The sequence below is a fragment of the Microcystis viridis FACHB-1342 genome, from assembly GCF_014698335.1.
GTDB classification, from domain to species: domain Bacteria; phylum Cyanobacteriota; class Cyanobacteriia; order Cyanobacteriales; family Microcystaceae; genus Microcystis; species Microcystis ichthyoblabe_A.
The window spans coordinates 1-48,873 of record NZ_JACJSV010000035.1; the positions used below are offsets into that span (position 1 = coordinate 1).

Sequence of the window (48,873 nt, forward strand, 5' to 3'; positions counted from 1 at the left end):
CTTTTGGCTTGGGCGGCAATTATATCTGAGGGGTGAAAATAGGGGGAATTCCAAAAGTCGTAGGTGGCACTCGCTGCGGCTAGATTTCCCGAAGCTTGTGGCACACTTGTACTAGGTTGGCTGGCCAAGTTTTCTACGATACTGATTAACCTTTTCTTTCTTCTGGTGTCCCCTAGGTCTGCATACTGTAATTCTTGGGCTGCCCATTTCTCCATTTTTTTGCTTACCTCCACCTTAATTCCTTCTTTCAAAACTATACCTATCAATCGTTTCCCCTTTTTTTAAGTTTCTTCTCTTTTTGTTAAGAAAGATCTGACTAATGGATAGGGGGGATCCCCCTTAATAAGCTATCCCTTATAGGGATCTTTCTTAACAATTTTTTCAGTAAGCACTCCAACTCTTGTCCTGACTTGATTTCAGTTTTTTCTTTGTCAGTAAGGGTGTCAACAAGGAATATTACAAATTGTTAACCGAGTCTTGAAAGCCTTGTGCTACAAAGGTTTAAAATGTTAAGAAAGATGTGACTAAAGGACAGAGGGGGGCATCTGATAATTTTTAACGCCTACCTACTTAGCGCAAGCTTTAGAATTAGAGATCGAACAGGTTAGACAAGCAACTCAAAGGGAATAGGAAAAGTTCAAAGCGATCGCATTTTAATAATGGTTTCCCAATCTCGATCGCTATCAATCAACAGTAAATTATTCTCGGAACTTTGATAAATTAATATAATTTCTGGGGCCTATCTATTTAGCCATCGAGGTGGCTACATTAGGACTATTGGGGTTAATATCAATAGTCCGGGTTGCGGGAATAACGATTAAGTCTAAATCTTCCATTGGGATAGCACCAAGCAATACTTGATCCCCCATCACCAAAGCACCGACGAAACCGACGCGGTTTTTGAAACGAGTTTCGATCGGCCCAACGTAGGGAACCAGTTGACGGGAACCATCGGCTAAAATTACCTCTTTGCGATCGATTTCAGTTAATTTTAACTGAATTTGAATATGTGCAGGAATGCAGAGATGCAAGGCTCCCGTATCAGCCAAAGCTGCGGTTTCTAGAGGCGATAGGGAACGATCAACGGGGTTACTAAGTTGAATATTCATGATGACTTTTGTAAGGTTAAGGGTTAAGTCCAGTGTCCTGTTTCTTTTTACTACAAGGATTAGCTAAAATAGGTTAGTTGAGGTGCGTTACATTAACATTAACGCATCTTACGAGATCGGCGATCGCGCTTAGATTAGGATTGATTTCGATACATGACCTGGATACTTAAACTAGAGTTTGCTAAGGCTTGGGGAGTTACTAAGATTTCTATCTTCTGACCTAATGCTACTAGAAAGTCAAACATCTGCTCAAGAGAAAATTTTTGCAATCTGCCATTTTTTAAGTTAGAAATTTTAGCCTCGTCAATCCCCAAAATTTGACTGACCTCCTGCTCGCTTAATTCTTGTTCAGTAATCAGATCGTAAATCACTGAAGCCAGCTTGACTTTAGCGAGTTTTTCTTCTGCATTAGCAAAGCCTAAGTCTTCAAAAATGTTTCCCGAACTAATAGTATATTCTGTCATAATCATTTATCTCCTTTTTGGTATTTATTGTTGCTCTTTTGCGATCTCCTGTGCTTTTTTCAGGCGTTCTTTGATTAGATTAACATTTTGTTTTGGTGTTTTAATCCCCGATTTTGATTTTTTCTGAAAGGCATGGAGAATAAAAATAGCATTGCTTAGTTTGATGGCATAAACTGTTCTATAGGTATCGGTTTGATAATCGCTGACTATTTCAAAAACACCATTAAAGCCCTTTAAGGCTTTGATGTTAGGATGATTCTGATTGTTCTGAACACGATAAAGAATATAGCCAACTTCATCAATAACCTCTTCAGGAAATTCTAATAGCTCCTTTTTTGATGCTCCAATCCAGATAACAGTTTTCAGTTGTTTATCTACCATTTTTTTGAAAAAATGTGAAAAATACAAATAAGGAAATGAGCTTTGGGAGCATTCTTGTTAAAGATTAGGTCAGAGTAAGACAAGCAATTTTCTCCTTTTTTCCAGCCGATGTGATCGCCGAAATTTTTCCACACTTCACTATTATATTCTCTCGTGTCACGGAGACTCTCATAGATTTCTTTCTGGACGCTGAAGCCAAATTTGCCGTTACTGTAGTGCGGACAACATGAAGCGCTAAAGCGCAACTACGAACCTTAACTCAACCTACAAATTATCCTAAATCCCTTGAGTAACCCACAGAAAACCGGTTTCTCCGAGAAACCCGTTTTCTACTCATGCTACCTCAATTTTCTCAAAAAAAAATCGACCCGCCGCTAGGCGGGAAAAAGGGAAAAAGAGAAAAAGGGTAAAAAGGGTAAAAAGGGAAACAGAGTCCTCCCAGCACCGCACACCACCCGAAAACCGAAGCAGTTGCTGAGGTCGTCGCGGCGGTAGTCGTACTTGCGGTAAGCGGAACGGCAGTAATCTGGATTGAGGAACCAAGAACCGCCCCGCAGTATTTGAGAATAATTATCCTTTATTAGCCAAGCACTACCATCCTTTGGCGCATTCTTAGAGTTATCGTGCCAATTGTCTTCGCACCACTCCCAAACATTGCCACTCATGTCATACAGTCCCCAAGCATTGGGCTTTTTCTGGCCCACAGGATGAGTTTTATCCTGAGAATTTCCGTCATACCAAGCGTAATCTCCTAACTGATTGGCATCATCACCGAAATAATAGCGAGTAGTGGTCCCCGCACGACAGGCATATTCCCATTCCGCTTCTGTGGGGAGGCGATAGGTTTTGCCAGTTATTTGACTCAATTTCTGACAAAAGGCTTGAGCGTCCTCCCAACTAACCTGTTCTACCGGATTTTGGGGATTGTTTTTAAAATAAGAGGGATTTTTTCCCATTACTGCTTGATATTGTGCCTGAGTCACCGGATATTTCCCAATCGCAAAACTGTTGACTTTAACTTGGTGTGGAGGCTTTTCAGAATCCGAAGCATCAGAATCACTGTCAGGAGATCCCATGAGAAATTGACCTGCTGGTAAGCTCACCATCTCCAGTGTGACTCGATTGGGTAGGTTTTCGGTAAATGGAGTTTTATTGCTTGGGGGTGTCTTTTGTTGAGGAGGGGGAGGAATAGGAGAGTCACCGACGACGGAGGTGCTAAAATTCCCAACTCTCTCGATTACATGGTTGTTGATGCGTTGAATGGCGGTTTCCAGTTCGATTTCCTCGTCGGGGATTTCCACGTCTGTCCATTGCCATCCTTCCTGCTCGGCTCGCTCTAATGCGATCGCTAAACGGCCGCGCTTTTCTTCGCTGGTGACGAGGAAATTGAGCAAACTAGCCGATAGATTCTCGTTTTTGCGGAAAGATCCCGCCGATTCGGAACTGAGAATGTTTTGGACGAGGGATTCCACTTCGCTGACACTGCGGGAAAGTTCCCCGTCAATGGTCACTACTCGATCGATTAAGCCTTGAAACTGTCCGATAATTGGTTTTAGGTATTGTTCTAGATTAATGGCTACTTTGGCCATTTCGATCGCTTCTTTTTCCAGACTATCTAACTCTAGCTGCAACTGATACACTTGTTTGTACCCGTTCAACTCGCCGATCATTTTCGAGAAAACCTGTTTTTGTGTATCCTGATCTTCAGCTAATTTCTGGATACTTTCGCTGATTAGGTCGATTTTCTTGAGCATGAGCAAGCTGGCGCGACCAACAAGAATCACAGTGCGGAAAATCTGCTGTTTCTGTAGTCTCAGAGTATCTCGCAGTTCAGCCGAGCCGATGCTATTCTCCAAAGATTGGCGTTTTCGCTCTGTTTCTGCCAATTTCTGGCATTTAACCCCCACTGCCTCCTTGATTTCCTCGGTCAGTGACAGGAAAAACCGCCGGTATTCATCCTTATGGTCGGTGAGAAATCTGATTAACTGGTTATAATCCCCGACTAATCTTTCTAATTCTTGAAAAGTTTCCTCGAAATTGAGGGGTTCTTCTTTTTTCCTCAATCCTAGCCATGTATTGCGGACCCGTTTTCCAGTTTTAATCAGTTGCTGTCTTTCTTGAATCTGATCCTGCAAAACCAATAAATCGGGGCGATTTAGTTGGGGAAGTTGATAGGTTTTCCGATAAAGCTTGATTTTCGCCGTTTCGTCTGCCATCGCCTTGGTCACTGAGGGGGAGTTTTTTCTATTTTAGCCCGATTTTTGATCAGCTAGAAATCTCGGCCAGAGGCGAAAAAATCAGCGACAATGATATAAATGGAGTTATCAACACAAGTAAAGCGATTATGACTGTAGCCACGACGAACGCCCGAGATATTTTCCGCTCCGCCTACGAAAACCGTTACACTTGGGATGAAGGATTTCCCGGTTACACTGCCGATATTATCCTCACCCAAGGGGAGGAAGTCCATACGGGCAAAATTCAAGTTAATGCCGATTATAGTGTGGAAGTAACGGGCATTGATGACGAGAAAGTGCAAGAAAGTATTTATAATCAAATGCGCGACATCGTTACTCACCGTAAAAGAGGCAATTTTGATGCCTCCCACGGCAAAAACCAGTTTAATTTCGGGCAAGATGATCCCACCGGTGCGGTAGAAATTCTGGTCACCGGCGATGCGATGGGGTCTAATTATAAGGTCCGCGGTCAGGAAATCTGTCAAGTCAGTCGAGTCATGGGACCGATGGCTTTTACTATTAATACCGAGGAAAGTCTCGATACGGGAGAAGGTTATATTTCTATTCGCTATAATGCCATTTTCCGCAATGCTAAAACCGATGAATTAAAGGGAAAACGTGACTTTAAGGAAACCTACGAAAAAATCGGTAATTATTATTTACCCTCCTGTCAAGTGATTAACGCAATCGATGTCGGTGGCGAAAAATCCACCACAGAATTTACTTTTATCAATCTACAGCTTTTAGAAGCTTAAGGGTTATTCCCGCCCAAAAAGCGTTAGGATTGAAGTAACTAAGTAGGTGGGTATTAAAAATTGTCGGATCCCCCCGCCTATCGGCACCCCCCTTATCAAGGGGGGCAGGGGGGATCAAAGACAAAATCTATCTTCAATTTAATTGAAACCACTTACTTACACTGTAATAAATCTCTGACCAGAAGCTGATTATGTCTTTAACACTGACTCCCAATAACGTCGAACAAGTTTTAGATGAAATGCGCCCCTACCTGATGGCGGATGGTGGTAACGTGGAATTAGTCGAAATCGACGGGCCAGTCGTCAAACTGCGTCTTCAAGGCGCTTGCGGTTCCTGTCCCAGTTCCACCATGACCCTAAAAATGGGCATCGAACGTCGTCTCCGGGAAGTGATTCCCGAAATTGCCGAAGTTGAACAAGCTTTCTAAATCTTGGGTTAATTAATTCTCACCACCGCCCGATTGCTAATTAAATTAGCGATCGGGCATAATATTAATTATATATTTTCTTCTAAGTGGCTAGGTGTCAAAAACTTTCAGATACCCCCCTTATTAAGGGTAGATCCCCCCGCCTATCGGCACCCCCCTTATCAAGGGGGGCAGGGGGGATCAAACCCCCCTTATCAAGGGGGGCAAAAGGCAAAAGGGAGAATAAATAATCAGTTTTTAATAACCAGATTTGCTGTTATATATCTTTTTCTGCAAGATTGATAAAATTACAGAATTAATTAAGGTAAAAAGTATCTTTTTTAGCCGATTAACCAGCCAATTCAGCATTAACATATACTTGAAAATTTTTATTAAAACTCAAAAACTATGACAGAAAATATCCCCACCATTGTGGTCATGCACGGCGACCAAACTGGAGAAGAACTATTACTAGAAGCCCTGAGAGTATTGCAACCCTCGATAATTCGTCAACCGCTTAACTTTGCCGATTTTGATCTTAGTTTAGCCCAGCGTCGCCAGAGTAACAATCAAGTGGTTCATGAGGCCGCCGAAGCGACTCTAAAAACCGGATTAGCTCTCAAAGCTGCCACCATTACCCCAGAAATTAAAGGAGATGTGGGCAGTCCCAACGCTATTTTAAGAGAAGCAATGAATTCTCAGGTAATTCTCCGCATCGGTCGCCGTATCCCCGGCATTCGTCCGATTGGGGGCGTTTATTCTCCCATTGCCATTGTCCGCATGGCCGTTGATGATGCCTACGGGGCCAAAGAATGGCGAGAAACCACTGCCACCGGCGATGAAATTGCCTATCGCACCTCGCGCATTTCTAGGGCTACCAGTCGCGCTGTGGCCGAGTTTACCTTTCAACAGGCCAAAAAAACCGGGGCGCGGGTATTTGGCGGCCCAAAATTCACCGTTAGTGCCACCTACGAAGGGATGTTTAAAGAGGAATTAGACGCGGCGGCCCAAAGACATCCGGAAGTGCGTTATCAACCCCTGTTAATTGATGCAACTTTTGCCCTACTTTTACAAACCGACGGCGAAGCTTTGGTGATTCCGGCACTTAATCGCGATGGCGATTTATTATCCGATTTTGTCTTGCAACTCTATGGCAGTATTGCCGGGGCCGAAAGTTTGGTTTTGGGATTTGATGAGGAGACCCTAGCGGTTAAAACTATTATGGCAGAAGCTCCCCACGGCACGGCCCCCGCTTTAGAGGGCAAAAATATCGCTAATCCCATGGCGATGATTTTAGCCTCGGCAGCTTTGTTAGGTTATATCGAAACTAGCGAGGCGCGTAAAGCTTCTCGGGCAATTTATGAAAGTGTCTTTGAAACTATTCACGAGGGCAAAAAAACCCCCGATTTAGGGGGCCAAATGACCATGATTGAGTTTACCGATGAGGTGATTCGTCGCGTGGTCAGTAAGTTAGAAGTTTGGTCTGCTTTGGGGTAAACGAACTCATCTGATTGCTCTCTTAAAGGAGTTTGAAGAAAGGGTAATCCCAAAAAATAAGAATTGTTGCAAAAGCCTTGCTTTTGTTGGTTTTGCGGAGAGATAATAGCTACCTTTGAAGTGTATAGTAGAGTCCCTTTGCAGGATTAGAATAAGGACAATGAAATTACAAACTTTGACAAAAACTCTGACTATTGCTCTGATTGGTGTAGGACCTGCCTTGACCTTACAATCACCGAGCCAAGCTCAAACCAGATTCGAGTGTCTTTTACCAGTGACAGGCCCCCATGTGGGAGTTCCCACAACCTATGTCAAAGTCGGCTCTAATGAACGCAAACCTGTGATTCGTTGGGTTTCTCGTTATTCTAGCGGTTCCGGTTACACTCCCCAGCAACGGTGTCTAGAAGTAACTAAACGATTCAATACCCTTGACGCTCGACCTAGAGGAATTGATATTATTACCACTGGCTATCTCAATGGTCTGCCGGTCATCTATTCCCCTAGTCATGGACGAGAACGGGCAAATAGCAGTAACCTATTATTTACCCTCAAGAGAGGGGAAGACGCAACCCAGAAAATCCAACAGCTATTCGACCTCCGGGAGGGTTCCGGAACCGATCCTTTGTTTGAAAGCTCATCGGATTCTGTCATTGTCTATTTCAATAAATTCCTAGAAAATGCTCCCGTGGAAACAAATCCTGCCACCGGTTCGTCCCCCTCTCCACTGCCGGAGACTTCTCCCGAACAACCCCCCCAAAAACCATCAGGCGGTTCTGTTTGGTAAACTTTTCTAGTTCTATAGATAGGAGCATAGTAATCAAGTGAGTCGGCCTATAAAAAGAATTTTGGCTGGTGCGGGCAGTTTATTATTGGGACTGTCCACACCTTTGCTTGCTGTCCAAAGCTATGCTCCTGCTCTGGAACCTAACCAGGCCAATGCCCATAGCTCTCAGCAACTTTCAGAACAACAGCTGCGTCAGTTAGCCAGAGCAATTACTGTTAAGGTGTTATCAGGGCAAGGCTGGGGTTCGGGCATTTTAGTTGAAAAGCAGGGTGCTTCCTACAAAGTCCTCACGAATGACCATGTTTTAGGGCGGTATCGCTATCGGGGTTGGCAAATACAAACCCCTGACGGCAAGATACATCGGGGTGAGTTGGTCAGAACAGTTCGCTTGAATGATTATGATTTAGGCTTAGTTTCTTTTCGCAGTAGCCAAGTTTATTCTATTGCTGATTTGGCTAATGTCGATGATCTCGCTATCGGAGATGAAGTCTTCGCCGCTGGCTTTCCCTTCGATGGCGATCGCCCGACAGAACAAGGATTTACCTTCACCCTGGGTAAAGTGTCGCTTTTGAGTGATAAATCCTTTTCGGGGGGCTACCAAATCGGCTACACCAATAAGATTAAAAATGGCATGAGTGGCGGACCGCTGCTGAATCGGCAAGGTAAAGTTATTGGTATTAACGGCATTCATGCTTATCCCCTCTGGGGTAAATCCTACGTTTTTGCTGATGGAACAGTGACTTCACCGGCACTGTGGGAACAAATGAGTCGATTAAGTTGGGCGATTCCTATCAGGACTTTTTTAAAATCGGGGTCATCTTCTCCATCTGCTTCCAGTCGGCAACGGCCCGCAGTGTCACCCCCATCGCTTCCCACCCATAGAGAACCCACTTTCTCGGAAGATTTTCCTTCTCCATCCTCGTCAACCCCAAGAGAAAAGAATCCCGCTCCCACACCACTCTGGTAAATTCCACTCAACTGTATTTTTAAACCAGAATGAGCAACAATTTCTTGAAAATTTCCGCCGCCCTAGTTAGTATAGCGGTGTTTGTGGTTTCTCCTCAGATTGCTAAGGCATCAACAACTGAGCAGATAGAAAAAATTGCTGAAAAGATTACCGTTTTAATCCCCTCAGAAGAAGAGGGGGCAAATGGGAAAATTACTTCTAATGGCTCTGGATCAATTATTGCCAAAGAAGGAAGGGTTTATACTGTTCTTACTGCTAGTCATGTGATCTGTAAAGATGCTAGAGATGCCTGCAAGTTCTATTACGATCAACTTAAAATTATTACCTGGGATGGTAAGAAATATCCGCTCGATTACAATAGCATCAAAAAATTACCCGGAGTAGATCTAGCTCTCGTGCAGTTTCAGAGCGACCAAAATTATCAATTGGCGACCTTGGGTAACTATCAAGTAGCTGACGAACAATTTATTTTTGCTTCTGGATGGCCCGACCCGAAATTTATCGGCAAGCGGAAACGATTGTTCAATGTGGGGAAAGTGCTGCCCAAATACATTACATCCTTGCTGAAAATATTTCCCCCAGAGTTGGGGTATGAGATAGTTTATACCAGTGTCACCTATGGGGGCATGAGTGGCGGTCCAGTGTTAGATATAAATGGACGAGTCATCGCGGTTCACGGACAAAATGAAGCCGAAAAAATCGAAAAGGTTCCCGTGCCAATTGGCTTTAGTCTCGCTATTCCCATCACTACTTTTTTGAAATTAGCACCCCAGTCTGGCATTCAAGGGCAGATAAATGTCGAAAATTCGCCCCCCAATGCCTTATCTTTGCAAGAAATTGGTGATGAATTATACAAGGCTTTTGAAGTTCCCAATAATAACGATACTAATCCCCTAAACTGGCTTAATCAAGGCAATAAAATGTGGCGGTTAGGACAATTAGCCCTCGCCTATGCCGCCTATGAAAAAGCCTTGCAACTCGATGCTCAACTCTATCAAGCTTGGTACGGTAAAGGTCTGGTCTTGACCTACTGGAAACGCTCCCAAGAGGCGCTGGCCGCCTACGAACAAGCTCTCAAAATTAATCCTAACTCCGATACCGCCAAAAAACTGCGCGACAAGCTCCAAGAATCTTTAGGGGGAGGAAATACCCCTTCTCTAACCCCCTCACAGCCAACCACCGCGCCCACCGTGGAGCCTTCACCACAGCCCTCTAATCCAAGGAGACTATGGTGAAGTCAGTCCCGATGAAAAAATTTTCACCCCCACAGATGAAAGAGGTTTCCTTCCCTACACCCCACACCCGACACCCCACACCCTCTTTCAAGTCAGTAGGGAAAATGCGGTTAGCTAATAGTGGGTTGCACCAATTTAGCTAAGAATGCTTGAATTGCTCGTAGTTCTGCGGGGGGATTGCGGAGAAACTCTTCGTTACTGGCTAAAATCATCGCATTATAGGCCCGCACCGCCGCCAGCAATTTAGCTGGAACTACCTTCTTATCTTTGGTCAGTTTCTCTAAGCTGGCCAATAAGTCTTGAATAACATTTAATGGCGGTGCGCCGGGGGCTGAGTAAAGAGCGGCGGTGACAGCATTGATATTATTACCCGCCTGTGCATCCGTTGTTAAGATGCTCAGTAGCGATTGCTGAACGGCTGCGGGAATCGGGGTACCCGTGGGGGAGGTTAAATTATTATCAGCTAACAGAGTATTCAGAGAAGCAGCCGCCTGATTAACAGCGATTTGAGCCGGTTCTCCCCCCTGAAATCCCGTTACCGTCCTGGTGCTGGGGAAAGTTTGACCGGCAAAATCACCGGTGGAAAGAATTGCCCCAGTGGCATCGGATTGGTTGCCGGTTTGCGCCATAACGGGAGAGACTAGGGAATTGGTCAGCAAAACCGCCGCCACTAGGGAAACTTGCCAATTAGTCAACCATTTCATCAACATGGTCTTAATCCTCATTCAAAAAGCTAAATTAGACAATCTAAAAACCGACTAACGGGGGAAAAAGTAATTGTAGCCGATACTCATGACGAAGCGAGCGCCGTCCCCAGCATTGCCCGTTAAATCAGCACCGGCAAGGTTAACCGTCAAGGGGACTTTCGGGAAGGGAATCAGGGAAATACCTGCGTTTAAATCTTGACCCGACCATTCGACAATGGCCGAGACCGGTTCAACAATTCTTAAACCCGCACTAGCAAAGACACCGAGGGAATTTACCCCATCTTCGATGGCTCCTTCCGAGCGAAAACGACCACCACCAACACCCAAAGAGAGCGTCAATTGACTAAAGGGTTCTTTCGTTGTTTCTGTGAACTGAAAAAATTTGCTCACCACCCCGTAGATACTGCTACCGGCATCTGTCCCACCCCAGTTAATAGCATTTTCAAATCCTAGGGCGACAGCAAAACCTTCTGGCAGAGAACGGTGAATTTTAAAGCTAAAACTACCCCGTCCGGCATTATCACCAAAAAGGCTCAAAATCGCCATAGTTACATCCAAACCGACAATTTTCTGGGGTTCTCCTAAACCGACCCCTAGGGCTAACCCACCATCTGCTTGATTGGTAAAACGGGTTCTCGACTGGAAAGCGAAACCACCGAAAATCTGCCCAAAATTCGCTCCAAAACCGATGGGAGTAGAGATACTGCCACTAGGGGCAACCACAAATTCCGCCAGTTTCGCAGAAAGGGTTTTCGGTTCCTCAATCAGAAACTCTTGACGTAAACGCTGCAATTCGGGAGAAACATTGGTATCAACGGGGGTGGATGCTTGCGCTTGCCATTTTTCGACTTCTGGAGAGTTATTATCTCCTGCTGGTAAAAGCTGACTCGCTTGCATTGTCCCTAGATTCGCCTTCCATTCTTCTAGGGTTGAAATTGTCCCGGTCTTTTCTGTTGCTAGAGTATCGAGGGAAGATTTCTCTAGTTTATTTTCTAAGGATAAGGGCAGATTACTATCGGCTAATCCCTCTGTTGTCGAGAAGGAATTGGTTGTCAGAACTCTTTCTGTCCTCTCTAATTCTACGGGGGAATTAATGATAATTTTTTCCTGGGATACCCGAATAGAAGCAGCGTCAATGTCTAAGGGGGAAGGAAGGGCCTTCACCCCATCACAAAGTATGGCCGTCCCCAAACAGGATGTGATGAAAATTCCTCCAGAAAATATCTGTCTCATCTGGCTGTTTCTTTTGGCTTTTTTTAATAACACTTCCAGCTTTCCTCACAGACGAAATTAATTTGCAAGAATTGTAACTGATTTATTCTTAGATAGCAAATTATCAAAGTTGCGGTCTCTGTATGATAATCATTGCTTATCATTGGTGTGAGTCTTGCTAGGCAAGGCTTTGAAGACTATCTTTCTGGAAAGAAAATTCTCCCTACAGAAACGAGAAGAACCATCTTTCCTTTACTGGTGTCTGCAATTGTCAATTCACCTCCTTCTATCGTCCTTACTGCAACTATGGTTGAAAAATTTCCTTGATTCTTTTTGGCCCCAGTCTGCCTAAATGAAGTGTAAAAAATTTAGGGACTTGCGTGAGAATAATATCCCAATCGAGCGGAGGGCGCAAGCTTTGCGCCCCTACAGTAACGGATTTTCTCCACAATGTAGGAGCGAACTGCGTTCGCCCAAAAGGTACATTATCAAAGCGCAAGTCCCTTACCACCTCTATTTCTGGCTTCGCCGGTTGTGCTGGGTCTCCGTTCACGAATCAAATAGGCGGATTATATTGCTAGAACTAAAAAAAGCGGGTTGAACCCCGCTTGTCATCAAAAACTAAGCCAACTTAAAGGCATCTCGCCAACACCAGCGCAACAGGGTAAAAGCTATCAAACCTTTAACCACTTCTAGAAACCAATAACCAATCTGCAAAGACATCATTTCTCCCGACATTCCCGACGCGGTAACGGGGGCCAGTAAACCCATAGCGCTCAGATTGGGAGTGAGAAAATAGGTGTAAATTAGGGTGATTACTAAGAGAACACCGGCGAATAGAAGCGATCGATGTTCGGGGAGATGGATTAAGGTATGATAGCGGTGGAAGACAACAAAGCTACACAGCACAATCGCCGCACAAACTAATTCCAGATGGTTAAAAATGCCAAATAGCAAGTAACCGGCACTGGCAAAGCCATTTTGTGTCATCATGCCAGCTACGGATAAGCTGGGGATAATGATTAAATCTATGACGAAACTGGCACTTAACCAGAAACCAAGAACAACCATGGCTAGGGTTGTCCAATTAAACCAAGACCGATAACGCTCAACAAAAGTTTTCATTAGGCTTGCTCCTCCTTGCCTTTCTAACTTAATTGTAAAGAGCGTTCGCCAAAATTTTGGCAAGTTTTTTGCTAATTCTTAGCAATTCTTATCAATTCTTATCAATTCTTAGGAGAGCAACCAAACAATACCGCTCTTACTTCTAGATTTGGCTACCCGCTCGGGGCGTAATTGTAAAGATTTATCAACAAGTGTTTATAAAAACCTTTAAATATTGACCAAGGTGACGATTCTAGACTTACCCTGAGATAATAACTGACTATCTACGGGTTTACTGTTATGGATAAGGATTTTCGTAACTATCGCATGGTTTGCACTCTCACCTTTGGAGATATTTACGGACAAATAATCGTTTGGTTAATCGTTATTTTTCTTACTCTCGCTTCCACTCTAGCTCTTTGGAGTAGCACTAGACAAATTTTCGCCCTCGCTACCGTGGGGTTAGTCGTCGTCCTCTCTTTGCCTTTTTTACTCTTTGCTTTCGTTACTACCCTCCTTAATCATATTGAATTCGTTCCCATCGAAGCGGAAACCAACATTCGTCGTGGTCCTGTCCCCGGAGTTAGCGGCAGCCGTGTACCTGCAGCCAGCTAAATCCGACCAAATCCCCAATAAATAATCTAGAGACGTTGTCAGCAACGTCTCTAGCAGTTTTTGTCATTGGTTGCGTCGGGGTTTCTCGTTCTAGATTTTTGTAAATTTTTGTAAATTTAACTTGTTTTAAAACACTTTTTCTGTTAGGGATTATCCAAAGAAAAATAGATGAAGCAGAGAAATTGTCAAGAGAATAATCTTGTTTGCTGCCTGATCCCGGTCAATGATAAATTTTTAAATACCTAGTCTTTTACATTTTCCCAACTCTCGGAGTGATCCCCGATGTTAAAAAATCTCTTTGGTGGCAAAAAATCTGACTTTTACCTAGAACTAAAAGAAACTGATGGTGAACAAAAAGCGACAGCAACCACGGCAGCAGCCGCCCCTGTTGTGGAAGCGCCCGCCGCTACTGTGGAGTCTGCTGCCGCCCCTGTAGCCGAGAAAAAAGCCCAAAAAACTTCTATCAAGAAAGAAAAGCAAGTAAAAGAAACTCCCGCCGCTCCTGTGAGCGCACCGGCACCCGTAGCCGCTACTAACGGTAAAGTAGAGCCGCAAGAGGTGGAATTTGCGACAAAATACTTGATTACTCCTAGTCTGTCTCGCCGTCGCCCCGGTCCAAGTTTGAATGGTTTCAAAGACATGGCACGCAAGGCGAAACTACCTGCTAACCGCGGCTAAATCCCCCAGATTGCTTTCTCAACAAAAAAAAAGGAGAGCTTTCTTTGACTCTCCTTTTTCATCAGGGTGCATCTACTGACTCAAGTTTAGCAGAGAGTTTTTTTAAGGTTGGTTATTTAGGTTACTCCCCAGAGTATTTTGGGGATAATTATTGCCTGTCTTTTTGGGTAACTTTTAAAACCTAGGACTAGACCGAACTGATCAAAGCGGTGATCACCACTATCCCGATCTGTTTCCGGTTTTTCAATTCTCCGACTTTTTCGGCGAGATCGGTGGTTTTCCCCGCCGCGTTCGCCATAACTTTAACTCGAGCCGCTTGCAGCTTAAACCCTCTATCTTTCCGTCTAGGGTTCAGATATCGCCTTTAATTTCCGACTGCCCTAACTCTAAATTCTTCTGTCCGTTTTCCAAGGTAATTAGTCGGTTTTTGATCGCCTTCTGTCCGTTGGCAATATTATTATGCTCGTTTAATCCCCTCTCCTAAGAATGATCAGGAGGGGCAAAATAAAAATCTGCTCCTAGTTTCTGACTCAACTCTTGATGTCCACAAAATTCTTTGACCTTGTCACAAGTAAAGGTTTTTCTTTTGTCAGGAGTAATCGGTCATTTATTTTGATTGGGGCTGCTAATTAGGCAGCCGATAAGAACTCTTGATCGCTGATAATCAGGATTATTTCCTAACTTTTAACTGCCGACATCTGCCGCATTTCTAGATACACTAATAAAGCGTTAATATCGGCGGGATTGACTCCGCCAATTCGCGAGGCTTGGCCGATGGTAGCGGGTTTAATTTTTGTTAATTTTTCCCGGGATTCCATTGACAAAGTTTCGATTTTCATGTAGTCAATATCGGGGGATAAATGACGGTTACTGTGGCGACTAATTTGGTCAATTTGATTTTGTTGTCGCTTTAAATAACCAGAATATTTAATCTCAATTTCTACCCCTTCTCTTTCGGCTAAATTTATATCAGGATTACCTAAACCATAGCGATCAAGATCGAGATAATGGAAGCTAGGACGACGCAGTAAATCCGCTAAAGAGAGAGAACCTTTAATTTTTTGTTCCGTATCCTTAACGATGGCAATTGCCACCTCATCCCGTTCTTTAATTCTCGTTTCGTGTAGGCGTTCTTTTTCAGCGATAATATTAGCTTGTTTAGTTTGAAATAATTGCCAACGCCGGTCATCAATTAAGCCAATTTCTCGTCCCAAAGGAGTCAATCTTTGATCGGCATTATCCGATCGCAATACTAAGCGATATTCGGAACGACTGGTTAACATTCGATAGGGTTCCCGCAGATCCTTAGTACACAAATCATCGACCAAAGTTCCTAGATAACTTTCCTCCCGGGGAAAAACAATTAACTCTTTTCCTAAAGCAAACCGGGCCGCATTAATCCCCGCCACCAGTCCCTGGGCTGCCGCTTCTTCATAACCGGTTGTCCCGTTAATTTGTCCCGCACAAAATAACCCCTCAATCTTCTTCGTCATCAGGGTTGGATAACACTGAGTTGCCGGTAAATAATCGTATTCCACTGCATAGGCAGCCCGCAACATTACACAGTTTTCTAAACCGGGTAAAGTCCGCAGCATTGCTAATTGAACATTTTCCGGCAGTCCCGTTGAAAAGCCTTGGATATAAAGTTCGGGAATATCGCGCCCTTCCGGTTCAATAAAAATTTGATGACTTTCTTTATCGGCAAAACGGACGATTTTATCCTCAATACTAGGACAATAACGCGGTCCTTTGGAGTCAATAAAACCGCCATAAATGGGGGATAAATGTAAATTATCTCTGATTAATTGATGAGTGGCCGCCGTGGTGCGGGTGAGATGACAGTTCATTTGTTCCCGTTCGATCCACACCTCTGGATCAAAACTAAACCAACGTACCTCGTCATCAGGCGGTTGCGGTTCCATGCGCGAGTAATCCACTGAACGCTTATCCACACGGGCAGGAGTGCCAGTTTTTAGGCGACCAGTCTCGAATCCGAGACGATTTAGGGTTTCTGTTAAACCCACCGCCGCAAATTCGCCCGCGCGTCCGGCGGCCATAGACTTGCCGCCGATCCAGATTTTGCCGCCTAAAAAAGTGCCAGTGGTTAAAATGACGGCTTTAGCGGCGAAACAAGTGCCGAAATAGGTTTCTACTCCTAAAACTTGCTCATTTGCCCCTAAAATCAGGTCTGTGGCCATGCCTTCCCGAATAACCAGATTGGCTTGGGTTTCGACGATACCTTTCATCACCGCCGCGTATTCCCGTTTATCGGTTTGGGCGCGTAGGGCCCAGACTGCCGGTCCACGAGAGGCATTAAGAACCCGTTTTTGCAGATAGGTGCGGTCGGCCATTTTGCCAATTTCGCCGCCTAAAGCGTCCACTTCGTGGGTTAATTGGGATTTAGCCGGACCACCGACGGCGGGGTTACAGGGTTGCCAAGCGATTTTATCGAGATTAAGAGTGAGGAGAAGGGTACGACAACCGAGACGGGCGCAAGCTAGGGCCGCTTCACAGCCGGAATGGCCCGCCCCGACGACGATGACATCAAATTCATCTTGAAAGTCTGCGGCTGAGGAGAAAGTCATACTCGATCGAGGGGAAAATTAATTAATCAGGCTAATATTCTAGCAATTTTTCTGAGTTTTCCCCCCAATATAATACAAGAATACTAACTAAGTCATTGACTAAGCTGCCCGCGCATTTAAGAGGCAAGAGGCAACAGTAAAGGGATTGGGGGAGATTCGGCTAATCTAAGAATAAGGCTTCTTCGTTACTTGGTATGGTTCGATAGGGGGGCATAAATCGACTAAATCCTTATCTGGCAAGAGACTTAATTGATGAGTTCGCTCTAGATAAAAAACAATTGATAAAAGTTGGGGTAATGTCTGTTTCTATAAGGGTTTCATCTCTTATAACCCCCGTCCATTGCATAACACAAACCGAAGAACCAGAATAAGCGGTTTAAATACGTCTTAGCTTAGGAGGTCTTTGGGTGTAATTAACTCGTAACGCTCGAAGGGTTGATGAATCCAAGGATTATCGGGGTAATATTCCACATAATAGTCGGGTTTGATTCTTGATGCCGCTTTGTACCAGATCACCGCAGTTTTGATATTGGTAATCCCGTATTTTTCCTGTAACAAAATCGAGGTTTTTTGGAGAGTGATTCCCGAATCGACTAAATCATCCACTAATAACAAGGGACTCTTTAATTGGGCTTCGATCATGGCTAAATTCGAGGAAATAGTTAATTCTCCCCGAATTTGATGATTTTGCCCCCCGTAGGAAGCAGCGTAGAGAATGGCTAGGGGTTGACGAAAAAGACGACAGAGAATGTCACCGACGCGCAATCCTCCCTTAGCTAAACAGACAATCTGAGCAAATTGCCAACCAGAATGATCGATTTTTACTGCTAATTTTTCGATCAGACGATGGTATTCATCCCAAGAAACATAGACATCGGCCATATTTTCGATTCTCGATTGATAATTACTTATTTTCCGCAGGTCGATCACTACTCCAGGCCCACCAAACTCGATCGCATTGACAATGATAGAATTCCTGCCATTTACGACGGGAATCTTCTCCTAAAACGGGTGCGCGGCGATTGATCCAAACGGACTGAGCTTCTTTAGCTTTTGCCCCACAGTAAGGACAACAAAAATTGTAGGCGTGAACGGCATTCTCTGTCCAGTCAGGGGGAAAGGGACTAAAAGCATCCATAATCTCTAAAATATAAGATTAATAACCGGAAAAACTGACTCAATAGATAATCTCCTTGTTTAATTTATCACTAAAAAAATATGGCTAAAGGGGATCAAATATACGCCTATCGGGAATTGCTCAATCTTCAGGGTGTTTATGCTCATCATGGCATCGATTGCGGTGATGGTAGCGTCATTCATTACCGAAAACCGAGCGAGATTGTGGAACGAACTTCCCTAGAAACCTTTGCTAGGGGCGGTAAAATCTATGTGGTGCGCCATGTAGAGGTGGGATTTTCCTTTATCCCCGATGTGGTGGTAGAAAGGGCGCTAAGTCGTCTGGGGGAGCAGAAATATAATCTTCTTTTTAACAACTGCGAACATTTTGCCACTTGGTGTAAGACTGGTATTAGCAAAAGTCAACAGATAGAAGAATTTATCCCGATTATTACCCATTTACAAGCGGTGGGACTCTACGAACCTCTGAAAAAATCCCTCATCGGAGCCGACCCCAACAATGCCCAAACCCTATTAAAAGGGGCTTTAAGCAATCTTAAGGTCAGTTGGGATGAAATTCACCCCCAGTACAAAAAAGCCATTCAAGAAGCAGAAACATGGAATCGAGTAGCGATCGAAGCTTTAAGCAGAAATCGCGATGATTTAGCCCGGGAAGCCCTGAAACGCAAGGTAGAAGCCAAAAAACAGGCAAAACGCCATCAGGAACAATTGGATCAAATAGCGGCCATGACCGAAAATGTTCTTAAAAGTCTGGTGATTGCTAACGGTTAGTCTGGATGTCAGTAGGGTTGGCTGAATAAATCTAAAAACCTTGTTGGATAAGGCTTTTAGACTTTTTTCCCTCAAAAAGTGCTGACCATTGGAGTGATCGGGGGTAAAATTCAGGTACTTTTTCCCTGAAAATTAGGTAACTGACTACCTCAAAATCGGTAAAACCCTACACCCCACACCCCACACCCCACACCCTGCCCCCACCAACAAACTTTTTGCCGCAAACCCTATCTAACCCTCTGCCAATTGCCTCGGTTGATTCCTATCCACATCAGGTAATTTTAGTTGCTCGCCATGGAAATCTGGATTATTTTACGTTTTTCAATCGCCGCTGCCATTATTGCTCTAGTTTGCTGGTCTTTAACCAGTGCCGTGCGCGATAGTTGGCAAGTTGCGCGACGGATGCACTCTATCCCTTGCTCCCACTGCCGCTACTTTACCAACGATTATCGCCTCAAATGTAGTGTACAACCCAGGAGCGCCAACACCGAACAAGCGATCGACTGTGGCGATTATTTTCCCGATGCCTAGTTTGCCATAATACCGAAAAGCTTTTCGAGATGGTGCGAAATTTGCTAGTCTAGGCTAAATAGGTCTGAAATAGTATAGAAACGTGGATACAATTATTGGTCGGGGCAAAACAGCCCGTAGAGCTTACGGTATCGATGAAATCGCACTTGTACCCGGAGTGCGAACCCTCGATCCTAGTTTAGCCGATACCCGTTGGTCTCTCGGCAATATCGAGCGGGAAATCCCGATTATCGCCAGCGCTATGGATGGGGTGGTGGATACTAAAATGGCCGTCCTTCTCTCCGAGTTGGGGGCGCTAGGGGTACTAAACCTCGAAGGTATTCAAACCCGTTACGAGGATCCTAACCCGATTCTTGATCGCATTACCGCAGTCGGCAAAGCAGAATTCGTCGGTTTAATGCAGGAACTCTACGCAGAACCGATTAAACCGGAACTAATCGAGCTTCGTATCCAAGAAATTCAAGAAAAAGGCGGTATTGCGGCAGTTAGCCTCACCCCTGCCGGTGCCGTCAAATACGGTGCTATCGTTGCCCAAGCAGCGGCCGATATTCTCTTTGTCCAAGCAACCGTCGTTTCCACTGCCCATTTATCCCCAGAAGCTATCACCCCCCTCGATTTAGTACAATTGTGCCAAGAAATGCCCATTCCCGTGGTTTTGGGCAACTGCGTCACCTACGAAGTCGCCCTTAACCTGATGAAAACTGGGGCAGCCGGGGTTTTAGTCGGTATCGGGCCCGGGGCTGCCTGTACTTCTCGCGGCGTTTTAGGGGTGGGAGTTCCCCAGGCCACTGCTGTGGCCGATTGTGCCGCCGCTAGGGACGATTTTTTCCGAGAAACCGGTAAATACGTCCCCGTTATTGCCGATGGCGGCATTATTACCGGCGGTGATATCTGCAAATGTATCGCCTGTGGCGCCGATGCGGTGATGATTGGTTCTCCCATTGCCCGGTCCGTGGAGGCCCCCGGCCGCGGTTTTCACTGGGGTATGGCCACACCTAGTCCGGTTCTACCCCGGGGAACCAGGATTAGTGTGGGCAGTACGGGAACTATTGCCGAAATCCTCGTAGGACCGGCAAAATTAGATGATGGTACTCATAACCTCCTAGGGGCGCTGAAAACCAGTATGGGGACTTTAGGTGCTAAGAACTTAAAGGAAATGCAACAGGTGGAAGTGGTGATTGCCCCCTCGCTGCTGACGGAGGGTAAAGTCTATCAAAAGGCCCAGCATTTAGGTATGGGTAAATAAAAGTTATCAGTGAACAGTGATCGGTTATCATCAGTGTTAAGTTTTTGATTTGTGCTGGAGATGGGTTTTTTGCTTGGTATGACCATCCCCTTCAGGTTCGGTTCTACCGACTGCCACTATCTCAAAAAACTGTTAAATTGGAAGAACCAAAAGGATAGTTTATAAAAAAATTGAGTTAAGGAGATCAAAGGTGTATAGAGAAAACAATCGCCCTCACAATTTATTCGGTACCGATAGTGAATTTTCCGAGAGTTTGTGGCAGTATGTCCAGACCTTAAGTCCCGAAACAATCGCCCAACTCTCGAAACCAGAATCCCAAGAGGTTTTTCAAGTGATGGAACGCAACATTATCGGACTTTTGGGCAACCTTCCTTCCGAACATTTCGGTGTCACTATCAGTACCAGTCGCGAACATCTGGGCCGGTTATTGGCCTCGGCAATGATGAGTGGTTACTTTCTCCGCAATGCTGAACAGAGAATGAATTTTGAAAAATCCCTCGCTAGTCTCCAGAGCGGTTCCAGCGATTTTTAAAGTTGAGCGGTAGTTAGTTTGAAAGGGAAAAAGAGGCAATCAGATTTTAGTTACAAGATAACTTTGATCTGACTAATAACTGATAACTGATAACTGATTAAAGACAGTTTTGCTGCCAGAGTAGCTCTTTTTCGATTCCTTGTTTTTCTCCGGGGGGTACAGTCCTTTCCCGCATAATATAAAGTTGCAGGGATTTAATCTGTTGATCACTACTGTGCTGCTGATTCCAGTTTTGACAGAGATAATGACCAAACTCTCCATAAACTGACCGACCAATAGCTCGATTAAGATTAATAAAATATTGTCGCCACTGCATGGTTTTATACAAACGATTGCGATCGCTATCCGTGGGTTTATCCCAAATTACCGGCTGTCCTTCTCTAAATAAATCTACCGTGGAACCATCGACTAATTGACTGACTGCCAGAAACCAAGCATCATCCCGGGGCGGACCAGGGGCAAAAATACTCCAATATTGGTCTAAACGGGTAACTCTTGCGAGAATATCAATTGTATTAAAAGTACGACGGGTGAGCAAGCGATCGAGGGATTGAACTAAAGGTGTATTTAAATCACCCCTATCGACCGATTGCCGGACAAAACTGCGTAAATTCCAGATACTGGTCAACAATAAGAAGAAAATTACCAAAATATTTAAGGGTAAAGAGGATTTAATCGTCAGGGGACAAAACTTGAGAGGTTTAGTGAAATTGCCCATAAAACGACGATGGGAGGCAATCCACTCATAAATTCTCGTTCCTAGGGTCATGAGGGGCGGTAAACGCAAAATTGGGGCTAAAAACCAGAAAATCGGCGAAAGACTGACAATATAAACCAATGCTGACCATTTAAACCAGCGTTTTCCCTGCCAATCTTCCACTACCCAAGAATTTTGGGCCACCATATCCTCGTATATTGAGGGGTTATCTTGCGCGACTAACAGGGGAGTGCCGGGTAAAATGAGAAAAGTGCGGAGAAGATGAACAACTTTTTTGCAAAATCCACAATCTCGATCGTAATTAATCCTTAAACCTTCTCTTTCTGGGGTTATCATCCGTTTTTGTCCCCAATCCCAGACAAGACTAGGTATGATCGGCAACCAATGGGTGACACTCAAAAACGGGAAAATTCCCAGATGAAAACTGAGAGCAAAACCGATATGTAAAAGAATAAACGAGAGAATAGCGACTATTTTAAAGAAACTATTGCGAAAGGGAATAAAAATAAGCAGTGGACCCACCCATTCAAAGATTAACGCTGAAAAGGTCAGGATTTTTAGTAATTGTTGCGGTAAAGATAGTAAGAAACCAGCAAAAGCAGTACCGTATTGATCGTAACTGAGAGAGTAATAAACGGCCGTACCATCGGGCCACCAAGTCTCACTTTTGGTTTTAAAGGCCGCTGACCACATATAGATGTAACACACCTGTATCATAAAAGCCACCGTGGCAGCCGAAACTACGCGCTTGGGTAAGGGGTTGGGATTGGTGTTTAAGGCACTTTCCACGGAATAACAGGCACCGAGGGGTAAAAACATCGCCCAGAATAATACTGCCCGGATTACGTCATCGGCGGCAAATAGTAACAGGGGGTTGCGATGATGTAAAGAGACGATTAGCGCCCAAGTGGCGATCGTGGCTAAACGGGTATGATAGCCAATTAAGAGCAATAATGCGATCGCTATAGCGACAATAAACAGGATACTCTGCACCAGCACCGAGTCACTGAGAGCAAAAATAGACCAGTAAAAAGGACTAGCAGAGACTTTTGATAAGCTTCCTAGAGGTAAAACCCCTAATTCGCTGTAATGGGCAGTTAATTGGCTAAAACGAACCGATAAATCGACTAAAACCACTAACGCCAAGGCAATGCGAAATAAAGCCAGCGATCGCAGGTCAAACCCGAAAATCTCTGCCAGTCTTTGTCTAAATGATTTTGCCATTATCGCCATAGGATGATGATTCCCTCCACTTTTTCAATAAACCTACTTTATAGCAAGTAAAAAGGCCAAAGGCAAAAGAAAGCTGTATTCTCCGAGTCAGTATTCAGGAGATTATTTTTATTTATTCTTCTCTCCCATCTCCCATCTCCCTCATAGGTATAGGTTTTTTACATTAGAACTCTTGCGAATTAATTATATGTCATAATTATAGGTTAACTAATTTTTTTTTGGAAAATTAGTTAGTACATTTCTTCTGAATGAAAACCTGAAGTTTTGCTTTTAACTCAAAACTCTTTAGATATGCTTTAATTTGGTTGTCAAAACCTCTTTATTTAAGCATCACAAACTTTATCAATTATAAAAATTGAGAATAAATTCTCCTTGACTTGATTAATGTTTGGCAACTTTTAAGAAGCTGCTACACCTAACTCACACTTACAAACAGCCGCCAACAGGTTAGGGACTTGCGCTTTGATAATGTACCTTTTGGGCGAACGCAGTTCGCCCCTACATTGTGAACAAAATCCGTCACTGAGTTAAAAAGGAAAATTGAGGTAGAATAAATGAGTGTTATCCTGTTAGAATCGAAACTACAGCATCGATCAAGGAGTGAAACAAATATGCCGGCGGGCTATGAAGAAAATCCCAGAATGCCCCTAGATAAAGTTATTTTTGTTATTGCTTGCATCTATCTAGGTTGGGTGGTGGCATGGCTAATCAGTCAAAAAAATGCCCCCATCTCTCAAAATGGCACGATTTCCCAGGAAGATCAAAAATTTATTGCCTATCTGCAATCATCCCTTGCTATTATTGATCGGCAAAGTCAAACTTTATCCCCCGATCCCAATCCTGCTGCCAAAAATAACCCTTCTCCAGTAGTGCCAGTTCTACCAGCACCACCCGCTAATTTACCGGTTAATAATACTCCCCAGATCATAGAAAGAATTTACGTTCCTGTTTATCCCCAAACCCCTGAAACTACTGCCAAACTTGTCCCAGTTACACCCTCAAGTCCCGACATTGCTGCACCACCATTACCGGCTGCCCCCCAGGTAAATCGACCGGTGGCAGCGGTTATTCCTACCAATAATCAGGTGAAAAATACCCTGGTGGGGGTGATGGATTTAGGCGATCGATCTACAGCTTTATTTGATAATAAGGGCATAACTACCCGTATTTCTCCGGGGGAATTTGTCAACGGTTGGACTTTAGTGGAAGTTGGCAATCAACAGGTTATTTTGTCTCGCAATGGCCAAACAAAAGTCCTAGAAGTGGGACAATCTTTTTAGGTTAAACGACGGATAAATTCCAAGGGTAAACCGTCTGTATCGGCAATAAAGGTGACTTCATAGACATGATCGCCGATCATCTGTTGTTGGGGGGGCAAAAGAATATTTAAAGGTTGATATAAATTGGCATCCTCTTGATGGGCTTGCTGAAAGTTATTTGTTAATTTTTCTAACCATTCTGGTAAATTGCTGACATTTTCTGTTAGGTCAAAAGACAAGTGATAATAACCCACATAATGCTGATCACCAAAGGCATCGGGTGCGGGTTTCGGTTGGGGAATTTGGATTAATTCGATGCGTCCGTTTAACCCGATGAGCCAACAGGCCAAAGTATAACCCGTGGTGAATCTTTCCTCTAGGGTAAAACCGAGAAGTTGATAAAAAGCGATCGCCCGATGGATATTAGCCGTCCGAATAGAAGCATGGTGCATTTTCAGTGATCAGTAATCAGTCAAAAAGACGAAAATAGGGATAACGTTTGGGAACCCCCGGTTCTTTTTCCAGATCAAAGTTAATTACATCCCAACAGGGTTCATCGGGGGCATCGGGACTAAATTCTACTGGTAAACCGTAGAGACGGGGAATAGCGGCTTCACCCGGTTCATTACCGCGCCAAGTGGTGTTACGTTCTAGGTAGGAACTAACTAAATCCCGATAACGGTTGGCAATAATTACTTTAGTCGCTTTAAATCCTTGGGTATAGAGGCGATCGAGTGCTTCGTGAATCTCAAAACGAATACCATCCGGGTGAGTGTGTTGACGATACCACTCACCATTCCAGAGTCGCCAATGCCGTCCTGACTGCAAGTGAACCAACTCACCCGTTTTGGGATCGGCTTCAAAAGCCCCATGGCGCGGACACAAATAGGTATCCGTCAAAGTGAGGGCGGGGATTAGCTGCCGACAATGAGGACAATGGATATCGGGGCCAAAAACAGGGTATTGTAAACTTGCATTGATCATGGAAGAACCTAAACTAAAAATTGTTATCTTTGTACCAATAATCCTATATATATTATACCCAACCAAATTGGACGGGTATTCTCTTTCGACTTTAGTGCAGATCCTCCCATGTCTTTAGATAACTTAAGATCAACTTCTAATTTCTGGCCGATTGTCGATGTCAGTCAAGCGGCTTTTATCGCCCCTAATGCCACGGTAATAGGCGATATTTCCCTAGCTGTGGGGGTGAGTGTTTGGTATGGGGCGGTATTGCGTGCCGATGTGGAACGCATCGAAATTGGGTCCTATACTAATATCCAAGATGGGGCGATCCTACACGGAGATCCAGGCAAAATTACTATCCTTGAAGATTACGTTACCATCGGGCATCGGGCGGTAATTCACGCAGCCCATATTGAACGCGGTTGTTTAATCGGCATTGGGGCAGTGATTCTCGATGGTGTGCGCGTCGGGGCGGGTAGTATTGTCGGGGCGGGTAGTATTGTGACAAAAGATATACCACCGCGATCTTTAGTGGTGGGTATTCCCGCTAAACGCGTCCGGGAAGTGTCGTCACAGGAGGCTCAAGAGTTGATTGAACACGCCGAGCGTTATGCTAAACTTGCCCTCGTTCATGGGGGAAAAGGTACTGATACTGGATTCCCAAAAGGGGCGGTTTAGGGTATAAATATAAAATGAGAATCAAGTAACAATCTTTTAAGCACTGACCGAGGAGAAGGAAATCTATGGACTGGAGAGTGTTAATCGTTTTAACCCCTTTGCTTATTGCTGGTGGCTGGGCTTTCTTCAATATCGGCGCTGCCGCTATTAGACAAGCTCAACAGTTTCTCAGCAAACAAAGTTAATAAAAGTTTATAATTTTTAGTAAAACCGATCCCCTAGGCGATCGGTTTTTAATTTTTTCTTATCGAGCGATCGCTGATTGGGGTGTAGGGTGTAGGGTGTAGGGTGTAGGGTGTAGGGTGTGGGGTGTAGGGTGTGGGGGGAATAAATAAAAATAATCTCCTGAATCCTGAATCCTGACTCCTGAATCCTGTCTCCTGAATCCTGGCTCCTAACCCCACCAATATACCTTTTCAGCAATCTCTACCTAACCATGAAATCTAACTATCAAAATCTCATTGAAGAACTTGCCCATCTGGAAATTATCACCGATCCGGGGCAAGTGGCGAAACTTTCCTTAGATTATTATCATTTTAGTCCCATTTTAGAGGCACAACTGCAAGATAAACGGGCTGATTTAGTCATTCGTCCCCACAATAGCCAAGAGGTTATTGACATCGCTAAAACCTGCGTTAAATACCAAATTCCTTTAACAGTTAGAGGTGCGGGTACAGGTAATTATGGTCAATGTGTTCCCTTGCAGGGAGGAGTAATTTTAGACACAACCAAACTAACAAAAATTATCTCGATCGAACCGGGTACAGCACGGGTAGAAGCGGGGGTAAAAATGGCATTTTTTGATAAACAAGCTCGCGCAATCGGTTGGGAATTAAGAATGGCTCCCTCTACCTATCGGACGGCGACAATTGGCGGTTTTATCGGGGGTGGCAGTGTGGGCATGGGTTCGATTAATTATGGACAATTGAAGGATAGAGGCAATCTGCAAGCAGTGCAATTAGTCACCCTAGAAGCGGAACCAAAAATTATCGAACTACGGGGGGATGAAGTAGAAAAAGTCAATCATGCCTACGGAACCAATGGCATTATTACCGAGTTAGAAATAGCCCTCGCTCCCTGTTATCCTTGGGCAGAATTTATCGTTACTTTTGCCGATTTTATCACCGCCGCTAAATTCGGTCAAGCTCTTAGTGATAGTGATGGCATTGTCAAGAAAATGGTTAGTGTGCACTCCTGGCCAATTCCCGCTTATTTTATCGCTCTTAAGGATTATTTACCCACAGGAAAAGCGGCAGTTTTGTTAATAGTATCGGACAGCGATCGAGTGGCATTAGAATCTTTAATTAAAGAATATAATGGTGAACTTACCTACTATAAAACGCCAGAAGAAACCCAAAAAGGCAACAGTATCTTAGAATTTACTTGGAATCATACCACTCTCCATGCGCGTAGTTCTAACCCCAAAATAACTTATCTACAGGCTTTTTATTTTAATCTAGCCACGGTAGAGAAACTCTATAATTATTTTGGTGAGGAAATCATGATGCACCTAGAATTTTTGAAATTTCAAGGTAAAGTTATTCCCGCCGGTCTTCCCTTGCTAGAATTTACCACAGAAACTCGATTAAATGAGATTATTGCTATCTATGAACAACAGGGGGCAGCCATTGCCAATCCTCACACTTATATCATGGAAGATGGCGGCAGCAGACAGATTAATCCGCTACAACTAGAATTTAAACAACTCGTCGATCCCTACGGATTAAACAATCCGGGTAAAATGCGAGCATGGGTTGAAGCAAGGGGGTAGGGATTCGATTCAGGCTAAATTAAACAAGATAAGTAGGTAGGCGTTAAAAATTATCAGATGCCCCCCTTATCAAGGGGGGATTAAGGGGGGATCGAACCTAAAACACTAACCGGTGAAAAGGGAGTGGGGAAAACAAAACTCTCCGCTGCCCCTTGCCTATTCCCGGACTTGCCCCGATCCGATACAATTAAACGGTTGTCTTGGAAGAATTAATAGTGATCGAGCGTTATACTCTCCCTGCGATGGGGAATTTGTGGACGGATAGATATAAATATCAAACATGGCTAGAGGTAGAGATAGCCGTCTGTGAAGCGCAGGCAGAATTAGGCTATATTCCGGGGGATGCAGTAGAAGAAATTAAGGCAAAAGCTAATTTTGATCCCGATCGCATTTTAGAAATAGAAGCAGAAGTGCGCCACGATGTCATCGCATTTTTAACAAATGTTAACGAATATGTGGGCGAACCGGGGCGTTATATTCATTTGGGTTTAACCAGTTCTGATGTATTAGATACCGCCCTATCCTTACAATTAGTCGCCAGTTTAAACCTGATTTTAGAACAATTAGAAGATTTTATCCAAGCCCTGCGTTATCGCGCCCAAGAACACCGTTATACAGTCATGGTAGGACGTTCCCACGGCATTCACGCCGAACCGATCACCTTTGGCTTTAAACTAGCGGGATGGTTAGCGGAAGTGCTGCGAGGACGCGATCGTTTAATTCGCTTGCGCCAAGACATCGCCATCGGTAAAATATCCGGTGCAGTGGGAACCTATGCCAATATTGACCCGAAAATTGAGGCGTTAACCTGTCAGAAGTTAGGATTAGAACCGGATACCGCTTCCACTCAAGTGATCTCCCGCGATCGACACGCCGATTATGTGCAACAATTAGCCTTATTAGCGGCTTCGATCGAACGTTTTGCCGTGGAGATTCGCAACCTGCAAAGAACCGATGTCCTAGAAGTGGAAGAATACTTTTCCAAAGGACAAAAAGGCTCCTCCGCTATGCCCCATAAACGTAATCCCATCCGTTCAGAACGCTTAACGGGAATGGCGAGAATTATCCGTAGTCATACCGTTTCCGCCTTAGAAAATATCGCCCTCTGGCACGAAAGAGATATTTCCCATAGTTCCGTAGAACGGTTGATGCTGCCGGATGTTTGCATTTTGACCCACTTTATGCTCAAGGAAATCACCGATTTAGTCAAAAATCTGCTGGTGTATCCCGAAAACATGAAGCGAAATATGAATGTTTACGGTGGCGTGATTTTCAGTCAAAGAGTTCTTTTAACTTTGGTGAGTAAGGGAATTAGCCGGGAATCTGCCTATAAAATCGTCCAAGAAAACGCCCATCGCGCTTGGAACACCGATAACGGCAATTTTAAAGCTTTTATCAGCCAAGATGAACGAGTTACCGGCATTTTATCCCCCGACGAGATCGAAAGTTGCTTTGATCCCCAGCAGCACCTAAATCATCTTAATAGCATCTACCAAAGGTTAGATATTTAGGGAGCGAATTAGGGAATAGGGAAGCGGGGGTGATCGAGCAATCCCCAGATTTTGTCGGGTGCGTTTCTTGCTGCGACGACAGGGAACGCACCTTACCGATTATGATACAATCGCGGCATATACTTCTCGCTTGCGACAACCGCGATGAATGTTTTCTGGCGCTATTTCCCCTTGGCATTTGTTGTTATGCTTTCTAATGGTTTCACCCCACAACAAGGGCGAACGGAATCACCCAAAGTTACCTGTCAAATAGAAAGCTATCCCTCCACAAAGCAAAAAGTTCCCACGACAATGATCCAGAACGGAACGGCGAATTTAGTACCATTTATTTATTGGGTGGAGGAAGTTGCGGGGGAAAAGCCACTAGAGCGGTGCAAGGAAGTTTCTGAGATTATTCAAGCAAGATATGACGATAAAACCTGGAGTCGTTCTTTTTTACGGACGGGAAAATCTAGTGATAATTATCCGATCATTTGTTTTGTCAAGGAACCCAAAGATAAAGCTTGCGATACCGAAAGAGAACTTATCGTTAAATTAAAGCGAGGGGAAAACGCGGAAAGAGTTTTAGATAAGATGTTAGCCCTTCGCTATCGGTTAATAAGAAGAAACTTTCTTACATTCACGGATAATTTTATTTTTTATTCTGGGGGAGCCAACCTTTATATCCCACATTCAGCACTTGATGGTGTGAGTATATATACTTAACGAGCTACTCCCAGCAGATTATTTTGCCAAAATTTTATTTATTGAAAAACAGCTAAAACCATTGCAGGGTAAGTATTTCAGGCTTTTCTTTTGTCTATAAATGATTTGACGGTATATTGGGTTCAAGTCCGACTAAGCTATTGAGAGGAGTATCAATTCATCCAATATCTCCCCCATAAGAGATTTAGACAAAAATACTTAAATAGCTGTAAGCCTTTCTATGACTGGGTTAGGTTAAATAAAAAATATTCAAAATAACCTGCTGGATGTGGGTTATATTGATGTTGATAAGTTTATCGAAGAAGTGGAGCGATCGAGGACTGAAAGACAATGATAAAAAGGATGCTATTTTGTGAAATATGGTTCTTTGGTTTGTGTTATGCAATGGAGGGCAGGGTTTCTGTGTCTTGACAGCGAAAACTTTTAATCATAGACTATTTAGCTTCTTTAACCGAATCTAACTCTAAAGAGTTGATTATCTCTTTCGCTTCCTTTTCATACTTATCAAAGTCTTGGGTACTGGCTTCATAACGAATCGTATATTGTTTTTTACTGTATAAAAAACCAATATCTCTTCGTTTAATATTGTCTGCATCATAAACTAATTCATAGTTAGCTGAATTACCCTTGAATTGAAATTTTTCATTACCTCTAAAATAAGTGTTTTTCTTGTTATCTATAAATAATTGTGCTTGTTCTTTTTCTTTTTGGTAAAATTTTTGCAAAGTAATATCGTTTTCATAAAGCTCTTCGACAATCAAGAGTATTTTAGGAGAATTGCTTTCATTACTAACAAAAGACTTGGGGATGATGGTAGCGTCAGGAACATCAGGAATTGCGACAGATTGACATCCAAGTTGTTGCCAATGTTGTTGCCAATTCTGCGAGATTTGAACAGTGATACCCTCGCAAGAGAAGGAAACAGGTTTTGGCAATAACATAGTTAGCCAGAGTTGAACCTTATCGGGATTAGTGATAATGTATGGAATAACCGAACCCAATAATAAAGTCAACAATGCAAGGATCGATTGTTTTGTCTTTTTCTCTGATTCGGTAGAATTTACAGAGGGTTGTTCGGATTGATGAATTTTTTTCTGATTGTTTGTCCAGAAAGGTAATAGTTGACCGATCCTTGTAATGATCAATTGTTTTGATTTTGTCTCTGGTTTGGTAGAATTTACAGAGGGCTGTTCGGATGGATGACTTTTTTGCTGATTGTTTTTCCTAGAAAAGGGTAGTTTAGGGATCATTGGTTGAGGATGGTTGTTGATGGCATACAGCAGTTACCTTATTCCTCTGGTACAGCCAACTCCTTATTGGGTAAGCTTTTCGGTCTAGGGAATTTACCAGAACAAACATGAATCCGCCGTAACGATATTATAACTACCGATCAATTCCTGAGAGATTTTGTCGGGTGCGTTACCTGCCGCAAGGAGGGAGAACGCACCTTACCGATCGATTCCTGAGAGTATAGGGTCTTAGTCTAACAAAGCCCATAGACAACAGCTTATCTGGCTGACGGCCGACGGCTGACGACCGGCGGCTAAAAATTAACATTGCAAGAAAACTTAACAATTGGCCAAGAAACTCGATCGAGTAGGTAGAATAACAAGTAAATCATTTTGTAAACTCCACCCGATTAACTAACTAGAATAGAGATAACCCAGAACGCCTGTGATAGATAAAAGACGCACTACTCGCGATCTCCCCCAAATTAACGAAAGAATCCGCTTTCCCGAAATCCGCGTTATCGATAGCGACGGCTCTCAACTGGGAATTATTACTCCTGCCGAAGCTTTGCGCGTGGCCGAAGAAAAGGAACTTGATCTCGTCCTCGTCAGTGAAACGGCAAGTCCTCCCGTTTGCCGGATTATGGACTATGGCAAGTACAAGTTTGAACAGGAGAAAAAAGCCCGCGAAGCCAAGAAAAAACAGCATACAGCCGATATAAAAGAAGTTAAAATGCGCTATAAAATCGATGAGCATGACTACAACGTGCGAGTCAACCAAGCGCAACGTTTTTTAAAAGCGGGAGATAAGGTAAAAGCGACGATTACCTTCCGAGGTCGGGAAATTCAACACTCTAACCTAGCGGAAGAATTACTGGCTCGCATGGCCAAGGATTTAGAGGATGTGGCTGAGGTACAGCAAGCACCAAAAAAAGAAGGTCGTAACATGATGATGATGTTATCGCCGAAAAAATAACTAACTAATCCAGAAAAAGGGGCTAAGTCCCCTTTTTTGTTCTTCGGAAATCCCGAAAGGAACCCGATCATTTAAGTAGCTGGTTATAATTAAATTAAAAATGGATTTTAGGTTCGATCCCCCCTGCCCCCCTTGATAAGGGGGATGTCTGATAATTTTTAACGCCTACCTACTTAAAACAAATGTATTATCCGAGAATTAAGTCTCTGGATTGAAATCACAGGCATTCACAGGGGTTAACCTATGAGCAAAAGACTATTGTGAAGCATAGCCTAAAAATTGATTACCGAGTTTACTGCTATTGAGCGTGAATGCGTGGATGGAGTAAACGCTCCACTGGTTGACCGTTTTTTAAATGTTCTTCGACAATCTGATTGACATCCTCTGGTTTAACACGACAGTACCAAGTTTCTTCGGGAATAATCCTCACCGTGGGGCTAGTGCTACACTGTCCTTGACAGCTACTGGTCATAACGATGACATCTTCTGGGAGAGCTGCCGTTTGCCAAGCTAAAAGAAGCTCGGACGCACCCTGCACCAAACAGGAAGAATGCTGACAGACCATCACAAATCGCTTTTGGGGATAAGACATATTACCTAAAAACTTGCAAAATTGGATAGTTCCCTGGGTATATTCTTGGGAGTCGCTTTGGGGAAGCATAGTTTTATTTTGCCCCGAATCCCCGATACTGGCAACACAAAAAAAAGAGGCTGAAAATTAACCATCAATCTTTAAAATAGAATTGGGAGAAAAATTTAGTCAATCAAGAGGGTAAAAGTGGCATTCGCTAGTCATTGGATCATGTTAGGTTTATTATTGGGTTTTGCTGTTGCCCATAGCGGATTAGCCAGTTTACGAATGCGGGGAGAAGCTATCATCGGTGCGCGACTGTATCGGGTATTATTTGCCCTTGTGAGTATCCCTCTAGCAGTAATTTTAGTAGTTTATTTCTTCAATCATCGTTATGATGGTTTGCTTCTCTGGCAAGTACAGGGAGTAACCGGAGTAAAAACCCTAGTTTGGATACTTTCGGCCATTTCTTTTTTCTTTCTCTATCCTGCCACCTTTAACCTGCTGGAGATCGCCGCTATCCAAAAACCCCAGGTTCATCTCTATGAAACCGGCATCCTGCGCGTTACCCGTCATCCCCAGATGGTAGGACAGGTGATCTGGTGTATTGCTCACACCCTCTGGTTAGGGACAAGCTTTACCCTATTAACTTCCCTAGGTTTAATTGCTCATCATCTTTTTGCCGTCTGGCATGGCGATCGCCGGCTAGAAGACCGTTACGGAGAGGCATTTTTAAAGATCAAAGAACGCACCTCAGTGGTTCCCTTTTTAGCAATTATCGATGGTCGGCAAAGTCTAAAATGGCAAGAATTCCTTCGTCCTGCCTATCTAGGAGTAACAGGGTTTATTTTACTCCTCTGGTGGGCGCATCCTTGGCTAATGCAAGCAACAAGTAAAATTTATTGGTGATTTTGCTCCCAACCCCTTTCCTGTTGATCCCGATTGGTGTAGAATGGCTTCTATATCAAAATAAAGTTTTCATAAAATACGTTTAGACATGATACTATCTGTCAACGAAAAGAGCTTCCCTAAGCTAGTTTTAGAGTCTTCTCGTCCGGTTCTCGTGTATTTTTGGGCGCCTTGGTGTGGTTTATGTCGTTTAATCCAACCCACCCTCTTTTCTTGGCAAAATGAGTGTCAAGATGCGATTCAATTAGTCGGTGTCAATGCCGATAATAATTTTAAATTAGCTAATAGTTTTCGTCTGCGTAGTCTGCCTACTTTAATTCTCTTCGATCGAGGTGTTCCGGTTCACCGTCTGGAGGAAATTCACAGTCGCGAGGAATTGCAACAAACCCTGCGACTAATAGTCAAAAATCAAATCCCGCGTTCAGCTTAAGGGAAAGATATCTTTTCTGATGGGACTGGCAGAGATAATATAATGGGACAAAAAGTAGATAATCCCAATTGCTACAACTCCCATAGTTCCCCCAGTTCAAAAAATTAGGAGGCTTGAAAAAAATGCCGATTGGTGTGGCTGAATTTGTCGAAAATCAGGAAAATCGCTGTCCTGTGGTACTACTACTAGATACCTCTGGTTCAATGCAAGGGGAACCGATTAAGGCTCTCAATGATGGGATCAAAACCTTGATTATAAATTATTGGGTCAGGATGTTTTGATTGGAGCCGTGGCTGATGGGGCCGGTAGTGCCAAACATTCGGATTTGGGTGCGAAAATAACAGTTGAAGCAGCGCTGCATTTTTTAGAGGAAAATCTCGAAAAAACAGCATTTGCGGCAACTGAAACTGAAGCGGAATTAAAGGAAATATTCCGGCGACTGTTGGCTTATGTTCAGCAAATTCTCCAAGAAAAAGCCGAAAAAGAACAGTTAGATATTAATGATCTGGCGACAACTTTACTGGTTGTTTTGGTTACTTCAAAACGATTAGCGGCGATGCAGATAGGAGACGTTTTTATTGTGTTCAAACCTCTGGGAGGAAATTATCAGTTATTGTTGCAGCCTGACAAGGGGGAATGGGGAAACAATCAGAGAAACTTCATCATTAGGTAAATAATAGTCGTCCTTTTGGTTCAGGAATGATTCGTTCTAGTTGTTTGGCACTTTCAATCCATTCTTGAATAACAAGTTCAGCATTTTGTACAGCTTCTTGATAGGTTTCTCCATCTGCCATACATCCTGCTAATTCTGGAACTTCAACAATAAAAGCTTGATCTTCCTCACTCCAATAAATAATTAATTCATAGCGAATTTTCATCTTTCCCTCCTAATTTATATTTTAAAATTAGATTACGAATTTGTTTGATTTGATAAGTTATGTAGGTTGGGTTGAACAGAGTGAAACCCAACAATTATAGGCTTTGTGTTGGGTTTCGTGCCTCAACCCAACCTACTACTACTGAACCAGAGAACAAAGAATCATCATAACATTATTGATCATCTGGCAAAGCTAAAATTTCATCTCCAATTAAATCAGGTAAATTTTCGGTATGAACGTGCAAGTGAGTAATTGAGCCTATTAATTCTGCCAAAATATCCCCTTTTTGGTCATCAGTTAGGCTTGGTAATTTAAGCTGACTTAGTAAGAATAAAACCGCCTCGCATTCTTCACCTAATTCAGATAATAGAGTGGCCAAGGTAGAGTTGACTTTCAAGGGTTTTTCAGTGTTTGAAATCATTGCTTATTTTCCTCTGTTTAATCGCTTTTCTGCTCTAGATAAACTTTTTTCTAAACCTTTAATTTCTCTTTCTCAGTAATTAATTAAGTTTTCATCGGGGGATTCTTTTTGTTCCTCATTGGCAATTTTTTGATGATGGTTCAGAATTTGATAACGAATGCTTTCAACAGATTTACGAAATTTCTTTTTTGACAAGTATTTACTCCTAACTTGCGCTGGTTAATATCTATCGTAATTATAAACCATAGATTATGTAGGGGAAAATGGCATTTACCCTCCTGGGGTGACGGTGACAGGTATCGAATCGCGGAACCCCTGATAACCTCGTGTGGAAACGATGTAGGATCGGAGTTTGAAAAAACTGCGACACGCCTTATACGCTACAATTCACAAGCCGCAACGCGAGAGGAGAATAGACTGTAATCTTGACCGGAGACTCGAAAAAAAATCCGATACAATATAGATTCCCCATCCACCCTGATCGGCCCTTGGATGTTGGATGCCTCCACCCTCTCCTGATCGACCACCCTTGTAGGCATAGGCAGGTGTCCTTTGGGTGCTGATGATGGTGCGTTTGTACTCCATATTAAATCGGAATATTCTTTCCAGTTTCCGTTGACTCGCCAGCCTATTGCGTCCCCAAAACGAGCAAAGGCTTGACTATTATATTCGCCGATCGAGTTGCCTGTCTGCTTGTAGATAGCCAATTGTACGGAAAAGCCAAACTGGCCACCGGAAGCCGCTAACCACTCCCGATCAATCATCCGCAAATCCTCACAGGAAAACTTCTCGGCGGATTTGCTGTCTATCCATCCTTCTTTTTCTCGTTTAGCGGCCGCCAGCATGAGATCCCAGGTTTTTTGATCCGCCTCTTTCCATTTCTTTTGTTGCAGGAGTTCTCGTAGCGTTGTATAGTCCACGCCAGTGGTTGAGGAGATGAGGGTCGATCGCGGTTGGATTGGCGGATTTGATGGTGTAGATTTCGGTGGCGTAAGCACGGGAGGTGATGGACTGGGTTGGGGGGATACTACGGCTATAGATGAGCGAAAAACAATATCTCCCCGATTTAAGTTAACATCTAGAATCGTCCCAAATTGAGGATGTTGATTTCCCCTTGTTAAATTGGGAAGATGTTGCGTCAAATAAAGACCTAATTCACTTCCCGTTACATACCCATCTTTTGTATAATCAGCCTCCCCTTCTAATGCTCTCAAAAATAGCGGCGTAAATACACTTTTTGCAGGAACTTTTTCATTCGCATCACCAGCCGTTAAAAATTGCCTCACGGGTTTATTCATCACATCTCGGATATAAGCATTTCCCGCATCCTCTCCATTAGATCTTTGTTTAAAAATCGTTCCCGAGAAACAACTATCAAACACAAATAAAACGTGCTTTGCCTCCATTTGAGTTGCCCAAGAATTAATCTGTTCCATTGACAATGCCGCTTTCAGAAAGCCCTGTTCATCAACAATCGGATCGGGTGCATCAACGGGAACTAAATATCCTTTGGTCTGCTGACGAGTGTAACCATGCCCTGCAAAAAAAATCACTAGACGATTATTCTGTCGATAACCATAATCATCGATAAAATCCTTGATCCCATTACTCAATTTAGTTCGATTGGGATTGGGAATTTCTCTAACCTGAAATCCTTGTTTTTGTAGTGCCGTTATGACCTCTTTCGCTTCATATTGAAGGTTATTTAATTTTCCCCAATTTTTATAATCTCCAGCCCAAATAACTAAAGCATGGCTTTCTTGATAAACAATAACTTCTTTCCCATTAGCATCTTTTACGATCAAGGAATTACGCTGAGCTTGTGCTATTTTTATACCCACAAGACTAGCTGTTATTCCCGTTAATGCCAAACATCCCCAAAAAGCCTTTTTCATTACCTTACTCCTTCCACATCATTTTATTAATGGGGTTAGTGCTTGGATGAGTTCGGTTGCCTTTGGATCGTTTTTTTCTCTAAAAATTATCTTGACTTCATTACCTTGATCGATAATAATTGTCCCTCGTTCTAAATTTGCGTTGTTTTCGATTAACAATTCTCCTTTTTTGTTTTTACGGACAATAACTCCTCCATATTTAGTATCTTTATAAATTTCTAATAAAGTTGTGGCAATCTGCCCCAAAGCAACTGCCCCAATTAAAATATAAATAAGGGGTAATCCCCGATCATCCGTTATCGTTGACTTGTCTGGAATGACTTGCCCTTCAAAGTTCAATTCTTCCCGAACAGTGTTCACCTGTTCTGCGGGAACGCGCCACTGAATGTTGACTGATTGACTTTCCTGCGCTGAAACGCTTTGGTTTGAGAATCGATGGAAAAAAAGGCTCAAAACCAAGCCAACCAAAAATTTGCGCCGTTTAATGATAGACATCAATACCACCTTAAGCTCGTCTTTTTTCTGATTTTAACAGTAGAATCGCCGATGGGAATGAATAACTTAATTTATGACTCCATTCGTCTCACCTGAGAAATTTCTAATTTCATATCTACCGAAAAAAGATTCCAGGTTGACCATTCCCGTGGCGATCGTTTATGAAAAAGATAATGGTGTTCAGCTAACCATTCTCAATGCTTCCCCGTCTCCACAGTAAAATAGACAATGCTTACCCTAGTCATGCAAGGCGTAAAATTTCCCAGATTTTCGGATATTCTCGCTAACTACTTTTGTAGGTCTTCATTGGCCCGAAAAATCGCTTCTTGACCATCACTAGAGGCCACAAAACCCATAAAAGCTTTGACTGCTTCACTAGCAGGTTCTTTGTAAACGTAGTAAAGGGTACGCTGCCAGGGATAATTAGGTTCACTGGCTGAAATTCCCTCAATAGCGAGCGCTCTGACGGTTTTTTGGTCGGCAATTTGGCTATAGGTTGCGTAACTAATGCCATTCAGTCCCAAAACTCGCAAAATCGGGGTAGTGGCATCCCTCTCCATCATTTGAAAATTAGTTCCCCTACCAAATTCCCCCCCTTGCAGCACTTCCTGACGAAAACTTTGATAAGTGCCACTAATCGGAGGACGATTAATCACTTGAATAGTAGCAGCAGAACCTCCCACCTCCGACCAAGAGGTGATTTTTCCGGTAAAAATATCTTTAACTTGGGCAGTGGTTAACCCCCCCGCAAAGGGATTTTTTACCCCCACTACAACAGCGATCGCATCTCGAACGATCGGACTAGAAGCCAATCCCTGAGAGCGTTCCGACTCGGTTAAAGGTCGTGACACCGCCGCAATATCGATCGCCCCCCGGGACACTTCCTCTAATCCCCTATCAGATCCTTGAGCATTTGTCAAGACTTCTACCCCCTGAAATTTGGCCGTTAAAGCGGCTTTTAAGGCTTGATTAATCTGTACCATACTGGTGGAGCCGTTAATGCGAATTGTCGTGCCACTGGGGATAGAAGTCGGTGGGGCAAAACTGACCACTCGCTGGGGTAAAGGGGGAGGGGGTAGGGGAGAGGAGGCACTTTCCGATGTTGGCGATTTTTGCGGACTTTTACTGCTGCCACAGAGAAAAAATTCTTGACCCGCAGCACATTGACTTTGTAGCCAGAAGTAACCCCCACCTAAAATGCCCGCAGTGGCTAAAAGAGCGATTATTAAAGCAGTTGTTTCGTTTTTTTGAGACATACCCATCATTTGCTGACATTAGGGGGTCGATCGCCCCGACACCGGTGATCAATTGAAGTTTCGATGATATTATCTTAGTGCATGGAAATCCACTCTTAATTTAGGACTGTATATCATGACCCACGCACCTATATCCCCAGTCGTACTGGTTATCCTTGATGGTTGGGGTTATCGCCCGCAAAGGTCGGATAATGCGATCGCAATGGCGAAAACCCCGATTATGGATAGTCTCTGGGAAGTTTATCCCCACACCTTAATCCGCACCTCCGCTAAGGATGTGGGACTACCAGAAGGACAGATGGGCAACTCGGAAGTTGGCCACCTCAATATCGGAGCGGGGCGGGTTGTACCACAGGAGTTAGTACGGATTTCCGATGCGATCGAAGATGGTTCGATTCAACAAAATCAGGCTTTATTAAAACTCTGCGCCGAGATTCGCCCTAAAAAAAGCAAATTACACCTAATTGGTTTATGTTCCGAGGGAGGAGTCCATTCCCATCTCGATCACTTACTGGGATTATTAGACTTAGCGAAAGTGCAAGGGATTAGCGATGTCTGCATTCATGTCATCACCGATGGTCGCGATACCAACGTCACCGACGGAATGCCGGCGATTAAACGGATTCAAGAACATATTAATAAAATTAAACTCGGTCGCATGGTGACTCTCAGTGGCCGTTATTATGCCATGGATCGGGATCGCCGTTGGGATCGGGTGGAAAAAGCCTATAATGTGATGACCAGTGATCAAGGTATCGACGGGCGATCGATCACAGAAGTATTACAGGCATTTTATGATCAAAATATTACCGATGAATTTATTCCCCCCACCAGAATTGCCCCGGGGGCGATCGAAGCAGGCGATGGGGTGATATTCTATAATTTCCGTCCCGATCGAGCTAGACAGTTATGTTATGCCCTGACTATGCCCGATTTTGAAGATTTCGATCGAGATTTAATTTCTCCGCTTAGTTTTGTCACTTTCACCCAATACGATCCGAAATTACCGGTAGATGTGGCCTTTGCTCCCCAGAATTTAAATAATATTTTAGGACAGGTGATCGCTCAACAGGGATTAAAACAGTTTCGTTGTGCGGAAACCGAAAAATATCCCCACGTCACCTACTTTTTTAATGGGGGGTTAGAAAAACCCTTTGAGGGAGAAGTGCGCGAATTAATTCCTAGTCCAAAAGTCGCCACCTATGACCAAGCTCCGGCCATGTCGGCGGCCGCGGTGACAGCAGCGGTCTGTGGGGCGATCGAACAGGGGATCTATAGTCTGGTGGTAGTCAATTACGCTAACCCCGATATGGTGGGTCATACGGGCATTTTAGACGCGGCCATGAAAGCAGTGGAAACGGTGGATCTATGCTTGGCTAAGTTGTTAAGTAGCATCAATAAATTGGGGGGAACAGTGTTAATCACTGCCGACCACGGTAACGCGGAAACGATGGTGGATGAGTCGGGTAATCCTTGGACGGCCCACACGACTAATCCCGTTCCTTTAATTTTAATTGAAGGGGAAGGGAGAAAAATACCTGGCCACGGTGGCGATGTGCAGCTGCGGGATGATGGTCGTTTAGCCGATATTGCCCCCACTATCCTGGAAATTCTCTCTATTCCCGTCCCAGTGGAAATGACCGGGCGATCGCTGATTAAACCGGCCGAAGTGGAAATTAAAGCCAGTCGCACTCCCGTCCGCATCTCGCTTTAACGAGTAAAAAGTCAAGAAAGGGGAATTTTATGCTGAAAACCATCGAAGGTGTTTATCGAGATGGACAAATACACCTAACCGAGTTACCCAATGATATTAGCGATCGCTCACAAGTGCTGGTGACTTTTCTCGATCAAATCGATCCTAGTAAGCTCAGACAACTGATGGAGTATTTAGAGAGCATTGAGGGGATTCAGCAAGGTTTTGAGGAGATAAACTCCGGTAAAACCCGTCCTCTTGCCGATTTTGCCCAAGAAATGGCCGAAAAATATGGTATTTCAGGTTGAAATTACCCCAACTGCCACGGCACAGATCGAAAAAGCCTATCGCTGGTATCGAGGTTATAATGCCGAGTTTGCTGACCGTTGGTTTCGAGGATTAATGAATGCTATTGCTACTCTGCAAGAGAAACCAACTCGTTGTGCTTTAGCGCTCGAACAGACGATTTTTCTACCCAAAGAAGTCCGACAACTTTTTTATGGGAAAGGTAAAAATGTCTATCGAGTGCTTTTTACAATTAGAGATAGTACGGTTTATGTGTTATATGTTCGCCATAGCGCCCAAGCACCACTAACACTTGAGGATATAGAGGATGAAGAGGACCCTAGTTGATAACTAATTCAAAGCTGACGGCTTGATAACTGCTATACTTTGTAATGGAAAATAGAGAGTAATAATCATGACAGTGGTGCTGGTAGTACAGATTATTTGGGCGCTGGCGGCGGCCTTTCTGGCGATTTTGGTGTTATTACACAGTCCCAAAGGGGATGGTATTGGCGGTATTGGCGGCCAATCACAGATTTTTACCAGCGCAAAAACGGCGGAAAAAACCTTAAATCAGGTGACTTGGGCGTTGGGGACGGTATTTATCACCCTAACTATTGTACTGAGCGCCGGCTGGTTAAATCGCTAAATGCTAAGAGGTCGGTTCTCTTTTCTAGGACTCGCAGCCTTGGCGAGTCTTTTGCTGTTTTCCTATTCTTTGATTGCCGACAGTCGGTCGCTACCGGAGTTAAAAACCCATCCTTTACCCGCTAATTTAGCCCAATGGCAAGAGCAAAACCAGTCCGGGGATTATTTTGATGCCGTGGAAATCAGTCCCGTGGGGGCGTTGATTTGGTCGCAATTTCCCGTGAAGATTTATGTTCACAGCGATCGCAGTTCTTGGCTGAGTTTGGTACAACAGGCGATCGCTGAATGGGGGCAGTATTTGCCGATCGAGTTGGTAAATCGGGCAGAATTGGCCGATATCCTCATTAAACGAGAGTTACCGCCGTCGGGAGTCCGTTTTAATGCCGAAACGGGTAAGTTAGAACTGCCCCGGGTGCGTTCTGCCATAACACAATACGAGATTTTTGTCAAGGAAAATCGCTTAACTCATCGGATGAGTATCCAGATTAGTCCCAATTTAGCCGATCGGTCGGCCTTAGCCGCAGCGCGGCACGAATTAGGTCACGCTTTGGGAATTTGGGGTCATAGTCCCCTAGAGACGGATGTAATGTATTTCGCTCAAACTAGAGATATTGCCCCGATTTCTAGCCGGGATATTAACACTTTAAAAAAGGTTTATCAGCAGCCAACTAAGTTAGGTTGGCAGATGGATCAGCTAGGGTATCTAATACCTGAATAGGTAAATATTGCTCTTCAGTCGGTTCTGCTATTAAAAAGTATAAGTTATGGATATACTTAGGGCTTGCTGAATAATGGTGAAATATAGACGAAGTAAGGGTTTTAGGGTCTTGTTTCGCGAAACAGGTGCAAGATTTTGAGAGAATCGTGGTTCAAAACCTTGCGTCTTCATGGTTCCGCGTCCTGTAGGGGCGAAGCATTTGGGCATAACCTATCGGTAAAACCGGAGATTTTCTATCCGAATGCTTCGCCCGTACTTTTTGCCGCAAACCCTACTTAACTGACTAAGATGCAGCAATGTTCCTGACTCCATTGCTATCTGTTAACCTATAGATAGAATATTTTAAATCAGCTTATGAAAGTGGTGCGGCTGGCTTGGGTGTTAACTTTGGCATTGATGATCATGCCGCCGACAACAGTGGCACAAACACTAGAGCAGTTATGGCAACAGGGTGAAACCGCTCAAGCGCAAAAAAAATACCCGGAAGCCGAAAGAATCTGGCGACAAATTATTCAGCTTGATCCTAACAGTGCTGTGGCTTTTAGCAATCTCTGCGCTGCGCTATTCCGTCAAAATAAGTTAGACGAAGCACTGATTTTCTGTCAAAAGTCGCTCGCTCTTGATCCAAAACTCCCAGAAACCTACAAAAATATAGGTAATGTCCTATATTTCCAGAAAAAACTGACGGAAGCGGAGGAAATGTACCGTAGGGCGCTCGCTCTTGATGATAAGTTTGTCTTTGCCTACAACAATCTCGGTAACGTGCTGAGGGCTCAGAATAAACTGACGGAAGCCGAGGAAATGTACCGTAGGGCGATCGCTCTTGATGATAAGTTTGTCTATGCCTACAACGGTCTCGGTAACGTGCTGTGGGACCAGAATAAACTGACGGAAGCGGAGGAAATGTACCGTAGGGCGATCGCTCTTGATGATAAGTTTGTCTATGCCTACAACGGTCTCGGTAACGTGCTGAGGGCCCAGAAAAAACCGACGGAAGCCGAGGAAATGTACCGTAGGGCGATCGCTCTTGATGATAAGTTTGTCGATGCCTACAACGGTCTCGGTAACGTGCTGTGGGACCAGAATAAACTGACGGAAGCGGAGGAAATGTACCGTAGGGCGATCGCTCTTGATGATCAGTATGTCTATGCCTACAACGGTCTGGGTAACGTGCTGAGGGACCAGAAAAAACTGACGGAAGCCGAGGAAATGTACCGTAGGGCGATCGCTCTTGATGATAAGTTTGTCTATGCCTACAACGGTCTCGGTATCGTGCTGAGGGCCCAGAAAAAACTGACGGAAGCCGAGGAAATGTACCGTAGGGCTTTAAGTTTACCCGATGATACCTCTGCCACCCCGACTACCGCTCACACCCTTGCCCATAATAATTTGGGTCTGCTCCTACAGGAACAGGGCAAGCTAGAGGCAGCGATCGCTGAGTTCGAGAAGGCGACGAAAATCGATCCGAAGTTTGAATTTGCCAGCAATAACCTGCAAGAGGCCCGGCGCTTGTTATCCTTGCAGCAACAACCGGAGCAGATCATCGCTTTGAATACCACCAAATATCTACGCCAAGAGGATCCCCTCACCCGGATCAAGCGATCGATCGTTAAAATCAGTGTTGTCTTTACCGGTAACGCCAAGGGGACTGCCTACGGTACGGGTTATGTGGTCAAACGCCGGGGAACAACGGTGTGGATTATCACTAATCGTCATGTGGTGGTCGATCGCGACACGGAACAGAGGGGCGATAATCTGGAAAATAATCTGGAAGTGGAACCCTATTACGGCGAAAATCTACCCAACCTCCCGCGCGATCGTGCAAAGGCTAAAATAATTCAGATCACCGAACCCCAAGAAAACTTGGATTTAGCTTTGCTGGAAGTCACGGGTTTACCAGACGATATCAGTCCTTTAACCTTTCATCAAGGCGAAATTAACCCACAAACACCGATTTCTATCATCGGACATCCTGAATCAAAAGATTGGTCGAAGTACGAGGCGATTACCATCGGCATTCAGTCTAGTAGCGGCAATTTATTAATCGATGTGAGTCTGGCCGTGGGGGGGTCTGGTAGTCCAGTATTTGATCAGGAAATGCGGGTGATCGGATTGATGTTTAAAACGATTAACGAGTCCCAAATCGATTCTTCCGGTATCGGTTTCGCTTACCCAATCGATCGAGTTCTCCAAAAATTAGCTCAATGGCAGGTGACTGTACCATGAAAAAATCATTTATTGTCCTCAACTTAACAATTCTTAGTCTTATTTTGGTCTCGTTCTTCCCTATTCAAGCTCAAAACTGTGGGACGGGAAATACTAGATCTAGCAACTATATCCAGAGAGATAATGATAAGCGCTGTGAAGGAATAGCCCCGATCGATATTGCGGGCAGTTTTAGTCTTATTTCCCTTTCTATCGGCCGGATTCGGGAGATGACTGACTCCCTAAAGTTGGAAGTGCCTAGTCGTAATAACCGAGCGCCAAAAGTGATAGTGCGTTCTTTGCCAAAAAATTATCAACTCGATCCCCTCACCTTGCGTCCCCAAGGTTCTCGCTATCAATTTAAATGGTCTAACTATGTTATTGATCGCGAAGATATCGCCCTTGAAAGTCTGCGGGCCACGGCCTTTATCAGTGACGGTAAATTGATCTATTTGCCAGTTATTTTTAATCAGGCAAAAACCTACGATATCGTCCTTTTTGCTAATGCGCGTAGCCAGATCAAAGAATTACAAATCCTCCAGAACAACGAGGTTATCTATGAGACTTCTCGCCCTAACTGGCAACCAAAAGGAGAAATTTTCTTTACTTGGGATGGTCGTACTTCTGATGGTAAACTGGCTAAGGCGGGATTGTACGAATTGCGAGTCAAAGCTTTATTAGAACAAGATAATGCTCCTCCCAGAAATGCCCCGACTAATATAACTTTTGAACATAATCCCCAGTGGCTAAAATGAAGTCCAAGCATAATTTTAAAAGTTTCTGGCGATTTATCAGGAAAAATCTCAAGTTTTGCACAGTTTTTATAGTTACTCTAGCACTGGTTTTCCTGTCGATTTTTTGGGGAATTATCCCAGTTAAACAAAACTTTGAAGGCAATTTATTGGTAAAAAGCTTTAGTTTTACCTGTCAAGAAAACGAAAGTTTATTGCTCAAAGATGTCTATAATCTTTCCCAAATAGATCTATCGGGACTGAAAAAATTTACCCTCGCTGGCACCTTTAGCAGTCTTGCAGATCCCGAACTGAATAAACGAGAGCGACTAGAAATTGAATCAATCCGGGAAAATAGCACTTTAACAATTACCCCGACGGCGGATTTTATCCTGCAAGAACTCCGTTTACAAAAGGAAACTAGAGTAAAAAATCTCAAATACGCGCCTTTTAATAATCTTTTGGCTTTTAGTTTGCAGCCAAATTCTCAACCAGTAAATTTATCATTTAACCCTAGCGGCAACCCGATTAAAATAACTCTTTCTGGTTATAAAATTGCTAATTTACCCCAAAAAAAAGAGGATATTCCCCTCGAATTTAATCTCAGTACCACCGAATTTAAATTAGAAATACAACAAGCGATCGATGTTAATTTACAACTTTCTCAAGATAAAGAACAGCCTATTTTTTGGCGCAATATTAAAGTTAATAATGTTAGATTTGAGCGACCGATTATCACTGGTAATAATGTGAGAGATGACTTAGTGGAATCGACAATTATTTCTGGTAATATCCGGATGGCTCAACAGGATCTTAAGCTAGAAGAAAACCAATTCCTGAGCGTCGAGAAACCGGGGGTAGAGATATTAAATCAGATAAAAATTATCCGAGAGGATAGTAACCAAAACCTCAAACTAAAAACCACGGGGGAAAACTTGCAGATTACCGAAGCATCACAAGGTTTAGAAGTGAGCGTTTCCGGCAATACCAACAGCATCCAAGTGGGGTTAAATCCGCGACTACCGATCGCCCAGATTCAAGGCAGTTTTTTATCCCGTTATCTTGGTAGCGAGGCGATCGTGGCGATAATTTCCTTTTCTGCTGGCTTGATTGTTTCCTTGCTTTCGTGGTTATTCGATAATTTTCCCGCTTCTCCCTAAAAATTACCGTCCCGCTCGCTAAACTGCCAAATTGATAAGATCCTTTGACCTTTCGCCGCCCTATTAAGCAAAACTAGGTATAAACACTTTCTTAAGAATTAACCTATGTCACAATAGATGAGGATAAACCAAATAGTGTGAAATTGTAAACTAGGTATTACTGAATGGAACCGCTTTATCAGTACGCGTGGCTAGTTCCCGTCCTGCCTTTGGTAGGCGCTACCCTAGTCGGCGCGGGCTTAATTTCCTTTAATGAAGTCACCAATCGTCTGCGACAGGTGAATGCTGTATTGATCATTTCTACCCTCGGCGCGTCGATGGTGCTTTCTTTTGCGCTGCTGTGGAGTCAAATCAATGGACACGCTCCCTACAACCAAATGATCGATTGGGCATCGGCGGGTAACTTTCACCTGAAAATGGGTTATACGATCGATCACCTCAGTGCTTTAATGTCGGTTATCGTCACCACCGTAGCCTTTTTGGTGATGATTTATACCGATGGTTACATGGCCCACGACCCCGGCTATGTGCGTTTTTACGCCTATCTGAGCATTTTTAGCAGTTCTATGCTCGGTTTGGTCATCAGTCCCAACCTCGTCCAGATCTACATTTTCTGGGAATTGGTGGGGATGTGTTCCTATCTGCTAGTAGGTTTCTGGTTCACTCGTCCGGCGGCTGCCGAGGCCTGTCAAAAAGCCTTCGTTACCAACCGCGTCGGCGATTTTGGCTTATTACTGGGAATGCTGGGTCTTTTCTGGGCCACCGGTAGCTTCGAGTTTGATATCATGGGTGAACGTCTAGAGGAATTAGTCTCTTCTGGAGCCATTGCCGGCAGTTTAGCGGCATTATTCGCCGTTTTAGTCTTCCTGGGACCCGTGGCCAAATCAGCCCAATTTCCCCTTCATGTCTGGCTACCGGATGCCATGGAAGGTCCGACCCCGATTTCGGCCCTGATTCACGCCGCCACGATGGTGGCCGCCGGAGTTTTCCTGATTGCTCGGATGTATCCCGTTTTTGAGCCAATTCCGACGGCGATGACGGTAATTGCTTGGACGGGGGCCTTTACTGCCTTTCTAGGGGCAAGTATCGCCCTCACCCAGAATGATATCAAAAAGGGTTTAGCCTATTCCACCATCTCCCAATTGGGTTATATGGTTATGGCTATGGGTATCGGCGCTTATAGTGCGGGGTTATTCCACCTGATGACCCACGCTTATTTTAAAGCGATGTTGTTCCTCGGTTCCGGTTCGGTCATCCACGGTATGGAGGATGTGGTCGGTCATGAGCCAGTTTTAGCGCAAGATATGCGGATGATGGGCGGTTTACGCAAGTATATGCCCATTACTGCCCTAACTTTCCTGGTGGGAACTCTGGCCATCTGTGGGATTCCTCCCTTCGCTGGTTTCTGGTCGAAGGATGAAATTCTCGGTTTAGCTTTTGAGGCGAACCCGTCCTTATGGTTAATCGGTTGGGGTACTGCGGGTTTAACAGCTTTTTATATGTTCCGGATGTACTTTAATACCTTTGAAGGGGAGTTTAGAGGGACTAATAAGGAGATTAAACGGCGACTGTTAGCCAACGCGGGTGCGATTCCGGCTTTTGGACCGGGGGCAATGAATGTTAAGCAATTAGACTCGGAAGCACAGGAAGAAGACAACCACGGCCATCATGCCCATGAACCCCACGAATCGCCAATTACTATGACTTTACCTCTCATGATTTTGGCGGTTCCCTCTTTGTTGATTGGTTTGGTGGGTAAACCTTGGCAGAATTTCTTCGAGGGTTTTATTCATGTTCCTAACGAAGTGGTGGAAGAAGTTCATGCTTTTGATTGGACAGAGTTTCTGATTATGGCGGGTAATTCGGTAGGGATTGCTTTAATCGGGATTACTGTCGCTTCTTTGATGTATCTCCAGAAGAAAATTGACCCGGCAACTATTGCCGAAAAATTCCCCGCTTTGTATCGTTTTTCCCTGAACAAATGGTACATTGATAATCTCTATGATCGAGTTTTTGTACAGGGTTGTCGTCGTCTCGCACGGCAAATTATGGAAGTGGATTATCGCGTTATCGATGGGGCTGTGAATTTAACTGGTTTAGCTACTCTTGTCAGTGGTGAAGGTCTTAAATACCTTGAAAATGGTCGCGCCCAATTCTACGCTTTAATTGTCTTTGCCGCAGTTTTGGGCTTAGTAATTGTCTATAGTCTGGTGTAGATTTTTAATCGGTTGACTAAAGATTTTTGGGGGCGCGAAGCCCCTTTTTTCAGCTTTAAGTCTCCCTTGTTAATCTGTTGAGTATAGGCTACATATCAGGACAGGCAAAAGGGAACAGGGAGAATAAATAATCAGTCTTTAATAACTGGATTTATTGTAAGATAATATTACATTTTTTGGGGAAGAAAAAGTATAGATATGAAACTATAACAAAGATAGATTTAAACTCTGATAAAAACTCTTGAGTCGCAGACAAAATATGGCTCTTCGTTACTCTTTATGCTAAATCAACATACAAGATGCCAAGACAACATACTTCTAACCCAAAAATTCCGAAAGTTTCTAAAGCCATAGGCTCTCCG

General features: G+C 43.9%; 53 protein-coding genes and 4 pseudogenes. 33 read left to right on the forward strand and 24 right to left on the reverse strand.

Annotated elements, in window-relative coordinates; translation table 11 throughout:
• From H6G40_RS12730 to H6G40_RS12755, 6 genes are all read right to left on the reverse strand, one after another.
• Nucleotides 1-215 (reverse strand): IS4/Tn5 family transposase DNA-binding protein (locus H6G40_RS12730; protein WP_190537532.1); only part of this gene is annotated, 215 nt, incomplete at its 3' end.
• Between the two features lie 528 nt (nt 216-743).
• Nucleotides 744-1,109: a pepsin/retropepsin-like aspartic protease family protein gene (locus tag H6G40_RS12735; protein ID WP_002737379.1), complete on the reverse strand. Its 366-nt coding sequence runs from the start codon at nt 1,107-1,109 to the stop codon at nt 744-746.
• A 134-nt stretch (nt 1,110-1,243) separates the two neighbouring features.
• Nucleotides 1,244-1,573: a helix-turn-helix domain-containing protein gene (locus H6G40_RS12740; RefSeq protein ID WP_002737427.1), complete on the reverse strand. Its 330-nt coding sequence runs from the start codon at nt 1,571-1,573 to the stop codon at nt 1,244-1,246.
• A 24-nt stretch (nt 1,574-1,597) separates the two neighbouring features.
• Nucleotides 1,598-1,954 carry a type II toxin-antitoxin system RelE/ParE family toxin gene (locus tag H6G40_RS12745; RefSeq protein WP_002738001.1) on the reverse strand — a complete coding sequence of 119 codons (357 nt, stop codon included), beginning with the start codon at nt 1,952-1,954 and terminating at the stop codon, nt 1,598-1,600.
• Complete coding sequence (locus tag H6G40_RS12750) at nt 1,948-2,199, reverse strand: GUN4 domain-containing protein (protein WP_081330785.1); 252 nt, start codon at nt 2,197-2,199, stop codon at nt 1,948-1,950. The genes H6G40_RS12745 and H6G40_RS12750 overlap by 7 nt, the downstream gene beginning before the upstream one ends.
• A gap of 129 nt (nt 2,200-2,328) precedes the next feature.
• A complete protein-coding gene (locus H6G40_RS12755) occupies nt 2,329-4,170 on the reverse strand; it encodes a formylglycine-generating enzyme family protein (RefSeq protein ID WP_069473791.1) in 1,842 nt (613 codons plus the stop codon).
• 128 nt (nt 4,171-4,298) lie between these two features.
• Here H6G40_RS12755 and H6G40_RS12760 point away from each other — a divergent pair, with 128 nt between their 5' ends.
• The 6 genes from H6G40_RS12760 to H6G40_RS12785 all read left to right on the forward strand — a co-directional run bounded on the left by H6G40_RS12760 (nt 4,299) and on the right by H6G40_RS12785 (nt 9,836).
• Nucleotides 4,299-4,946: a DUF3386 domain-containing protein gene (locus H6G40_RS12760; RefSeq protein WP_002736639.1), complete on the forward strand. Its 648-nt coding sequence runs from the start codon at nt 4,299-4,301 to the stop codon at nt 4,944-4,946.
• A 191-nt stretch (nt 4,947-5,137) separates the two neighbouring features.
• Nucleotides 5,138-5,374, forward strand: coding sequence for a NifU family protein (locus tag H6G40_RS12765; RefSeq protein ID WP_002735229.1), 237 nt, complete (start codon nt 5,138-5,140; stop codon nt 5,372-5,374).
• A gap of 387 nt (nt 5,375-5,761) precedes the next feature.
• A complete protein-coding gene (locus H6G40_RS12770) occupies nt 5,762-6,850 on the forward strand; it encodes an isocitrate/isopropylmalate family dehydrogenase (protein WP_069473789.1) in 1,089 nt (362 codons plus the stop codon).
• 160 nt (nt 6,851-7,010) lie between these two features.
• Nucleotides 7,011-7,634: a COP23 domain-containing protein gene (locus tag H6G40_RS12775; protein ID WP_069473788.1), complete on the forward strand. Its 624-nt coding sequence runs from the start codon at nt 7,011-7,013 to the stop codon at nt 7,632-7,634.
• Between the two features lie 37 nt (nt 7,635-7,671).
• A complete protein-coding gene (locus tag H6G40_RS12780; RefSeq protein ID WP_069473787.1) occupies nt 7,672-8,601 on the forward strand; it encodes a S1 family peptidase in 930 nt (309 codons plus the stop codon).
• Nucleotides 8,602-8,630: 29 nt separating this feature from the next.
• Nucleotides 8,631-9,836 carry a tetratricopeptide repeat-containing S1 family peptidase gene (locus H6G40_RS12785; protein WP_069473786.1) on the forward strand — a complete coding sequence of 402 codons (1,206 nt, stop codon included), beginning with the start codon at nt 8,631-8,633 and terminating at the stop codon, nt 9,834-9,836.
• A gap of 110 nt (nt 9,837-9,946) precedes the next feature.
• Here H6G40_RS12785 and H6G40_RS12790 read toward each other — a convergent pair whose 3' ends face one another.
• The 3 genes from H6G40_RS12790 to H6G40_RS12800 form a co-directional block, all read right to left on the reverse strand.
• Nucleotides 9,947-10,546, reverse strand: coding sequence for a hypothetical protein (locus tag H6G40_RS12790; RefSeq protein ID WP_069473785.1), 600 nt, complete (start codon nt 10,544-10,546; stop codon nt 9,947-9,949).
• A gap of 48 nt (nt 10,547-10,594) precedes the next feature.
• On the reverse strand, nt 10,595-11,809 hold the full coding sequence (locus tag H6G40_RS12795; RefSeq protein WP_190537765.1) for a hypothetical protein: 1,215 nt from the start codon (nt 11,807-11,809) through the stop codon (nt 10,595-10,597).
• Nucleotides 11,810-12,376: 567 nt separating this feature from the next.
• Entirely contained in the window at nt 12,377-12,880 is a 504-nt protein-coding gene (locus H6G40_RS12800) for a hypothetical protein (protein WP_002735260.1), read from the reverse strand.
• A gap of 279 nt (nt 12,881-13,159) precedes the next feature.
• Between H6G40_RS12800 and H6G40_RS12805 the strand changes: the two genes are divergently transcribed.
• A complete protein-coding gene (locus H6G40_RS12805) occupies nt 13,160-13,474 on the forward strand; it encodes a hypothetical protein (protein WP_002735918.1) in 315 nt (104 codons plus the stop codon).
• A 282-nt stretch (nt 13,475-13,756) separates the two neighbouring features.
• Nucleotides 13,757-14,152 (forward strand): hypothetical protein, encoded by a 396-nt coding sequence (locus tag H6G40_RS12810; RefSeq protein ID WP_002736424.1) that lies wholly within the window; start codon nt 13,757-13,759, stop codon nt 14,150-14,152.
• Nucleotides 14,153-14,635: 483 nt separating this feature from the next.
• On the opposite strand, the pseudogene H6G40_RS12820 reads toward H6G40_RS12810, so the two are convergent.
• From H6G40_RS12820 to H6G40_RS12835, 5 genes and pseudogenes are all read right to left on the reverse strand, one after another.
• Nucleotides 14,636-14,752, reverse strand: a pseudogene (locus tag H6G40_RS12820) (IS30 family transposase); the annotation flags it as partial.
• A 77-nt stretch (nt 14,753-14,829) separates the two neighbouring features.
• The gene (gene mnmG, locus H6G40_RS12825) at nt 14,830-16,737 is read right to left on the reverse strand and encodes a tRNA uridine-5-carboxymethylaminomethyl(34) synthesis enzyme MnmG (RefSeq protein ID WP_002737113.1); all 1,908 of its coding nucleotides are present in this window, start codon (nt 16,735-16,737) and stop codon (nt 14,830-14,832) included.
• A 165-nt stretch (nt 16,738-16,902) separates the two neighbouring features.
• Nucleotides 16,903-17,083 (reverse strand): annotated as a pseudogene (locus tag H6G40_RS23965) (hypothetical protein).
• A 41-nt stretch (nt 17,084-17,124) separates the two neighbouring features.
• The gene (locus H6G40_RS12830; RefSeq protein ID WP_002737722.1) at nt 17,125-17,619 is read right to left on the reverse strand and encodes a phosphoribosyltransferase; all 495 of its coding nucleotides are present in this window, start codon (nt 17,617-17,619) and stop codon (nt 17,125-17,127) included.
• Nucleotides 17,620-17,641: 22 nt separating this feature from the next.
• Nucleotides 17,642-17,875 carry a hypothetical protein gene (locus tag H6G40_RS12835; protein WP_002735880.1) on the reverse strand — a complete coding sequence of 78 codons (234 nt, stop codon included), beginning with the start codon at nt 17,873-17,875 and terminating at the stop codon, nt 17,642-17,644.
• A gap of 80 nt (nt 17,876-17,955) precedes the next feature.
• Here H6G40_RS12835 and H6G40_RS12840 point away from each other — a divergent pair, with 80 nt between their 5' ends.
• The 4 genes from H6G40_RS12840 to H6G40_RS12855 all read left to right on the forward strand — a co-directional run bounded on the left by H6G40_RS12840 (nt 17,956) and on the right by H6G40_RS12855 (nt 20,954).
• On the forward strand, nt 17,956-18,645 hold the full coding sequence (locus H6G40_RS12840) for a lecithin retinol acyltransferase family protein (protein WP_002753095.1): 690 nt from the start codon (nt 17,956-17,958) through the stop codon (nt 18,643-18,645).
• 294 nt (nt 18,646-18,939) lie between these two features.
• Nucleotides 18,940-19,176 carry a hypothetical protein gene (locus H6G40_RS12845; protein WP_016514875.1) on the forward strand — a complete coding sequence of 79 codons (237 nt, stop codon included), beginning with the start codon at nt 18,940-18,942 and terminating at the stop codon, nt 19,174-19,176.
• 82 nt (nt 19,177-19,258) lie between these two features.
• A complete protein-coding gene (locus H6G40_RS12850) occupies nt 19,259-20,422 on the forward strand; it encodes a GuaB3 family IMP dehydrogenase-related protein (RefSeq protein WP_002736752.1) in 1,164 nt (387 codons plus the stop codon).
• A gap of 190 nt (nt 20,423-20,612) precedes the next feature.
• Nucleotides 20,613-20,954 carry a DUF760 domain-containing protein gene (locus tag H6G40_RS12855; RefSeq protein WP_002735288.1) on the forward strand — a complete coding sequence of 114 codons (342 nt, stop codon included), beginning with the start codon at nt 20,613-20,615 and terminating at the stop codon, nt 20,952-20,954.
• A 97-nt stretch (nt 20,955-21,051) separates the two neighbouring features.
• Here H6G40_RS12855 and H6G40_RS12860 read toward each other — a convergent pair whose 3' ends face one another.
• Nucleotides 21,052-22,905 carry a DCC1-like thiol-disulfide oxidoreductase family protein gene (locus H6G40_RS12860; RefSeq protein ID WP_081330784.1) on the reverse strand — a complete coding sequence of 618 codons (1,854 nt, stop codon included), beginning with the start codon at nt 22,903-22,905 and terminating at the stop codon, nt 21,052-21,054.
• Between the two features lie 611 nt (nt 22,906-23,516).
• On the opposite strand from H6G40_RS12860, the gene H6G40_RS12865 reads away from it, so the two are divergent.
• Complete coding sequence (locus H6G40_RS12865) at nt 23,517-24,185, forward strand: hypothetical protein (RefSeq protein ID WP_002735615.1); 669 nt, start codon at nt 23,517-23,519, stop codon at nt 24,183-24,185.
• Here H6G40_RS12865 and H6G40_RS12870 read toward each other — a convergent pair.
• Nucleotides 24,182-24,616 (reverse strand): VOC family protein, encoded by a 435-nt coding sequence (locus H6G40_RS12870; RefSeq protein ID WP_002736212.1) that lies wholly within the window; start codon nt 24,614-24,616, stop codon nt 24,182-24,184. The two genes, H6G40_RS12865 and H6G40_RS12870, sit on opposite strands and share 4 nt — an antisense overlap.
• A gap of 16 nt (nt 24,617-24,632) precedes the next feature.
• A complete protein-coding gene (locus H6G40_RS12875; RefSeq protein ID WP_002737231.1) occupies nt 24,633-25,148 on the reverse strand; it encodes a TIGR02652 family protein in 516 nt (171 codons plus the stop codon).
• A gap of 108 nt (nt 25,149-25,256) precedes the next feature.
• Here H6G40_RS12875 and H6G40_RS12880 point away from each other — a divergent pair, with 108 nt between their 5' ends.
• The 5 genes from H6G40_RS12880 (at nt 25,257) to H6G40_RS12900 (ending at nt 29,795) form a co-directional block, all read left to right on the forward strand.
• A complete protein-coding gene (locus tag H6G40_RS12880) occupies nt 25,257-25,808 on the forward strand; it encodes a gamma carbonic anhydrase family protein (RefSeq protein ID WP_002753087.1) in 552 nt (183 codons plus the stop codon).
• A 65-nt stretch (nt 25,809-25,873) separates the two neighbouring features.
• Entirely contained in the window at nt 25,874-25,993 is a 120-nt protein-coding gene (locus H6G40_RS12885; protein WP_002737284.1) for a photosystem II protein Y, read from the forward strand.
• 251 nt (nt 25,994-26,244) lie between these two features.
• Nucleotides 26,245-27,579 carry an FAD-binding oxidoreductase gene (locus H6G40_RS12890; RefSeq protein WP_069473779.1) on the forward strand — a complete coding sequence of 445 codons (1,335 nt, stop codon included), beginning with the start codon at nt 26,245-26,247 and terminating at the stop codon, nt 27,577-27,579.
• A 215-nt stretch (nt 27,580-27,794) separates the two neighbouring features.
• Nucleotides 27,795-29,090, forward strand: a complete 1,296-nt coding sequence (purB, locus tag H6G40_RS12895) for an adenylosuccinate lyase (protein ID WP_069473795.1) — start codon at nt 27,795-27,797, stop codon at nt 29,088-29,090.
• 144 nt (nt 29,091-29,234) lie between these two features.
• The gene (locus tag H6G40_RS12900) at nt 29,235-29,795 is read left to right on the forward strand and encodes a COP23 domain-containing protein (RefSeq protein ID WP_069473778.1); all 561 of its coding nucleotides are present in this window, start codon (nt 29,235-29,237) and stop codon (nt 29,793-29,795) included.
• Nucleotides 29,796-30,229: 434 nt separating this feature from the next.
• Here H6G40_RS12900 and H6G40_RS12905 read toward each other — a convergent pair whose 3' ends face one another.
• Nucleotides 30,230-31,045, reverse strand: a complete 816-nt coding sequence (locus tag H6G40_RS12905) for a hypothetical protein (protein WP_190537768.1) — start codon at nt 31,043-31,045, stop codon at nt 30,230-30,232.
• Nucleotides 31,046-31,469: 424 nt separating this feature from the next.
• Here H6G40_RS12905 and infC point away from each other — a divergent pair, with 424 nt between their 5' ends.
• A complete protein-coding gene (gene infC, locus H6G40_RS12910) occupies nt 31,470-32,000 on the forward strand; it encodes a translation initiation factor IF-3 (RefSeq protein ID WP_002736104.1) in 531 nt (176 codons plus the stop codon).
• Between the two features lie 298 nt (nt 32,001-32,298).
• On the opposite strand, the gene H6G40_RS12915 is transcribed toward infC, so the two are convergent.
• On the reverse strand, nt 32,299-32,592 hold the full coding sequence (locus tag H6G40_RS12915; RefSeq protein ID WP_069473794.1) for a (2Fe-2S) ferredoxin domain-containing protein: 294 nt from the start codon (nt 32,590-32,592) through the stop codon (nt 32,299-32,301).
• 186 nt (nt 32,593-32,778) lie between these two features.
• On the opposite strand from H6G40_RS12915, the gene H6G40_RS12920 reads away from it, so the two are divergent.
• The 4 genes and pseudogenes from H6G40_RS12920 to H6G40_RS12935 all read left to right on the forward strand — a co-directional run.
• Nucleotides 32,779-33,480, forward strand: coding sequence for an NnrU family protein (locus H6G40_RS12920; RefSeq protein ID WP_081330782.1), 702 nt, complete (start codon nt 32,779-32,781; stop codon nt 33,478-33,480).
• Between the two features lie 88 nt (nt 33,481-33,568).
• Nucleotides 33,569-33,910 carry a thioredoxin family protein gene (locus tag H6G40_RS12925; RefSeq protein ID WP_016514592.1) on the forward strand — a complete coding sequence of 114 codons (342 nt, stop codon included), beginning with the start codon at nt 33,569-33,571 and terminating at the stop codon, nt 33,908-33,910.
• A 122-nt stretch (nt 33,911-34,032) separates the two neighbouring features.
• A pseudogene (locus H6G40_RS24160) lies at nt 34,033-34,158 on the forward strand (vWA domain-containing protein); the annotation flags it as partial.
• A 2-nt stretch (nt 34,159-34,160) separates the two neighbouring features.
• A pseudogene (locus tag H6G40_RS12935) lies at nt 34,161-34,556 on the forward strand (PP2C family serine/threonine-protein phosphatase); the annotation flags it as partial.
• A gap of 19 nt (nt 34,557-34,575) precedes the next feature.
• Here H6G40_RS12935 and H6G40_RS12940 read toward each other — a convergent pair.
• From H6G40_RS12940 to H6G40_RS12955, 4 genes are all read right to left on the reverse strand, one after another.
• Entirely contained in the window at nt 34,576-34,788 is a 213-nt protein-coding gene (locus tag H6G40_RS12940) for a type II toxin-antitoxin system HicB family antitoxin (protein WP_069473775.1), read from the reverse strand.
• Between the two features lie 172 nt (nt 34,789-34,960).
• Nucleotides 34,961-35,209, reverse strand: coding sequence for a hypothetical protein (locus H6G40_RS12945; RefSeq protein WP_002745417.1), 249 nt, complete (start codon nt 35,207-35,209; stop codon nt 34,961-34,963).
• Between the two features lie 380 nt (nt 35,210-35,589).
• Entirely contained in the window at nt 35,590-37,104 is a 1,515-nt protein-coding gene (locus H6G40_RS12950; protein ID WP_190537769.1) for a GUN4 domain-containing protein, read from the reverse strand.
• Nucleotides 37,105-37,122: 18 nt separating this feature from the next.
• Nucleotides 37,123-37,599 (reverse strand): hypothetical protein, encoded by a 477-nt coding sequence (locus H6G40_RS12955; RefSeq protein WP_061432093.1) that lies wholly within the window; start codon nt 37,597-37,599, stop codon nt 37,123-37,125.
• A 73-nt stretch (nt 37,600-37,672) separates the two neighbouring features.
• Between H6G40_RS12955 and H6G40_RS12960 the strand changes: the two genes are divergently transcribed.
• Nucleotides 37,673-37,819, forward strand: a complete 147-nt coding sequence (locus H6G40_RS12960) for a hypothetical protein (protein ID WP_176721611.1) — start codon at nt 37,673-37,675, stop codon at nt 37,817-37,819.
• A gap of 67 nt (nt 37,820-37,886) precedes the next feature.
• Here H6G40_RS12960 and H6G40_RS12965 read toward each other — a convergent pair whose 3' ends face one another.
• On the reverse strand, nt 37,887-38,864 hold the full coding sequence (locus H6G40_RS12965; RefSeq protein WP_081330780.1) for a phosphate ABC transporter substrate-binding protein: 978 nt from the start codon (nt 38,862-38,864) through the stop codon (nt 37,887-37,889).
• 106 nt (nt 38,865-38,970) lie between these two features.
• Between H6G40_RS12965 and gpmI the strand changes: the two genes are divergently transcribed.
• From gpmI to H6G40_RS13010, 9 genes are all read left to right on the forward strand, one after another.
• Nucleotides 38,971-40,569 carry a 2,3-bisphosphoglycerate-independent phosphoglycerate mutase gene (gene gpmI, locus H6G40_RS12970; protein WP_069473772.1) on the forward strand — a complete coding sequence of 533 codons (1,599 nt, stop codon included), beginning with the start codon at nt 38,971-38,973 and terminating at the stop codon, nt 40,567-40,569.
• A 29-nt stretch (nt 40,570-40,598) separates the two neighbouring features.
• On the forward strand, nt 40,599-40,856 hold the full coding sequence (locus tag H6G40_RS12975; RefSeq protein WP_002736285.1) for a hypothetical protein: 258 nt from the start codon (nt 40,599-40,601) through the stop codon (nt 40,854-40,856).
• Complete coding sequence (locus tag H6G40_RS12980; RefSeq protein ID WP_002761318.1) at nt 40,840-41,181, forward strand: type II toxin-antitoxin system RelE/ParE family toxin; 342 nt, start codon at nt 40,840-40,842, stop codon at nt 41,179-41,181. Before H6G40_RS12975 ends, H6G40_RS12980 begins: the two co-directional genes overlap by 17 nt.
• Nucleotides 41,182-41,248: 67 nt before the next feature.
• The gene (gene secG, locus H6G40_RS12985; protein ID WP_002736485.1) at nt 41,249-41,482 is read left to right on the forward strand and encodes a preprotein translocase subunit SecG; all 234 of its coding nucleotides are present in this window, start codon (nt 41,249-41,251) and stop codon (nt 41,480-41,482) included.
• Nucleotides 41,483-42,199, forward strand: a complete 717-nt coding sequence (locus H6G40_RS12990; RefSeq protein ID WP_069473771.1) for a peptidase — start codon at nt 41,483-41,485, stop codon at nt 42,197-42,199. It begins immediately after the preceding gene.
• A 354-nt stretch (nt 42,200-42,553) separates the two neighbouring features.
• Nucleotides 42,554-44,425, forward strand: coding sequence for a serine protease (locus H6G40_RS12995; protein WP_190537770.1), 1,872 nt, complete (start codon nt 42,554-42,556; stop codon nt 44,423-44,425).
• Nucleotides 44,422-45,159 (forward strand): FlgD immunoglobulin-like domain containing protein, encoded by a 738-nt coding sequence (locus tag H6G40_RS13000; protein WP_190537771.1) that lies wholly within the window; start codon nt 44,422-44,424, stop codon nt 45,157-45,159. Before H6G40_RS12995 ends, H6G40_RS13000 begins: the two co-directional genes overlap by 4 nt.
• Nucleotides 45,156-46,295, forward strand: a complete 1,140-nt coding sequence (locus H6G40_RS13005) for a hypothetical protein (RefSeq protein WP_190537773.1) — start codon at nt 45,156-45,158, stop codon at nt 46,293-46,295. The genes H6G40_RS13000 and H6G40_RS13005 overlap by 4 nt, the downstream gene beginning before the upstream one ends.
• A 164-nt stretch (nt 46,296-46,459) precedes the next feature.
• Nucleotides 46,460-48,511: an NAD(P)H-quinone oxidoreductase subunit 5 gene (locus H6G40_RS13010; RefSeq protein ID WP_069473763.1), complete on the forward strand. Its 2,052-nt coding sequence runs from the start codon at nt 46,460-46,462 to the stop codon at nt 48,509-48,511.
• Nucleotides 48,512-48,873 lie beyond the last annotated feature (362 nt).

What these genes read in the sequence shown, in the direction of transcription:
- H6G40_RS12735 (WP_002737379.1), bottom strand. Translation starts at nt 1,109, where the DNA reads ATGAATATTCAACTTAGTAACCCCGTTGATCGTTCCCTATCGCCTCTA.
- H6G40_RS12740 (WP_002737427.1), bottom strand. Translation starts at nt 1,573, where the DNA reads ATGACAGAATATACTATTAGTTCGGGAAACATTTTTGAAGACTTAGGC.
- H6G40_RS12745 (WP_002738001.1), bottom strand. Translation starts at nt 1,954, where the DNA reads ATGGTAGATAAACAACTGAAAACTGTTATCTGGATTGGAGCATCAAAA.
- H6G40_RS12755 (WP_069473791.1), bottom strand. Translation starts at nt 4,170, where the DNA reads ATGGCAGACGAAACGGCGAAAATCAAGCTTTATCGGAAAACCTATCAA.
- H6G40_RS12760 (WP_002736639.1), top strand. Translation starts at nt 4,299, where the DNA reads ATGACTGTAGCCACGACGAACGCCCGAGATATTTTCCGCTCCGCCTAC.
- H6G40_RS12765 (WP_002735229.1), top strand. Translation starts at nt 5,138, where the DNA reads ATGTCTTTAACACTGACTCCCAATAACGTCGAACAAGTTTTAGATGAA.
- H6G40_RS12770 (WP_069473789.1), top strand. Translation starts at nt 5,762, where the DNA reads ATGACAGAAAATATCCCCACCATTGTGGTCATGCACGGCGACCAAACT.
- H6G40_RS12775 (WP_069473788.1), top strand. Translation starts at nt 7,011, where the DNA reads ATGAAATTACAAACTTTGACAAAAACTCTGACTATTGCTCTGATTGGT.
- H6G40_RS12785 (WP_069473786.1), top strand. Translation starts at nt 8,631, where the DNA reads ATGAGCAACAATTTCTTGAAAATTTCCGCCGCCCTAGTTAGTATAGCG.
- H6G40_RS12790 (WP_069473785.1), bottom strand. Translation starts at nt 10,546, where the DNA reads ATGTTGATGAAATGGTTGACTAATTGGCAAGTTTCCCTAGTGGCGGCG.
- H6G40_RS12800 (WP_002735260.1), bottom strand. Translation starts at nt 12,880, where the DNA reads ATGAAAACTTTTGTTGAGCGTTATCGGTCTTGGTTTAATTGGACAACC.
- H6G40_RS12805 (WP_002735918.1), top strand. Translation starts at nt 13,160, where the DNA reads ATGGATAAGGATTTTCGTAACTATCGCATGGTTTGCACTCTCACCTTT.
- H6G40_RS12810 (WP_002736424.1), top strand. Translation starts at nt 13,757, where the DNA reads ATGTTAAAAAATCTCTTTGGTGGCAAAAAATCTGACTTTTACCTAGAA.
- mnmG (WP_002737113.1), bottom strand. Translation starts at nt 16,737, where the DNA reads ATGACTTTCTCCTCAGCCGCAGACTTTCAAGATGAATTTGATGTCATC.
- H6G40_RS12830 (WP_002737722.1), bottom strand. Translation starts at nt 17,619, where the DNA reads ATGGCCGATGTCTATGTTTCTTGGGATGAATACCATCGTCTGATCGAA.
- H6G40_RS12835 (WP_002735880.1), bottom strand. Translation starts at nt 17,875, where the DNA reads ATGGATGCTTTTAGTCCCTTTCCCCCTGACTGGACAGAGAATGCCGTT.
- H6G40_RS12840 (WP_002753095.1), top strand. Translation starts at nt 17,956, where the DNA reads ATGGCTAAAGGGGATCAAATATACGCCTATCGGGAATTGCTCAATCTT.
- H6G40_RS12845 (WP_016514875.1), top strand. Translation starts at nt 18,940, where the DNA reads ATGGAAATCTGGATTATTTTACGTTTTTCAATCGCCGCTGCCATTATT.
- H6G40_RS12860 (WP_081330784.1), bottom strand. Translation starts at nt 22,905, where the DNA reads ATGGCGATAATGGCAAAATCATTTAGACAAAGACTGGCAGAGATTTTC.
- H6G40_RS12865 (WP_002735615.1), top strand. Translation starts at nt 23,517, where the DNA reads ATGCCGGCGGGCTATGAAGAAAATCCCAGAATGCCCCTAGATAAAGTT.
- H6G40_RS12870 (WP_002736212.1), bottom strand. Translation starts at nt 24,616, where the DNA reads ATGCACCATGCTTCTATTCGGACGGCTAATATCCATCGGGCGATCGCT.
- H6G40_RS12875 (WP_002737231.1), bottom strand. Translation starts at nt 25,148, where the DNA reads ATGATCAATGCAAGTTTACAATACCCTGTTTTTGGCCCCGATATCCAT.
- H6G40_RS12880 (WP_002753087.1), top strand. Translation starts at nt 25,257, where the DNA reads ATGTCTTTAGATAACTTAAGATCAACTTCTAATTTCTGGCCGATTGTC.
- H6G40_RS12885 (WP_002737284.1), top strand. Translation starts at nt 25,874, where the DNA reads ATGGACTGGAGAGTGTTAATCGTTTTAACCCCTTTGCTTATTGCTGGT.
- H6G40_RS12890 (WP_069473779.1), top strand. Translation starts at nt 26,245, where the DNA reads ATGAAATCTAACTATCAAAATCTCATTGAAGAACTTGCCCATCTGGAA.
- H6G40_RS12900 (WP_069473778.1), top strand. Translation starts at nt 29,235, where the DNA reads ATGAATGTTTTCTGGCGCTATTTCCCCTTGGCATTTGTTGTTATGCTT.
- H6G40_RS12905 (WP_190537768.1), bottom strand. Translation starts at nt 31,045, where the DNA reads ATGATCCCTAAACTACCCTTTTCTAGGAAAAACAATCAGCAAAAAAGT.
- H6G40_RS12915 (WP_069473794.1), bottom strand. Translation starts at nt 32,592, where the DNA reads ATGTCTTATCCCCAAAAGCGATTTGTGATGGTCTGTCAGCATTCTTCC.
- H6G40_RS12925 (WP_016514592.1), top strand. Translation starts at nt 33,569, where the DNA reads ATGATACTATCTGTCAACGAAAAGAGCTTCCCTAAGCTAGTTTTAGAG.
- H6G40_RS12940 (WP_069473775.1), bottom strand. Translation starts at nt 34,788, where the DNA reads ATGAAAATTCGCTATGAATTAATTATTTATTGGAGTGAGGAAGATCAA.
- H6G40_RS12945 (WP_002745417.1), bottom strand. Translation starts at nt 35,209, where the DNA reads ATGATTTCAAACACTGAAAAACCCTTGAAAGTCAACTCTACCTTGGCC.
- H6G40_RS12950 (WP_190537769.1), bottom strand. Translation starts at nt 37,104, where the DNA reads ATGAAAAAGGCTTTTTGGGGATGTTTGGCATTAACGGGAATAACAGCT.
- H6G40_RS12955 (WP_061432093.1), bottom strand. Translation starts at nt 37,599, where the DNA reads ATGTCTATCATTAAACGGCGCAAATTTTTGGTTGGCTTGGTTTTGAGC.
- H6G40_RS12960 (WP_176721611.1), top strand. Translation starts at nt 37,673, where the DNA reads ATGACTCCATTCGTCTCACCTGAGAAATTTCTAATTTCATATCTACCG.
- H6G40_RS12965 (WP_081330780.1), bottom strand. Translation starts at nt 38,864, where the DNA reads ATGATGGGTATGTCTCAAAAAAACGAAACAACTGCTTTAATAATCGCT.
- gpmI (WP_069473772.1), top strand. Translation starts at nt 38,971, where the DNA reads ATGACCCACGCACCTATATCCCCAGTCGTACTGGTTATCCTTGATGGT.
- H6G40_RS12975 (WP_002736285.1), top strand. Translation starts at nt 40,599, where the DNA reads ATGCTGAAAACCATCGAAGGTGTTTATCGAGATGGACAAATACACCTA.
- H6G40_RS12980 (WP_002761318.1), top strand. Translation starts at nt 40,840, where the DNA reads ATGGTATTTCAGGTTGAAATTACCCCAACTGCCACGGCACAGATCGAA.
- secG (WP_002736485.1), top strand. Translation starts at nt 41,249, where the DNA reads ATGACAGTGGTGCTGGTAGTACAGATTATTTGGGCGCTGGCGGCGGCC.
- H6G40_RS12990 (WP_069473771.1), top strand. Translation starts at nt 41,483, where the DNA reads ATGCTAAGAGGTCGGTTCTCTTTTCTAGGACTCGCAGCCTTGGCGAGT.
- H6G40_RS12995 (WP_190537770.1), top strand. Translation starts at nt 42,554, where the DNA reads ATGAAAGTGGTGCGGCTGGCTTGGGTGTTAACTTTGGCATTGATGATC.
- H6G40_RS13000 (WP_190537771.1), top strand. Translation starts at nt 44,422, where the DNA reads ATGAAAAAATCATTTATTGTCCTCAACTTAACAATTCTTAGTCTTATT.
- H6G40_RS13005 (WP_190537773.1), top strand. Translation starts at nt 45,156, where the DNA reads ATGAAGTCCAAGCATAATTTTAAAAGTTTCTGGCGATTTATCAGGAAA.
- H6G40_RS13010 (WP_069473763.1), top strand. Translation starts at nt 46,460, where the DNA reads ATGGAACCGCTTTATCAGTACGCGTGGCTAGTTCCCGTCCTGCCTTTG.